At 45.2% G+C, this 57671-nt stretch carries 54 protein-coding genes, 2 tRNA genes, 5 pseudogenes, 1 riboswitch and 2 other annotated features; of the genes and pseudogenes, 7 read left to right on the top strand and 54 right to left on the bottom strand.

The window, feature by feature from the left end; all coding sequences use genetic code 11:
* The first annotated feature begins 191 nt into the window (after positions 1-191).
* Together EST42_RS11615 and EST42_RS08505 are read left to right on the top strand one after the other, a co-directional pair.
* Positions 192-407 (top strand): transposase, encoded by a 216-nt coding sequence (locus tag EST42_RS11615; protein ID WP_134645034.1) that lies wholly within the window; start codon positions 192-194, stop codon positions 405-407.
* A 633-nt stretch (positions 408-1040) separates the two neighbouring features.
* On the top strand, positions 1041-2078 hold the full coding sequence (locus tag EST42_RS08505; protein ID WP_134645033.1) for an ISL3 family transposase: 1038 nt from the start codon (positions 1041-1043) through the stop codon (positions 2076-2078).
* A 96-nt stretch (positions 2079-2174) separates the two neighbouring features.
* On the opposite strand, the gene EST42_RS08500 is transcribed toward EST42_RS08505, so the two are convergent.
* Together EST42_RS08500 and EST42_RS08495 are read right to left on the bottom strand one after the other, a co-directional pair.
* Positions 2175-3044 (bottom strand): NAD(P)-dependent oxidoreductase, encoded by an 870-nt coding sequence (locus EST42_RS08500; RefSeq protein WP_134645032.1) that lies wholly within the window; start codon positions 3042-3044, stop codon positions 2175-2177.
* A 125-nt stretch (positions 3045-3169) separates the two neighbouring features.
* Positions 3170-4663, bottom strand: a complete 1494-nt coding sequence (locus EST42_RS08495) for a helix-turn-helix domain-containing protein (RefSeq protein WP_134645031.1) — start codon at positions 4661-4663, stop codon at positions 3170-3172.
* A 188-nt stretch (positions 4664-4851) separates the two neighbouring features.
* Here EST42_RS08495 and EST42_RS08490 point away from each other — a divergent pair, with 188 nt between their 5' ends.
* Positions 4852-6471 carry an L-lactate permease gene (locus EST42_RS08490; protein ID WP_134645030.1) on the top strand — a complete coding sequence of 540 codons (1620 nt, stop codon included), beginning with the start codon at positions 4852-4854 and terminating at the stop codon, positions 6469-6471.
* 358 nt (positions 6472-6829) lie between these two features.
* On the opposite strand, the gene EST42_RS08485 is transcribed toward EST42_RS08490, so the two are convergent.
* The 30 genes and pseudogenes from EST42_RS08485 to EST42_RS08340 all read right to left on the bottom strand — a co-directional run bounded on the left by EST42_RS08485 (position 6830) and on the right by EST42_RS08340 (position 39579).
* Positions 6830-7783 carry an aldo/keto reductase gene (locus EST42_RS08485; protein ID WP_134645029.1) on the bottom strand — a complete coding sequence of 318 codons (954 nt, stop codon included), beginning with the start codon at positions 7781-7783 and terminating at the stop codon, positions 6830-6832.
* A 91-nt stretch (positions 7784-7874) separates the two neighbouring features.
* On the bottom strand, positions 7875-8234 hold the full coding sequence (locus EST42_RS08480) for a type II toxin-antitoxin system PemK/MazF family toxin (RefSeq protein ID WP_134645028.1): 360 nt from the start codon (positions 8232-8234) through the stop codon (positions 7875-7877).
* Positions 8218-8445 carry an antitoxin of toxin-antitoxin stability system gene (locus EST42_RS08475; RefSeq protein WP_134645027.1) on the bottom strand — a complete coding sequence of 76 codons (228 nt, stop codon included), beginning with the start codon at positions 8443-8445 and terminating at the stop codon, positions 8218-8220. The genes EST42_RS08480 and EST42_RS08475 overlap by 17 nt, the downstream gene beginning before the upstream one ends.
* 64 nt (positions 8446-8509) lie before the next feature.
* Positions 8510-9082: a xanthine phosphoribosyltransferase gene (locus tag EST42_RS08470; protein WP_134645026.1), complete on the bottom strand. Its 573-nt coding sequence runs from the start codon at positions 9080-9082 to the stop codon at positions 8510-8512.
* Positions 9079-10401 carry a nucleobase:cation symporter-2 family protein gene (locus EST42_RS08465; protein ID WP_134645025.1) on the bottom strand — a complete coding sequence of 441 codons (1323 nt, stop codon included), beginning with the start codon at positions 10399-10401 and terminating at the stop codon, positions 9079-9081. The genes EST42_RS08470 and EST42_RS08465 overlap by 4 nt, the downstream gene beginning before the upstream one ends.
* 107 nt (positions 10402-10508) lie before the next feature.
* Positions 10509-10607: riboswitch (purine riboswitch) on the bottom strand.
* A gap of 73 nt (positions 10608-10680) precedes the next feature.
* Positions 10681-11754, bottom strand: a complete 1074-nt coding sequence (locus tag EST42_RS08460) for an SGNH/GDSL hydrolase family protein (protein WP_167711198.1) — start codon at positions 11752-11754, stop codon at positions 10681-10683.
* A 184-nt stretch (positions 11755-11938) separates the two neighbouring features.
* Positions 11939-13279, bottom strand: coding sequence for a dihydrolipoyl dehydrogenase family protein (locus EST42_RS08455; protein ID WP_134645023.1), 1341 nt, complete (start codon positions 13277-13279; stop codon positions 11939-11941).
* Between the two features lie 64 nt (positions 13280-13343).
* Entirely contained in the window at positions 13344-13844 is a 501-nt protein-coding gene (locus EST42_RS08450) for a GAF domain-containing protein (protein ID WP_010375208.1), read from the bottom strand.
* A 100-nt stretch (positions 13845-13944) separates the two neighbouring features.
* Positions 13945-14184 (bottom strand) — a binding site (T-box leader).
* 79 nt (positions 14185-14263) lie between these two features.
* A complete protein-coding gene (locus EST42_RS08445; protein WP_134645022.1) occupies positions 14264-14602 on the bottom strand; it encodes a thioredoxin family protein in 339 nt (112 codons plus the stop codon).
* 247 nt (positions 14603-14849) lie between these two features.
* The gene (locus EST42_RS08440) at positions 14850-16106 is read right to left on the bottom strand and encodes an MFS transporter (RefSeq protein ID WP_134645021.1); all 1257 of its coding nucleotides are present in this window, start codon (positions 16104-16106) and stop codon (positions 14850-14852) included.
* Positions 16107-16121: 15 nt separating this feature from the next.
* Positions 16122-17912, bottom strand: coding sequence for an ABC transporter ATP-binding protein (locus EST42_RS08435; RefSeq protein WP_134645020.1), 1791 nt, complete (start codon positions 17910-17912; stop codon positions 16122-16124).
* Positions 17905-19662, bottom strand: a complete 1758-nt coding sequence (locus EST42_RS08430; RefSeq protein ID WP_134645019.1) for an ABC transporter ATP-binding protein — start codon at positions 19660-19662, stop codon at positions 17905-17907. Before EST42_RS08430 ends, EST42_RS08435 begins: the two co-directional genes overlap by 8 nt.
* Before the next feature lie 73 nt (positions 19663-19735).
* Complete coding sequence (locus EST42_RS08425) at positions 19736-21538, bottom strand: oligopeptide ABC transporter substrate-binding protein (RefSeq protein ID WP_134645018.1); 1803 nt, start codon at positions 21536-21538, stop codon at positions 19736-19738.
* Positions 21539-21651: 113 nt separating this feature from the next.
* Positions 21652-22431, bottom strand: a complete 780-nt coding sequence (locus EST42_RS08420) for an ABC transporter permease (protein WP_373566677.1) — start codon at positions 22429-22431, stop codon at positions 21652-21654.
* 115 nt (positions 22432-22546) lie between these two features.
* Positions 22547-23506, bottom strand: a complete 960-nt coding sequence (locus EST42_RS08415; protein ID WP_134645017.1) for an ABC transporter permease — start codon at positions 23504-23506, stop codon at positions 22547-22549.
* A gap of 1 nt (position 23507) precedes the next feature.
* The gene (locus tag EST42_RS08410; protein ID WP_134645016.1) at positions 23508-24464 is read right to left on the bottom strand and encodes an ATP-binding cassette domain-containing protein; all 957 of its coding nucleotides are present in this window, start codon (positions 24462-24464) and stop codon (positions 23508-23510) included.
* A 9-nt stretch (positions 24465-24473) separates the two neighbouring features.
* On the bottom strand, positions 24474-25472 hold the full coding sequence (locus EST42_RS08405; RefSeq protein ID WP_134645015.1) for an ABC transporter ATP-binding protein: 999 nt from the start codon (positions 25470-25472) through the stop codon (positions 24474-24476).
* A 400-nt stretch (positions 25473-25872) separates the two neighbouring features.
* Positions 25873-27378 carry a UDP-glucose--hexose-1-phosphate uridylyltransferase gene (locus tag EST42_RS08400; RefSeq protein WP_134645014.1) on the bottom strand — a complete coding sequence of 502 codons (1506 nt, stop codon included), beginning with the start codon at positions 27376-27378 and terminating at the stop codon, positions 25873-25875.
* Between the two features lie 9 nt (positions 27379-27387).
* The gene (locus tag EST42_RS08395; RefSeq protein ID WP_134645013.1) at positions 27388-28569 is read right to left on the bottom strand and encodes a galactokinase; all 1182 of its coding nucleotides are present in this window, start codon (positions 28567-28569) and stop codon (positions 27388-27390) included.
* Position 28570: 1 nt separating this feature from the next.
* Positions 28571-29977 carry a glycoside-pentoside-hexuronide (GPH):cation symporter gene (locus tag EST42_RS08390; RefSeq protein WP_134645012.1) on the bottom strand — a complete coding sequence of 469 codons (1407 nt, stop codon included), beginning with the start codon at positions 29975-29977 and terminating at the stop codon, positions 28571-28573.
* A 174-nt stretch (positions 29978-30151) separates the two neighbouring features.
* The gene (locus tag EST42_RS08385; RefSeq protein WP_134645011.1) at positions 30152-30964 is read right to left on the bottom strand and encodes an AraC family transcriptional regulator; all 813 of its coding nucleotides are present in this window, start codon (positions 30962-30964) and stop codon (positions 30152-30154) included.
* A 123-nt stretch (positions 30965-31087) separates the two neighbouring features.
* Entirely contained in the window at positions 31088-32131 is a 1044-nt protein-coding gene (locus EST42_RS08380) for a PTS sugar transporter subunit IIC (protein WP_134645010.1), read from the bottom strand.
* A gap of 5 nt (positions 32132-32136) precedes the next feature.
* Entirely contained in the window at positions 32137-33126 is a 990-nt protein-coding gene (locus EST42_RS08375; protein ID WP_134645009.1) for an NAD(P)-dependent oxidoreductase, read from the bottom strand.
* A gap of 4 nt (positions 33127-33130) precedes the next feature.
* Positions 33131-34333, bottom strand: a complete 1203-nt coding sequence (locus EST42_RS08370; protein ID WP_134645008.1) for an aminotransferase class I/II-fold pyridoxal phosphate-dependent enzyme — start codon at positions 34331-34333, stop codon at positions 33131-33133.
* Positions 34334-34788: 455 nt separating this feature from the next.
* Positions 34789-35458 (bottom strand): annotated as a pseudogene (locus tag EST42_RS08365) (PTS transporter subunit EIIC); the annotation flags it as partial.
* Positions 35445-35525 (bottom strand): annotated as a pseudogene (locus EST42_RS08360) (PTS lactose/cellobiose transporter subunit IIA); the annotation flags it as partial. The pseudogenes EST42_RS08360 and EST42_RS08365, both read right to left, overlap by 14 nt.
* A 51-nt stretch (positions 35526-35576) precedes the next feature.
* A complete protein-coding gene (locus EST42_RS08355; protein WP_134645006.1) occupies positions 35577-35897 on the bottom strand; it encodes a PTS sugar transporter subunit IIB in 321 nt (106 codons plus the stop codon).
* 278 nt (positions 35898-36175) lie between these two features.
* Positions 36176-37138 (bottom strand): ketopantoate reductase family protein, encoded by a 963-nt coding sequence (locus tag EST42_RS08350; RefSeq protein ID WP_134645005.1) that lies wholly within the window; start codon positions 37136-37138, stop codon positions 36176-36178.
* A gap of 31 nt (positions 37139-37169) precedes the next feature.
* Entirely contained in the window at positions 37170-38258 is a 1089-nt protein-coding gene (locus EST42_RS08345) for a PTS sugar transporter subunit IIC (protein ID WP_134645004.1), read from the bottom strand.
* Positions 38259-38544: 286 nt separating this feature from the next.
* On the bottom strand, positions 38545-39579 hold the full coding sequence (locus tag EST42_RS08340; RefSeq protein WP_134645003.1) for a branched-chain amino acid aminotransferase: 1035 nt from the start codon (positions 39577-39579) through the stop codon (positions 38545-38547).
* Between the two features lie 413 nt (positions 39580-39992).
* On the opposite strand from EST42_RS08340, the gene EST42_RS08335 reads away from it, so the two are divergent.
* The gene (locus tag EST42_RS08335; RefSeq protein ID WP_134645002.1) at positions 39993-40772 is read left to right on the top strand and encodes a 2-keto-4-pentenoate hydratase; all 780 of its coding nucleotides are present in this window, start codon (positions 39993-39995) and stop codon (positions 40770-40772) included.
* Between the two features lie 309 nt (positions 40773-41081).
* Here the strand turns inward: EST42_RS08335 and EST42_RS08330 are convergent, their stop codons facing one another.
* Positions 41082-41831 (bottom strand): glycosyltransferase family 2 protein, encoded by a 750-nt coding sequence (locus EST42_RS08330; protein WP_134645001.1) that lies wholly within the window; start codon positions 41829-41831, stop codon positions 41082-41084.
* Between the two features lie 141 nt (positions 41832-41972).
* The gene (locus EST42_RS08325) at positions 41973-42917 is read right to left on the bottom strand and encodes an NADP-dependent oxidoreductase (protein ID WP_134645000.1); all 945 of its coding nucleotides are present in this window, start codon (positions 42915-42917) and stop codon (positions 41973-41975) included.
* 229 nt (positions 42918-43146) lie between these two features.
* Between EST42_RS08325 and EST42_RS08320 the strand changes: the two genes are divergently transcribed.
* The gene (locus EST42_RS08320; RefSeq protein ID WP_134644999.1) at positions 43147-44340 is read left to right on the top strand and encodes a VanZ family protein; all 1194 of its coding nucleotides are present in this window, start codon (positions 43147-43149) and stop codon (positions 44338-44340) included.
* A 43-nt stretch (positions 44341-44383) separates the two neighbouring features.
* Here EST42_RS08320 and tyrS read toward each other — a convergent pair whose 3' ends face one another.
* The 13 genes and pseudogenes from tyrS to gnd all read right to left on the bottom strand — a co-directional run bounded on the left by tyrS (position 44384) and on the right by gnd (position 53486).
* Complete coding sequence (gene tyrS / locus EST42_RS08315; protein WP_134644998.1) at positions 44384-45643, bottom strand: tyrosine--tRNA ligase; 1260 nt, start codon at positions 45641-45643, stop codon at positions 44384-44386.
* A gap of 74 nt (positions 45644-45717) precedes the next feature.
* Positions 45718-45915: a binding site (T-box leader), on the bottom strand.
* 50 nt (positions 45916-45965) lie between these two features.
* Positions 45966-46871, bottom strand: a complete 906-nt coding sequence (locus EST42_RS08310; protein ID WP_134644997.1) for a sulfite exporter TauE/SafE family protein — start codon at positions 46869-46871, stop codon at positions 45966-45968.
* Positions 46872-47389: 518 nt separating this feature from the next.
* Positions 47390-48025 carry an NAD(P)-dependent oxidoreductase gene (locus EST42_RS08305; protein ID WP_134644996.1) on the bottom strand — a complete coding sequence of 212 codons (636 nt, stop codon included), beginning with the start codon at positions 48023-48025 and terminating at the stop codon, positions 47390-47392.
* A gap of 320 nt (positions 48026-48345) precedes the next feature.
* Positions 48346-48711 (bottom strand): LPXTG cell wall anchor domain-containing protein, encoded by a 366-nt coding sequence (locus EST42_RS08300; RefSeq protein ID WP_134644995.1) that lies wholly within the window; start codon positions 48709-48711, stop codon positions 48346-48348.
* A 6-nt stretch (positions 48712-48717) separates the two neighbouring features.
* Positions 48718-48984: a mucin-binding protein gene (locus EST42_RS08295; protein WP_134644994.1), complete on the bottom strand. Its 267-nt coding sequence runs from the start codon at positions 48982-48984 to the stop codon at positions 48718-48720.
* 66 nt (positions 48985-49050) lie between these two features.
* A pseudogene (locus EST42_RS11610) lies at positions 49051-49608 on the bottom strand (mucin-binding protein).
* Positions 49609-49738: 130 nt separating this feature from the next.
* Positions 49739-49975, bottom strand: a pseudogene (locus tag EST42_RS08285) (hypothetical protein); the annotation flags it as partial.
* A 24-nt stretch (positions 49976-49999) separates the two neighbouring features.
* A complete protein-coding gene (locus tag EST42_RS08280; RefSeq protein WP_134644991.1) occupies positions 50000-50275 on the bottom strand; it encodes a mucin-binding protein in 276 nt (91 codons plus the stop codon).
* A 6-nt stretch (positions 50276-50281) separates the two neighbouring features.
* On the bottom strand, positions 50282-50431 hold the full coding sequence (locus EST42_RS10610; RefSeq protein WP_167711194.1) for a hypothetical protein: 150 nt from the start codon (positions 50429-50431) through the stop codon (positions 50282-50284).
* Between the two features lie 68 nt (positions 50432-50499).
* Entirely contained in the window at positions 50500-50862 is a 363-nt protein-coding gene (locus tag EST42_RS08275; protein WP_134644990.1) for a mucin-binding protein, read from the bottom strand.
* Complete coding sequence (locus EST42_RS11605; protein WP_167711192.1) at positions 50855-50947, bottom strand: KxYKxGKxW signal peptide domain-containing protein; 93 nt, start codon at positions 50945-50947, stop codon at positions 50855-50857. The genes EST42_RS08275 and EST42_RS11605 overlap by 8 nt, the downstream gene beginning before the upstream one ends.
* 562 nt (positions 50948-51509) lie before the next feature.
* On the bottom strand, positions 51510-52217 hold the full coding sequence (locus tag EST42_RS08265; RefSeq protein WP_134644988.1) for an FGGY family carbohydrate kinase: 708 nt from the start codon (positions 52215-52217) through the stop codon (positions 51510-51512).
* Between the two features lie 360 nt (positions 52218-52577).
* Complete coding sequence (gene gnd, locus EST42_RS08260) at positions 52578-53486, bottom strand: phosphogluconate dehydrogenase (NAD(+)-dependent, decarboxylating) (protein WP_134644987.1); 909 nt, start codon at positions 53484-53486, stop codon at positions 52578-52580.
* A gap of 209 nt (positions 53487-53695) precedes the next feature.
* Here gnd and EST42_RS08255 point away from each other — a divergent pair, with 209 nt between their 5' ends.
* Positions 53696-54538: a MurR/RpiR family transcriptional regulator gene (locus tag EST42_RS08255; RefSeq protein ID WP_010375313.1), complete on the top strand. Its 843-nt coding sequence runs from the start codon at positions 53696-53698 to the stop codon at positions 54536-54538.
* 44 nt (positions 54539-54582) lie between these two features.
* Here the strand turns inward: EST42_RS08255 and EST42_RS08250 are convergent, their stop codons facing one another.
* From EST42_RS08250 to EST42_RS08240, 4 genes and pseudogenes are all read right to left on the bottom strand, one after another.
* Positions 54583-55206: a hypothetical protein gene (locus tag EST42_RS08250; RefSeq protein ID WP_245150442.1), complete on the bottom strand. Its 624-nt coding sequence runs from the start codon at positions 55204-55206 to the stop codon at positions 54583-54585.
* Between the two features lie 42 nt (positions 55207-55248).
* Positions 55249-55752, bottom strand: a pseudogene (locus tag EST42_RS08245) (aldo/keto reductase); the annotation flags it as partial.
* Positions 55753-55770: 18 nt separating this feature from the next.
* Positions 55771-55956 carry an aldo-keto reductase family protein gene (locus EST42_RS11180; RefSeq protein ID WP_245150441.1) on the bottom strand — a complete coding sequence of 62 codons (186 nt, stop codon included), beginning with the start codon at positions 55954-55956 and terminating at the stop codon, positions 55771-55773.
* 175 nt (positions 55957-56131) lie between these two features.
* Positions 56132-56383 carry a GlsB/YeaQ/YmgE family stress response membrane protein gene (locus EST42_RS08240; protein WP_134644985.1) on the bottom strand — a complete coding sequence of 84 codons (252 nt, stop codon included), beginning with the start codon at positions 56381-56383 and terminating at the stop codon, positions 56132-56134.
* A 163-nt stretch (positions 56384-56546) separates the two neighbouring features.
* Here EST42_RS08240 and EST42_RS08235 point away from each other — a divergent pair, with 163 nt between their 5' ends.
* Positions 56547-56897: an iron-sulfur cluster biosynthesis family protein gene (locus tag EST42_RS08235; RefSeq protein WP_134644984.1), complete on the top strand. Its 351-nt coding sequence runs from the start codon at positions 56547-56549 to the stop codon at positions 56895-56897.
* Between the two features lie 177 nt (positions 56898-57074).
* On the opposite strand, the gene EST42_RS08230 is transcribed toward EST42_RS08235, so the two are convergent.
* From EST42_RS08230 to EST42_RS08220, 3 genes are all read right to left on the bottom strand, one after another.
* Positions 57075-57392 carry a hypothetical protein gene (locus EST42_RS08230; protein WP_134644983.1) on the bottom strand — a complete coding sequence of 106 codons (318 nt, stop codon included), beginning with the start codon at positions 57390-57392 and terminating at the stop codon, positions 57075-57077.
* A gap of 67 nt (positions 57393-57459) precedes the next feature.
* Positions 57460-57532: transfer RNA gene (locus EST42_RS08225), tRNA-Thr, on the bottom strand.
* Between the two features lie 4 nt (positions 57533-57536).
* A tRNA-Asn gene (locus EST42_RS08220) sits at positions 57537-57609 on the bottom strand.
* Positions 57610-57671 lie beyond the last annotated feature (62 nt).

Here is a 57671-nt window from a genome sequence, read left to right as displayed (position 1 = left end):
TGATGCATGGCCGAATGAATACAACAGCAGATGAAATAGTTGAAGTACTCAACGGTAGATTAAGCAAAAACGACTGTTACCTGATCGATATTCAACTCAACCTGTATAACTCGCTAGTGCGCTCAATTTCTGAAATCGAGGCTCATATCTAAGAACAAACCAACTCCTTTGCAGAACTACGAATTTGATTGATGGCAATTCTTGGTGTATCTGATCACACAGCTGCAATTATCATGGCTGAAATCGGTACAAACGCGGTCGCATTTGAAAACGGCCAGACAATAGCTACATGGGCTAGTCTATGTCCTGGAAGCTATGAATCTGACGGAAAAAAGTGTAAAAAACAAACCGAGGCAATAAATACATCAAAGCTGCATTGGCTCAATCAGCAATGCCAGCGCGATTGAGACGAGAGTCAGACTTAGCAAACTTCTACTACCGATTAACCGGTCGAATAGGAATACCAAAAGCGGTTATCTCATTAGTCCATAAACTACTGAGAATAATATATGTGATGATTCGATACGGTGTTGAATATAACGAGTGCAACTTAAAAAGCCGACCATTCCCGTTGAAACAGCCGACCTCTTTTAAAGGCTCTAAAATATTTGGTACTGATGACCACTCACTAACGCGATTGGTTATTAGTATCTTTTTTTGATTTATTGGTGTAAAAATAAAAAAAGGACAGCCCGGTTACAACCGGTCTGCCAAAAATACCCTCGAAAGGATATTTCAACATGAATAACGATATTAGAATTTCACTCGGATTAACAGATTTAAATCTAACTTTTGATCCAAATACAGAACAACATTTCAGCGAAACGAACCACAATGGTACTGACACGGCCACTTGGAAACTTCTTCTAACGTACGCTACTACCTGTGACAAATGTGATAATCCAATGGTTAATAATGGTACCAAAACAGTCATTCATAAAGGGCCACGCAACGCCTTCAAGTTTCAAAACTTTAGAATCCGAAAGCAAAAATTTCTATGCAAGAAGTGCGGACACACGTCCATTACATAACTCAGCGACATTAAACCAAACAACCATATCATCCATAAGGTTAAACAAGTCGTAGCAATAGAGCTGAGTGAAAACGTTAGTCAAAAGCACATCGCTTTAGACAACAACGTATCAACGCAAACCGTCATGCGCACAACTGAAGGCTTATTCGTTTACAACAAAACAAATTGCCATTCCCTACCACAAAACATCGCGTTCGATGACTTCAAATCAGGCAAGTTCGCAACTAGTGGAATGAGCATGATTTTAATCGATTTAGTGAACCATTGCATTCTAGATGTCATGAAGGATCGTGGCGCTAGTCAGCTTCGAGCCTATTTCAACCAATACAGTCCAGCAGCTCGAGCTGCTGTTAAAACCATACCGGTAGACTTATTTACCCCTTACCGAGCCATGATTAAGGAACTGTTTCCAAACGCAAACATCGTGGCTGACAGATTTCACATTGTAACTCAAGCATACCATGAACTCAATAAGGTTCGAATCAGCGTTATGAAGCAATTCGGATCAGATAGCAAAGAGTATCGCCAACTAAAACGGTTCTGGAAACTACTTATGAAGCACGGAACCGCACTCGATTACACGACCCGAAAAAGTCGAGTCAATTTTAAGCATGCCCATTTAACTGATAAAGAAGTTATCGACCGCCTACTGGCGCTCTCTGATGAACTGCGTGACGCATACGCTTTCTATCAAGGGATTCTTTACGCCGTTGAAACCCGTGATGAAGCTAAATTCAAGTCTGTTCTATACCCTACAAAAAACGATGCCCAACACCGCTCATTGCCAAAGGCAATGAAGAAGGCTCGTCGCACTAGCCGTAAACACTTCGACAAAATAATAAACAGTTTTATCTACGGATTCTCAAATGGACCAATCGCAGGTTCAAACAATAAAATTAAAGCCATTAAGCGCACGGCATACGGGTCCCGTAGTTTCAAAAACTTCCGTCTACGTATTCTCATCTCATGCAAGAATAGTTTTTACTCAATGAACTACAAGCAAAAGTCAGCTGATCTCAACAATGTGAAAAAATCAGCTGCCTAAGCAAGGTTCAAAATATTAAATTTGACCGGTCATCAGTACTATTTGACTTTGAACCAAAAGTGCAAAACCTGTCTAATTTCACTCAAATTTAGGACATTACGAAAATTGCGCCCACAACTTAACTAGCGCTTGCGTCCCTTCATTCCCTAGTCCCTTTTGCTCAGCAAGCTTGGTATAGAGGGCTTCCGCTAGATCTGTCACTGGCAAAGATAGATTCATCTTAGCTGCTTCATCCAAAGCAATGCGCAAATCCTTTAACAAGTGCTTCGCGTAAAAACCAGGCTCAAAATCGCCTGCCAAAACGCGAGGACCATAGTTATCCAATGACCAGTTTTGGGCGCCACCGGCTGACAAAGTCGCCATTACCTTAGCCACATCTAGGTCAGCCGCCTTCGCATAAACCATCATTTCTGACATACCCAACATTGTCGCTGCAATCATAATCTGATTAGCCATCTTAGTGTGTTGACCGCGACCAGCCACACCAAATCGGTTAGCGGCCTTTGAAATCACATCAAAGATTGGTTGCAACCTGTCGTACGTTGCTTCATCACCACCAGCCATGATGGTCAACGTCCCATTCTTAGCACCAACATCACCACCAGAAACTGGTGCATCAAGTACCTTAACATCATACTTCTCACCATCAATTGCCAATTGTTCAGCTAAGGTTGGCGTTGATGTCGTCATATCAACAAAAATTTGACCGGCGTGTGAGCCAGCAAACAGCCCATTATCACCATAATATTGTTCTTCAACATCCTTGGGATAACCAACCATCGTAATCACTAAGTCTGCCACTTCAGCGATTTCCTTTGGTGAGTCTGCCCAAGTTGCACCATTATCCAAGACTGATTGGGCATGTGCTTTCGTGCGATTGAAAACAACCACTTCATAATTTGCTTGTAATAGGTTATTAATGATACCACGCCCCATGACACCAGTACCGATGAATCCAATCTTCATGTTCATTCACCTCGTTATTTTCAGTAACTTAATTGTACACCCACCATCTTTCCATACACGAAAAACTCGCTTTTCTGACCAAATAAAAAGCGAAACTAACACGATGTTGTGTTGTTTCGCTACTATTATTTATATTTATTATTATCTCGCCAAGTATTGAACTTCTTCATCTTAACGCGATTAATTTCTTGTAGGAGTTCCGTCATTTGCCCCGGGGTACCAATCCCCCGCCAAATGAGCGCCGTATGGGGTTCATCCTTAGGTTGCGGAGCGTCCGTTACCAAAATATCCGTATATTCTGATAGAACATGGTTAATCTGAATTTTATATCCTGGCAAACCATTCAGTGACATCGCCATCACTTCTTCGATACCGTGATGACCACCAAAGTCAATCGTAATATTCACTGCTGGAATTGCCCGATAAAAATTAGGATTCCCCATCACCGTCGCAATCAAATCTGGCAACATAAAGTTATCCAAGTCACGCGCCGGTACTCCCGTAAATTCACTAAAGTGTCGCATGACATCCTTAGAGAACTCATAAGCCAACGGGTATTCTGGTGCGATTTCAGCAACATTCGTCATGTACTCATAATCTTCTTCACCCACATAAGGGAAGACAAAGAACCGTAAAATTTCAGGTTCGAGCACGCGCGTGACGGCCCGAATATCAACTTGGTCAGCTCGGATCATGAAGAGACCGTAATAACTTTCTTTCAACGCCTGTTCAAAATGATGCCAATACTGAATAACTGAATCCGTCACATCGGTCATCATTTGTTTCGGCTGGAAAAGTCCCAACGTGTGCATGGTTAGAATGATAAAGCGTGCCTCACTAGCAGCCGTTCCAACCGGTAAGTCAGGCGTATCACTCATTCGTTCCATCAGTAAATGGATGAGGCGTCGGCTACGATCAGACAACTCAGCGGTCGGCTTCAAAAAGCGATTCGTAAAACCTGTCGAAACGAAGTGACGTTGTCTAAAACGTGACCACCAAATCGCATACAGATGGCGCAGACCCACCAATTGTGTTTCACGCAATGTACCATACTCAGGCACGATAATTTCATTCACCACTTTGCGTGCTTGTTCCTGCACATCAAGCGGAAACGGTGAATCGCGCCGACCATTGTAAGAAGTTAACATCTCGAACTTGAATAATCGAATGTGTTCTTCATTTCCGACTAATTTGTAATCTCGTGAAATTCGGATTCCTTCGCGTGCCAAATCTTCAGCAACTTGCGCACGTTCCTTGTACATCTTGGGGACCGACACATCGACGTCAAAGGCAAATTCTTCCCACGACGTCACTTGTTCATGAAATAATTCGTGCACCATTCGGCCACGAATCGATGTCATAAGGTAGTGTAGTCCTAACGATTCCCAATCTAATACCGTTGCCGGCACACTAAAACGAACATCTGATCCACCTTCAATCAAAATACCGTCCGTCGTACCTGTAATTACCTCCATATCAATCGCTAATTGTTGCGTTGTTGATAACACAATATAGCGTGACATATCCAGGTCTTTCATTACCTGGAGTACCGGGGCTTCCCCACGTGTTCGCATATATCGAAATAACTTTAATTTATTCCGATCCTGCTTATCATGCATCCATTTCATCTCTCACACCATCATCTAACCTGATACTACCACTTATACAACACATTATCACGAAATCAACCGATATGTCTTATCTAAAACTCATGTAACGAATAAAAAATATAAAAAACCTCTATTTGTGAAGTTCTTCATGTAGACTACAAGAGACATCTATTTCAATTGCGAACTTTGGGGGTTCTATGCTATTTATTGCACTTCTGGCAGTTATTCTGCCACTCATTCTGTTGGATATGTTCAACATGCCGGCACTGAAAGGGATGGCCATCAGCGCGCTAGTCGTCACTTTAGCCGGCTGGTTCATCTGGCAAATGCCAAACAACGTGATATTTGCCTCTATCCTACAAGGTATTCACAAAACATTTCCAATTCTTTGGATTTTATTTGGGGCCTTGATGATGCTACACGTTTTACGCCATACTGGCGCTATCACACGGATTAACGCGGGGTTTGAGTCATTAACCGCTGATATGCGAATTTTAGCAGTCTTAATTGCCTATTTATTCGGTGGTTTAATTGAAGGTGTATCTGGGTTTGGAACGCCCGCAATGGTCACGGCACCCTTGCTAATCGCTTTAGGGTTCACACCGCTTGCGGGCGTTACCTTAGCCTTAGTCGCTGATTCAACATCGGCTGCATACGGCGCAGTTGGGACGCCACTAACCGTTGGGTTGAGTAACGTTGCCCCAGCAAACATTGCTGACTTCAGGAACAATATTGCCGGTGCGATGACCACTATCGATTTGTTTGGTGGGACGTTCATGCCTTTAATGTTGGTGATGCTACTCGTCACGTTCTTCAATCAGGGCAAAAAGTCGATCAAATCGTGGCTAGAAATTACGCCCTGGGCATTATTGATTGGGGTGGTTTATAACGTTTTCGCCTGGCTTTACGCCCACACAATTGGTTATGAGTTCGTGTCAATTCTCACGCCATTAACTGTTTTGATCATTGCCGTATTAACACTTAAGTATCGCATCTTGTTACCAACAACGGTCTTCACCAATCCTTGGAAGGGTGCGAATTTTACCGGCGACGGCGTGCAAAATGATGAAGAAACGATGCAACACGCCTCAAGTCACATGTCGTTGCTGACAGCTTGGTCACCTTACTTGATTGTGGTTGTCCTACTCTTACTATCACGTACCATTGGTTGGCTAAAGGCTTTTATGACCAACGCCATCGATTTTGGGTGGGTTAATATCCTAGGCATTAAAGGGGTTAGTTCCGACTGGCCGGTGCTTTACTCGCCTGGGTTCATTTTGACATTAGCTGCGGCTATCGCCCTCTTGGTGCAAGCTCGGACGTTGAAGCCTTTTGCGCCAGCGGCCAAGTCAGTGCTAGCTTCAATGGTCGGTACTGGTATGACGTTGATGGTGACCTTGATCATGGTGCAAGTATTCTCAAATTCCGGCACCAACGGCATGAACTTACCGTCGATGCCAAACTATATCGCCAAGACCGTATCACAACATATGGCTGGTGTTTGGGTATTCGTGGCACCCTTCTTGGGTGAGCTCGGCGCCTTCATCACAGGAAGTACAACCATTTCAACCTTGACTTTCTCACCAATTCAAGCCGATGTCGCCGCCAATGCACATCTCGCCAAGCCGATTATTTTAGCCTTGCAAGTCATTGGTGCTGCAGCCGGGAATATGATTTGTGTACATAACATTGTTGCAGCCAGTGCCGTGGTCGGCCTGGCTGGCCAAGAAGGTGCAATCTTACGTAAAACTGCTATTCCAGCCCTGGTTTACGGTCTACTCGTCGGGATTGCCGGCGCCATTATGTTAATGTTCTAACAACAAAATCACCGCGTGATGCGGTGATTTTTTAATTTATAATCTGCTATTGGCAATACTCTGAGGATCCCAAATAACAGAGAATCTCTCGGTAGCTGCAACAAGTTCGGCTGGTATCCGGAGCGTTCAAAAATCGGCAACATGCCGCATAGCCGGCGCTATTCAGCAAATTTCACACAGCACTTGAGGATTTAGGGGGAATTACTTGCCCCGCTGAATGGCGTCCGCGCCATTCGGTTGCCGATTTTTGAGCAAAAGCGCAGGATGCCAGCCGAACCTATTGCTCGTGCGCTAGCACGACACATAAACGCAAATGAGCGTCACCGCAAAAGCAGTCACGCTCATTTTTTAACGCTGTTTATGGCAAATCATTGCCGGCTGCAAAGTAGATGTCGTACCATTCTTGGTTCGTCAACGTTACCTTGTCGCCGTCCATCATTTCATCCAAACGGTCCACATTCATTGAACCTAAAACAACTTGCATCTTAGCTGGGTGGTGCAAAATGAAAGCCACGGCAATCGTGTTCTTTGTTACACCATACTTACCAGCCAATTCTTGCAACTTTTGGTTCAAGACCGGGAACTTATCATTGTCGATAAATGGTCCTTCAAAGAAACCATACTGGAATGGTGACCATGCTTGAATCGTCATGTTCTTCAAACGTGAGTAGGCCAAAATGCCACCGTCGTGATCAAATGAACGCTCATCTGACATGTTCACATGCAATTCTGAGTCAACCATACCCGTGTGCATAATCCCGAATTGCAATTGGTTCGCAACCAACTTTTGGTTCAAAGAAGCTTGCACCAATTCGACTTGCCATGGGTTCATGTTTGACGTTCCGAAGTGCTTAACCTTACCAGCAGCTTGCAACTCATCAAAAGCTGCCGCAACTTGTTCAGGATCCATCAACGTGTCTGGCCGGTGCAACAAGAAGACATCCAAGTAGTCCGTTTGTAGACGCTTCAACTCTTCATCAACAGCTGAAATCAAGTGTGACTTTGAAAAGTCGTAACGAGGACCCCTCCAACCATCACCAGAGATTTGACCATCTTCCAAGATGATACCACCCTTTGATTGCAAGATGATGTCTTCACGTGCAATACCGGCGTCCTTCAAAGCTTGACCAAGGACAACTGAACTTTGGCCAGCTGCATAAATGTCAGCCGTATCAAAGAAGTTCACGCCCTTTTCCATTGCCTTTTCAACCAAAGCTTGCGCTTCACCTGCAGACTTGTCCGCGATACGCATTACACCAAGGGCTACGTCAGGAACCATAAGTCCCGAACCACCCAAATTAATTTGTGCCATGTTTTCACCTCCATAGTATAGTTTCAGTCTACTCTTATTTATCTTAAAACACTATGAACAACCAATGAAATTTATTATTCAAATATTGCCACTAATAGATATTCAACAACTGTTGATGCGTCTTCATGACCATTGCAAATGCGCTGTCATCAAGAATACCACCTGCGTATTCGACGTTACGAGAAACAACACTAAATGTATGAAATTGTAGCGGATTAACATATCCGTCAATACCAAAATTCGTTATCACAGGTACGAACATTTCCTTCAAACGATTATTTATCCCATGCGTTACCGGTGAGACAGCAACCAATCCCGTCATTCGAGTGTACCCCGAAGCACTTAGTACAACAGCCGGATGACGTCCACGTAACTCATTACCTTTTGACGGCTGAAAATCAATCCATACCAAATCTTGTTGTTCTGGAACATACTCAATGTTCTTCGTCACCTAACTCGACCTCCAACATGATATCTTCAATCGATCCTTCGTGTGCTGCAACATACTTTTCATCTAAAAAAGGATTGCTGGTTCTAGGTGTATACACAATCGCACCATTACGGCCATAAAACACATCGAATTCTGTATCTTTCGGCGTAATATCACTTGGTACAGTTAAGACGTTTGACGTACCAACTTTTCGTAATTTCACAGTACTCATCACGACAACCACCTTTCTTCTTTATATATATAGCATATATATAGCAGAAAAAAATAGCAACAATTTAGTCCGCAAAGACTACCTGACCATTTTCAAAGGCTGCGATGCGGGCCAAGGATTCAACGCGCACACCTTGTTCATCTAGTAGCGCGCGACCCTTTTGGAAAGTCTTTTCGATAACAATACCGGCCCCAACTACTGTGGCACCTGCGTCAGAAGCAATTTGGAGCATCCCCGCCACCGCCTGTCCATTCGCCAAGAAGTCATCAATCAACAACAATCGCTCGCCCGGTTGGATAAAATGCTTATCAACCAAAATATGATTCGTCTCTTGTTTTGTAAATGAGTAGACATCGGCTACGTAGTGGTCACCTGAAAGCGTCAACGACTGCTTCTTACGGGCAAACACCATTGGCACATTTAAGGCCAATGCTGCAAAAACAGCCGGCGCAATGCCAGATGATTCAACTGTCAGCACTTTATCGATTTTTTCTGTTGCAAATAACCGAGCAAATTCATTTCCCATAGCTTGCATAAGCGCTGGATCCACTTGATGATTTAAAAAATTATCAACTTTCAACACTTCAGCCCCCAATACGCGACCGTCTGTTTGAATACGTTCTTCTAATAACTTCATGATGCTGTGACTTCCCCTTTTTCACGACCTGGTAAAACAATATTTAAGAACACTGCCAACACGGATGTGACAACAACGGCGTTCTCAATCACTAAACGAATTAATTCTGGTAATTGTTGGAAAATTTGTGGATACACGGTGACACCAATTCCGAACCCAATTGAAATGGCTGCAATCATTAAATTGCGTTCCTTACCAAAATCAACTGTGCGCAAAATGGTCGTTCCCTGGACGCCAATCGTACCAAACAAGACAATCATGGCCCCACCCAACACAGATGTTGGAATAATCGTCGCCAGTGCACCAAACTTTGGTAACAAACCAATTAAAATCAAAATAACCGCGGCGTAGTAAATGGGTTGTTTCGTCTTAACGCCTGACAAGCGCACCACACCAACATTTTGTGAAAACGTTGAATATGGAAAGGTGTTAAACAAACCAGATAGCACCACGGCTAACCCTTCAGCGCGATATCCCTTTGCCATGTCTTGATCTGTCAGCTTGCGTCTCGTTAAATCAGCTAACGCGAAGTACACCCCGGTTGACTCAATCATTGAGGTCAACGCAATGATAATCATCGTAACAATCGCTGAAGAATTGAACGTTGGCACACCCAAGAAAAAGGGCATTGGTAAATGGAACCACGACGCTGCCGCAACAGGTGCTAGCGAGACTTTACCCAAAGTTGCGGCAAAACCGGTTCCCAGCACAATCCCCAATAGAATTGAAATGGCCTTGGTAAAGCCTTTTGCTAACAAACTAACGAGGACAATAATTGCAATCGTAAACGTACCAATTGCTAGGTTTGCTGGACTACCGAATGATTTGGCGGCGACATCCCCGCCACCTAAATTTTGAATACCAACTGGAATCAACGCAAACCCAATCACCGTAATCAAAGATCCCGTAACAACTGGCGGAAAAAATTCCCGTAATCGCGCAAACAAGCCCGCAATCAAAAATACAAAGACCCCCGCTGAAATGGTCGCACCATACATCGCACCGATACCAAACGTGCCACCTATATTAATCAAAGGAGACACCGACTGAATTGCCGAACCCAACACAACCGGCATTGCGATACCAGTGAGGCGTGTACTCTTTAGCTGTAGCAATGTGCCAATTCCTGTCATAAAGATATCCGCCGAAATTAAGTACGCCATTTGCTGTGGTGTAAAATGCAGTGCTGCCCCAATTAACAACGGCACTAGAATACCACCAGAATACATAGCCAGCACGTGTTGCAGGCCCAGCACTAATGCTTGTAGTTTATTAGTCTTCACGACCGGTTCGGCTTTAACACCTGCGACAGCTTCCATAATAAATAACCCCTCCATGTGTGTCGCAACCACTATCCCCAACAGGTTATCTAACGAAAAAACACCCACTCTCACGCTTAAAAAGCATGCAGAATGGGTGCACGAATATCGTTTAAAACACTATCAGTAGTCTGTCTCTCGGGAAACAGGTAGGAACTCGCTAGCCATTCTCCAGCAATTATACCGATAGTGATTACGTCATATTTAATTGTTACTTACTATAGCAAACTTGCTGAAAAATGCAAACATTATTTTTAATCAAATAGAAATTGTTCGACATTACTTAATTGGCAACCCATCTGTGGCCGCTTGGCGCACACCATTTTTATAGGTATACACCTTATAATTAACTGTCTTTTCCCCGGTATATAGTCGTCCGTCTTTAATCCAACGCCAGCCAACTTTGCGCCCTGCCTCGTCCTTCACCATGACATAAGCATCCTTAACAAGGCCGCGTGAAGCAAAGGTATCCGTCAATTGGTTTGACCCGTTACTGGTTGTTGATATCGCATATACTTTGTGATTAATTAGAATATTCCCTTGCGCAGGCGCACCATTTTTAGCTAAATAATATGTTTTGCCGTCCCGCTTTAACCACCGACTTTTTAACGCAACGCCATCGTCAAAATAGCGATAGCCCTCGACCGTTGTTTGCAATCCGTTGGCCAACTTATCAGCGATATAATAGCGCTTGTCCCGCCAGCCAGTATATGTTTTAGCCGTGTAACCATCCCCTGCAATTTGTTTGGCAACAGCCTCACCAATTTTATAATACGCGGCCTGAGTTGGATGCGTCGTATGATCGCCCAGCTCTTTATGGTAGTTAAAATTATTAACCACCCGGGCATCAATCGGCTTGACCCCTAACTGTTGATACGCCAACAACAACGCTTGTTTCTCTTGCAAATAACTATAGCCACCGAGGCGAATCGTATTGAGCGTATCCCCGTCTTCCCATGTCCCTTGTGGCATCAACGCATAAAACTTTGTCTGTGGCGCTAAAGCCTTTAATTGGCGCACGTTATGCTGTAACGTCCTAATTACAACCGGTAATGCATTATCACTGTGCAAATAATCGTTGATACCTAACCCTATCAACACAAGATTGGCTGTTTTAAACGTCTTGTCCTTGCTAATTAGTTGCGTTGTTGCTGAAAAATCACGTTGGTACGTCGAATGTCCTGAAATCATCGCACCTGAAACCGAATATTCATTGTGCGCCGTCACATGTAACTTATCCGCTGCTACCAACGGATACGGCGCCGTTACAATTTTATGGCCATCCCAACCAACCGCAGTGGAATCACCAATCGACCATAATGTATCTGCTGATGCTATAATCGGTACAGACATTATTCCCACCAGACTCACCAACAGACAAAGCATCCCTTTTCTCATTAATCTGAACCCCATCCGTTATCCTGTTACTTACAGATTATCATGATTAATCTATTTTTGTTCTCTAAATTTGTCACATATTCGAAACAAAAAAGAGACTGGGACAGCATTCACTGTCTCAGCCTCAAAAAAGTAAGTTTTAGAAGAAGTATTCTAAGTCTGACGCCGGCGTTGGGTAGGCATACAAACGATCACGAATCGCTTGGTACCCGTCCTTGTTGTTAATCGCTTCAGTGAAGTAATTAATCAACTCATCGGCATGCGCACTCAAAACTGTAGCACCAACCAACTTCTTATTTGCGTCCAAGACAACCTTAGCTCGGGCAGCTGGCTCACCTGTTCTGTAATACGTAAACCAGTTGGTCATATCGATATCACGAACTGAATAGCCATCCGCCTCAGCGTATTGCGTTGGTACGCCAACAGCCGCCAACTTAGGCGTCCCGTATACAACAACTGGTACAGCCGGATACATAATTGGCTCATCATGGCCCAAAATCACCGAAGCTGCGTAACGTGCTTCGTAGTAACCCACCGTTGTAATCCGTGGTCGGCTTGTGTTGGCAACGTCACCCGCCGCGTAAATGTGTGGGTTTGACGTCCGCAAGAAATCGTCCACGTTAATCCCATGAATATCATCTTCAACCCCAGCATTTTCCAAGGCCAACGTGTCATTGTTACCCACGCGACCTACTGCGCGCAAAACCAATTTTGTTGGCAACGTACTACCAAAACTCAATGTGGCGTTCAGCCCGTCATCAGTCTTTGCAACTTCCGTCACTTCTGTGTTGAAGTACACCCGAATGCCACGATCATCTAACTGATCAAGCAACGTATCAACGAAAGCTTCATCGAAACCAGTCAATAACTCACTACCACGCACAACCAAGTGCACTTGTGCCCCAGCAGCAGCCGCAATTGACGCAAATTCAACCGCAATATAACCACCACCGATAATGACAACGTCTTCTGGCATTGCAGGCAAACTCAAGAACGTCTCTGAATCAATCGTTAGCTCAGCGCCAGGAATATCCAATTCAGCTGGACGTTGCCCAACCGTCAAAATCCAGTCGGTTGCTTGTACTTCAGTGTCTTCATCACCATGCACAACGACTGTATCTGAATTGATGAAGTGGGCTGCCCCATAAACGTGCGCAATCCCATTTGCATCCAATGCATGCACTGTCTTTTCAGGAATTGCTTCCGTAAAGCGCATCTTACGGCCCATCAACGATTCCCAGTTAATCGCCACTTGACCATCGACACCGTCACCGCTCAGAAACTCAACGTGTTCTTTCGCCTCAACCCCCGCCAAAAGGATTTTCTTAGGGTCACATCCATAGTTTGGGCAAGTGCCACCCCAGAGGTACTTTTCAATCAAGACAACTGTCTTACCAGCGGCAACAATATCTTCCGCGGCAGCAAGTCCTGCTGGTCCAGCACCAATGATGGCAACGTCATAATGCAATGTTTCAGCCATTTCTATCTCCTACGTTTTTTAATTTTGCAGTTCTATCATACCAGTCTTGTCTAGCAAGTTTGGCTTAGATGTATTGCAACAAAATCTTAGTAAAGTGCTCGATTTCAGCTTGTTCCTTAATGCCAAAACGGTTAAAGGCCGTTGAGTCGATATCCAAGACACCCAAACGCTTACCTGAAGCTGTCGTCAATGGCACAACAATTTCAGCATTTGAAGCAGGATCGCAAGCGATGTGACCGTCAAAGACGTGCACATCGGCTACGCGAATCGTTTCTTGCTTGCTAAACGCATCACCAACCACACCTGAACCAGGCTTAATGCGCACAACCGCAGCCTTTCCAACGAAAGGTCCCAAGATTAATTCATCAATCTTCTCATCGTACAAGTAAAAACCGGCCCAGTTAACTTGCTTCAAGTTTTCTTGTAAAATAGCCGCCGCATTCGCCAAGTTGGCCAATGGGAACTTTTCCGATTCTTCACCCTTAATCCACTCAATCAACAATTGTGAAATCAAAGGTGTCTTTACCAAGGTATCTGCTTCTGCACGTGTAATCTCAATAGCCATAATATATATCCTCACTTTAATCAAATAATCTATCTTCTTAACAACCCATAAATGCGCGGATAAAAAGAAAAAGTCGTCCCTAGCCAGACTAAAACGTTTGACTAGGGACGACTTCATCGTGTTACCACCCTAATTTATGTATTTGTCACCAAATACACCTCTACAGTTCGCCGCACTCAAGCGGATAAACCAGGGAAGATAACGGTTCCAGCCGTGGCAACAGCTTGCACCATCACCATTTCTCCGAGCTCATCTTCATGTCTTGAACAGAACGGCTTCTCATCAACCAACCGCTTTCTGAATCAGTTCGTAACACTACTCTTCTCATCAACGAATTTATGTCTTAACTTGATGAACTGTATACTACACGCCCAAAATTAGAATGTCAACACTTATATGAGAAAACCTTCATCTAATTTTTAAGCAATATTTTTAGTTACCCACGCCAAAACGTCATTTGGATTCAACCGCTCACCGTTACCAATGTGCGCTACTTGTTCGCCACCTTCAAACAAGACAAAGGCCGGAATCCCCATTAAGCCTTGTTCTTGGGCAATTGCCAAATTGGCATCACGATCAGCATCGAACCAGCTAGCCCCCACATTTTCAACGGCTTCTTTAATATCTTTGACAAATGGCTTAATTGCCTTACAATCACCACACCAATCGGCTTGTAAGAACATCACTTGCTTGCCTGGCTGGGCAAGCAAATCCTTAATTTCATCATCAGTGTGATCTACTGGCTTATAAAATTCCATATTATTGCTCCCTTAAAACACTTTCCCTCTCCCTAACACCCTATCGTTTTATCATGCACTCGTCAACAGCAACAGACGAAAAAAGCGCCTGGAAACGGGAAGGTCAAGGCGCTTTTTACTAACCGCGGTTTTCACGCCATTAGCAGAGGCTAGTCAAACCTCTTCAAGGCTGATAATACACCGTAAAAATAACCCGGTCAACAGTTTTATTAGTGTTAAATTAAGATTATTAGAAAAATAAGAGTTGTTAATTAATCCTTGCTGTTCGTTGCATCATCTTAAAGGAATAGCCAATCAGAATAATCCCCAGACCCACAACACCGTACCATGCCATTGTAGTTGAGAAGATATTCGCAATTCCTAAGAAAGCCACTTGACCCAATGGCACACCAATCATTTCAAACGTCCCCAACAATCCAGCAACGGTTGTTAAGTATTCTTCCGGTACAATACGTGTGACCAGGGCGCCATACTTGGGATTCAATTTGCCCATTGCGAAACCAAGCAGAAAATTAATCACAATTAATAGACCGAACCGGGGTAGGAACAATACCGCTAGTGCATTAATCACCATCATCATTAATACCACGTTCACCAAACTGGGTAATTTGATTTTATGCAAATAGCCATTAAACAAGGACGATCCAGCAACGATACCGACACCTATGCCAGCATCGAGCAGCGCTAATGTTGTCCCGTAACCACCGTGCCACATCTGTTTATTGGCCAGTACCGACAGTTGTAGTAACCCTTGCGCGGCATTTCCCAATAAATTAACCAGGCCCGCCATACTAATGATGTAAATCATCATCGCATCTTGCTTCACCACCGCAAAGCCAGCTACCATCATCGCACGCATGTGTGTATCGGCCGGTTTAACGAGATTGGAAAACTGTCGGTCTGTGACCAATAATTGCCGGCGCCCAATAAAAAGATTCATCCATGACAATAGAAAGAAGCCACCGTTCAATAACGCAAAAATGGTGAAATTATGATGCACAAGCGCCAGCAAACTAACCCCAATCACGCCACCGACCAGCGCCAGTGTATTGTTAATCGCCATCATATACCCGTTCGCTGCTTCCAAGTGTTCATCCACCACAAGATGCTTGATTAACGGCTGCAAAACCAACCCGGCCACGTTACTAATCACATCATTCAACACCAAAAACGGCAAAATGATTAACAGTGGCAACCAACCTGGCGTAGTTGTAGCAAAGACTACCGCAATAACCATATAGCATGCGATTTCAATGAGACGGGTGGTTAAAATCCACTGAATACGTTTTGCCACCCGACCAGCAACTGCTCCAAAGAAAAATTGCAACATACTAGGCAATGCCAGCACCACACTAATGACCGAAACCGCTAATTTAGCATGCGGTAATTCCGCCGCATATACCAAAAACGCATAGTTGAACAAGGTTGCACCGAACGCTTGAAATGCTCGGCTAACCGCAATCGTGCGAAACTGTTGATTCTTTAAAAATAATGCTTGAAACATAACGCCTACCCCTTATTAATCCGACGCCGCACCCATCTGCATACGATACAAATCAGCATAACGACCATGCTGGGCCAGTAAACTTTCATGCGACCCGCGTTCGACAATTCCCCCCTGATCAAGCACCAAAATTAAATCAGCATCTTTGATAGTTGATAGTCGGTGGGCAATTGCAATCGTCGTCCGTGCTTGCCGCATCTTCGCCAAGGATTGTTGAATAATCGTCTCGGTTTCGGTATCCATGTTAGCCGTTGCTTCATCGAGCACCAAGATTTTGGGATCTCGCACAATTGTTCGTGCAAATGACAGCAGCTGCCGTTGACCAGTTGAAAATGCGGCTCCCCGTTCAACAACTGGTTCATGGTAGCCCTGCGGTAAACGCTGAATAAACTCATCAGCATGCACAAATTGTGCAGCCGCCTCGATTTGGTCATCTGTAATTTGCGAATTATACAACCTAATGTTAAAGGCGATGTCACCATAAAATAGAAACGGCTCTTGCAAAACTAAGCCAACTTGGTGTCTGAAATCAGTCATATCCAATTGCCGAATACTTTGATCATCAATCAAAATATCACCTGATTGAAATTCATAGAAACGCATCATGGCATTAATCGTTGAGGATTTACCAGAACCTGTGTGGCCAACCAATGCCACTGTTTGCCCAGGTTCAGCCACAAAACTAATATGCTTTAAGACATCATGCTCACCATCATACGAAAAACTGACATCCCGAAACTCAATTTTTCCTGCCGTAATACGTCCGTTCGCCGGTGCTTGCTGCGTTGGTTCCAACGTATCGTCAGCTAGAACCGACAACACGCGACTACCTGCAACCACCCCATCTTGAAATGATGATAACGAATCCATTGCCGAGTCAATTGGGTTATAAAACGCCGCCACATATGACAAAAACGCATACACCGTACCAGCCGCAACGGTCGCTGACTGACTCGTCCAACTAAACGTCAGTATCACTGCAATAATGGCACCACCATACAATAAATCCACCATCGGCGACAGCAATAATGAATTTGTTTTCACCATCCGCACACGGGCCTGGTAATAGGCATTATTTGTCTGCGCAAACTCACTCGCTAACCGACTTTCTTGGCGGAATTGCTGAATCACTGACATCCCCGTAATTGCTTCCGCCAATTGGGCGTTCAATTGCGACAGCTTTTCCCGCATATGCCGATACACTTTAGTTGCCACGACTTGGTACAACCAAATACTACCAAGCAACAACGGCACGAATAACAGCGTTACTAGCATCACTCGAACATCAGTCAACCACATTGCGATGAACGCGGACACAATCGCAAACACCCCCGTCGTTAACGTCAAAAAAAGCTGCCAAAAGTTTGTAAATGAACTGGTGTCATTCGTTACCCGCGACACTAATGATCCCGCTGGCGTCTGATCAAAGTAGCGCATCCCCAACGTATGTAGTTTTCGATACAGCTTCATCCGCACATCTTCCACCATAAATTCAGCAGCCGACATAAACCAATAATCACTGCAGAATTGTGCCACCGCTTTAACCAAGGTGATTGCAAAATACAATAATGCGAAAACAATTAGTACCCGCCACGTAGGTGACATGTGATGCAGATGCTGGTTCATGAATGTCTGCAGCAAGCGTGGTAGTAGCACATTCACAACTGAAATGGCAGCGGCCAGTATCAAAGCACCGTAAAAATATTTGGCATACGGTTTCATAAAACGAAATAGTGTCCGAACCGTTTGAAATTGTGTCGTCGCGGTCATCTTACCAGACCACGCGGACGTATTCTGTTTAGCCATGGCTTATCACCTCCTGATCAAGCTTTTCCGATAACTGTTGTGCCGCAAACATCCGAGCATACCAACCATCTTGCTGGATTAAGTCGCTATGTGTGCCGCGTGCTTCCACCCGACCATGTTCAAATACCAACGTTTCAGCCGCCTGAACGACTGCACTCAGCCGGTGCGTGGCGATAATCGTCGTCTTGCCTCGGCGTTGATTATGGAGCATCGTTAAAATTTGTTGCTCCGTTTTCGCATCAACTGCTGATAACGCATCATCCAAAATCAAAATATCCGGGTTGATAATCAACGCTCGGGCAATCGCTAGCCGTTGGCGCTGACCACCCGACAATGAAATTCCTTGTTCGCCGACTTGTGTATCATAACCGTCTGGCAAATTCATAATGTCATCATGCAAGGCCGCCCAGCGAGCAGCTTCTTGCACTCGCTCCAATGAAATATTTGGATCTGCAAACCGGATATTTTCTAACACTGAGGTTGAAAACAAAAAATTATCTTGTGGCACATAACCAATCGCTGGTAGATAGGTATCTTTGTCATATTCCCGAATATCAATTTGATTGATTTTGATGTTACCGACATACTGATCAAACTCACGTAGCAACAACTGAATCAACGTACTTTTTCCTGAGCCAACTGGACCGACAAGTCCCAAAGTATTCCCAGCCTGAACAGTCGCGTGCACATTCTGCAATGCCGCTTCAGTGGCATCTGGGTATTGAAACGTCGTTAGATCAATCTGTAAGTCACCGCGTGGCACTTGCTTTAGCCCTTTTTTATCCAGTGTTGCTGGCTGTTCAGCCAATAACGTCGTAATCCGTTCGTAGGCTGCATTACCGCGTTGCAAGTTATTAAAGAAAAAGCCCAACCCTAAAAAGGGCCAAACTAGCGCCGACAAATAGGTGACAAAAGTAATCAAACTACCAATTGACAGCGCCCCAGTCTGCACAAGGTATCCACCATAAATGATTGTCCCAACAAACGAAATGCCCGTTAAAATCGTAATGGCGGGATTAAACAAGGAATCTAACCGTTCGGCATGGCGGGTCGCCCGAATTGAATCTTTAATTTTTGTTTGAAAGTCGGCAGTATCTTCAGCAGCTTCACCAACAGTCTTTAATACTTTAATGCCCATCAACGACTCTTGCGTCTTATTATTCAACTGCGAAAACATATCCTGCACTGCTGAAAAGGCGGCAGAGATCGAGCCCCCCAATAGTTGCGCCACCAACGTAATCCCAAGCAGTGGCACCACTGCCATAATGGTCAGGAGTGGATTCACCACCACCGCCATCGCGGCAACGACTGATACACCGGTAATCAACGCATCGAATAATTGCAGCACCCCATTGCCGGCAACACGTTGCAGTTGATTGATATCATTGGTTGCGTGGGCCAATAGGTCCCCCGTTCGGTGCTTCTGAAAGAAGGGCTTATCCATTTCCAAATAGTGGTTCAATAAACGCAACCGCATCAAGCGCTCCAAGCGAGCCGAGGTCCCCCAAATAAAATACGACCACCCAAATCGTAAGAGATATTGACCAACTGTCGCAATCGCAATCCAGACGATAATTGGTCCGAGCGTAGTACCAGTTAGCGCCCGCTCACTGATCAAATTTGCGAAGCGACCAATCATAATCGGCAGAATTAAACCAAGCATCGCCACGCCCAATAGTGCTAGAATGCCGAGTAAATACGAACGCCATTCCAGGCGAATAAACCATTTCAAACGAAAGAATAATCTCATCGTCCCCTCCTACTATTTTTCTGAAGAAAAAGGCTCATGACGCAGACCGTCACGAGCCTTTTCATATTTCTAATTACTTGGTTGCCAAGTCATTTGAGGTCACACCAATCTTCTCCCAAAGATCGTATGCATCATTTGCCTTCGTCCAACCAACCACACGATCATTAACTGGTGTGTAATCGATAGCAAACTTTTGTGGCACTACATATGCTTGATCATTCATGTACTCTTGATACTTCTTGAAGGCTTCCTTACGGTATGACGTCTTCAAAGCTGATTGAGAGTCAATGTCATTCAACAACTTCGTCAACTCAGGTGACGTCGCGTGACCCAAGTTGTAAGGAGCGGCCTTTGAGAACAAATCCATTTGTGAAGGTTCTGATGACAAGCCCCAAGCCGCATCCGTGATATCCCACTTTTGACTCGTACCGTCTTGGATAATCTTGCTCCAGCTGTTAAAGTCGGTCAAACGACCACCGTAAAGGCTGACCTTAACCCCAACCTTCTTCCATTGTTGGATGTTGTTTTGTGAAACCGCTTCTGATGTTGGTGCACCTGAACGAGCCATGTAGACCAAATCAAGCTCCTTGCCATCCTTCTCACGGTAACCCGTCTTCTTGTTCAGCTTCCAACCAGCTTCGTCCAACAAAGCGTTGGCCTTCTTCTGGTTCAATGGGAAGCCCTTCGCATCTTTGTCTTGCACAGATGAGAAGACTGGCGGAATTAATGACGTTGCCCGTGTTCCAAGCCCATTTGAATACTTATCAATAACTTGTTGCGTATTCAAGGCATATCCCAGTGCTTGACGGACACGCTTGTCTTGCAAAGGTGTATCACGGTCTTGCACGTTTTCACTCTTATCGGCATCATAGTGTCCCAAGTTGAAGACTTCCATTGAGACGTACAATTGGTTTTGCCCCGTCATCTTATAGCCAGAGGCCTTCTTAATTTGTGGGTACAATGACGCAATATTCTCAATTGACAAGTCGTACTTGTGTGCATTGAAGGCTGCCGCAATCTTAGTTGGTGAAACCACCTGTTCAGTAATTGAATTCAACTTAGGCTTTTCACCATAGTAGTACTTGTTCGGCGTCAACCTAATTGACTCACCTGGCACCACCTTTGCAACTTGATATGGACCCCAAACCAGTGGCTTCGTTGTATTAGCTTCCGATGATGCCAATTTCTTAGGTGCGATATCCTTAATCTGGTGATATGGCGTAACCGTCTCAAGATAGTAGCCATTTCCTGAATATGGCATTCCTGGCTTCATCGCCTTGAAGTGAACCACTACCTTCTTGCCGTCTTCACCATCCGGATAGGTAATACCTGAAATCGTCTTAGTCTTACCATCGTGGAAATCCGACAAACCTTCGATATTAGCCAATGACTCTGTCCAACGATCTGAACCATACGCCTTGTTTGCCAACACTTCATAAGTGAACTCATAGTCCTTGGCTGTCACTGGCTTACCATCTGACCAGGTCAACTTCTTATTCAGCGTAATAGTGGCCGTCTTAGCGTCATCGTCAAACTTAACCGTAGCAGCACCCTTATCATTAATCTTAAATTGCTTATCAGTTGCGAAAATTCCTGATGATCCTTGACCTGTCGGATTGAACATTTCAGTCGTCAACGCATCATCTGACAATGGCGACAAATACGATCCTTGGAACGGTGTATCTGACACGACCGCAATCTTCAAATCGCCACCCTTGATAGCCTTACCTGGATTGTTATACGCAACCGGCAACTTACCCACTTTGTCATGATTCACAGCTTGTTTATCATTCCCGTGACCGAACGCGAAGAACGCTGCAACCGCCGCTAACACCACAACGACTAGTCCGAGCAACCATTTAACTGCCTTACTCATACGAACACCCCCATATATTCCCTTATATTTCGTTGACATTGACTTTACTAGCGATTTTTTTAATTGTCAACACATTTTTCTAATTAAATTCTAATTTAGATGCTGTTAGTCGTTTATCCTAGTGATTGACGTTGATCAGCCACTCGTCGTAGCGCTTGCCCGATCATCATAATCAACACGGTATACAGCAAAATCACCACTGCCGCAGGAATCCAAACCCATGGCTTCCCCGTCATCGTTTCTGGGTCAGTTGCATAGTTAATCAGCGTTCCCAGTGATGGCGTGTTCGCTGGCAGACCGAAGCCCAAGAATGACAAACTCGTCTCGAGACCGATATTGCCGGCAAACATCAACGTGGCTTCAACGATAATCAATGATGATAAGTTCGGAAAAATCTCGCGGAAAATAATCTTCAAATTAGACGTTCCTGACGTCTTAGAAGCGCGGACATAATCCCGGTTTACCTCAACTAACGTTCGCGCACGAATCAAACGCACTGTATTAAACCACCCCAGCAACGTCATAATGATAATCAATGACCACATGTTGTAATGCGGAATAACCGTTACCAGCACGATAATAATCATCATCACTGGCAAAATTGTCATAAAGTCGATAAATCGCATGAACACAAGATCAAACACGCCACCAAAATAACCCGTGACTAAGCCACCAATCGTACCGAGTGCCAGAATAAGCACCGTTACGAAAAACGCAATCGTCAAAGAATTACGCGCGGCGACCACCAACAATGAAAAGATATCTTTACCACCATTATCGGTACCGAAGATGTGCCCGTCTGTCATTGGCGGTAGGTATTGATTCATAATATTGACGTCCGTGTAAGCCGTTTTAGGGACAAACAACGCCCCCACAAAAATAGCCACTGTCATTAATAATAATAGAATTATGGCAAACTGAGCCACTTGATCTTGTTGAAATTCGCGTCGCAAGGCATTCCGTAACGTCGGCGCTGTTTTCTTTGCTTGTTCCATTTGTTGCGCCTCCTTAAGAAATTCGAATTCGCGGATCGACTGCGCTCATGATAATATCTGAGAACAATCCACCCAACACAGCTAAGACACCGTTGAATAGCACCAGCGTTGTGACCACTGGGTAATCACGCGTCAAAACTGATTGCACAAACAATGACCCAATTCCAGGGAATGAGAAAATCGTTTCCGCAATAATCATGCCCCCGAAAATCCCCGTAATGGCATACCCCATCGTTGAAGCAATCGGCAAGAAGGCGTTACGCAATACGTGCCGTGAGAAAATTCGATTCTCAGGCACTCCTTTTGCCCGGGCTAACTTCACATAGTCCTGCTTGGACTCATCCAAAATACCGGAACGCAAGTACGAAAAGGTACTGGTTGTTGAAATCAGTGCCACAATCAAGGCCGGTAGAATCATGTGGTACAGGCGACTACCCAAGACCGGGAAGAAGCCATTAGCGTCAGCTGACACTGTTCCCGATGTTGGGAACCAGCCGAGCGTGTATCCAAAAATAAAAATACCAAATAAATAAAATAGGTAAGCTGGCAATGAATAAATCAATGAGTTGTAGACCACCAAAGCATGATCCGTTCGTGAATTTTCACGACGAGCCGCTACTAGTGCCATCGTAATCGCCGTTACATAGGTACCGATTAAGGCCAGTAGTGACAGCCAAACCGTATTCCACAAACGGGCACCAATCACACGAGCAACTGGTTGCTTCAACTGGAAAGAATCACCGAAATTACCGTGCACCGCGTTACCAATCCAACGGGCATACTGCACCGTCCACGGATCATCCAAACCAGCAGCCTTACGTAATGCCGCGATTTGGGCTGGGTCAGTGTTCGGCCCGAATTTTCCCGAGAATGGATCACCAGGCATTAACTTAGCCAAGAAAAAGACCAAAACAGACACAATAAACAATTGCGGAATCATAATCAGCAATCGACGCAAAATCGTTTTCCACATATTAGAACCCCTCTCCTTCTAGCATTGATTCAGGCAGTGCCACTTGGTGGGTGTCACTAACCGCGACTAACGGAAAAGCCCGACCATCGACATCATAATATGCTGATTTTTGATCCTGAAATTCTTGTTCAATAGCCTTACGGTGGGCACGATTCTTCGCCCGGTTCGACACATCAATTTCTGGAATTGCTGCTAACAAACGCTTGGTATACAAGTGTTGGGCATGGTTAAAAATATCGTCACGTGAGCCAATTTCAACTAACCGGCCGGCGTGCATAATAGCCAAATTTTCCGTCATGTGGCGCACAACACCCAAATCGTGCGAAATGAACAGAAAGGCAATGCCGTAGTCTTTTTGAATGCGTTTCATGTAATTCAACACTTGCGCTTGCACTGACAAATCCAATGCTGAAACTGGCTCATCCGCCACAATCAACTTGGGTTTTGTAGCCACCGCGCGCGCAATCCCAATACGTTGGCGTTGTCCGCCTGAAAACTGAAACGGAAATTGGTACATCGTTTCAGCCGGCAGTCCAACAATATCAAGCAAATGCCGCACTTCTTGGGCTAGCCCATCTTCTTTTAACCCTGAAAAATTACGCAGTGGTTCCGCAATAATATCAAACACGGTCTTACGTGGATTCAATGACGACATGGAATCCTGGAAAATCATTTGCACGTCCTTATTGTAATTAACATGGGCGCGATTCTTGGCGTCTGTCATATCAACGCCCTGAAAATAAATATGCCCTGACGTAATCGGCTCCAATCCCACAATGGCCTTTCCGATTGTTGACTTACCGGATCCTGATTCCCCAATTAACCCATACGTTTTACCAGCTTCAATTGAGAAACTTACCCCGTCTGCCGCGTAAACATAATCAGTCACCCGATTGAAAAACCCACTTCGGATCGGATAGTGTACTTTAACGTTTTCTACTCTTAATAACTCGCTCATTATCTAACCTCAATCCTCGTCAGCAAACTTAAATACCTGCCATGCATTACCACGTACCCAGTGACCTGGTGTAATCTTGGCCAATTTTGGATCTTGTTCTTGGCGCACCTCTTCTGGCAGCCATGGAATCCGATCCAAAAACATATCACGGTGGTGGTCAATGTGCGTCAAACCAGGTACAGTCCCTTGAATGACGTAAAGTTCATCCGATTCATTATCCAAACTTGGATTTGACCGTAGCAGTGAACGCGTGTAAGGGTGCTTCGGATTGGCGAAGAGTTCCCCGACCTCAGCTTCTTCCACAATTTGGCCGGCGTACATTACCGCCACGCGGTCAGCCACTTCAGCCACCACACTCAAATCGTGCGTAATGAGGATAATACCGGCGCCATTTTCAGTCTGAATATCCTGAAGTAGATCCAAAATTTGTGCTTGAATCGTAGCATCCAATGCGGTAGTTGGTTCATCCGCAATGATTAACTTAGGCTTATTCGCAATTGCCAACGCAATCACCACACGTTGTCGCATCCCCCCAGATAACTGATGCGGAAACTCATTTGCCACGCGTTCTGGGAAAGGAATCCCAACTTGATTGAGCAATTCAATCACACGGTCATTGTATTGCGACTCTTGATAAACATCGTGGACCGCCAACGCTTCTTTGATTTGGTCACCAATTTTCGTCAACGGATTCAACGCTGCTAGCGGGTCCTGAAAAATCATCCCGATTTCAGCACCGCGCACTTGTGTCCACTCAGCCGGTGCTAAATTCAGTACATCTCGATGATTAACTAAAATCTGACCGGTTACCTGGGTCAGTGTTAAATCATGTAGCCCAATAATTGATGTGGCAAAGGTTGACTTCCCGGAACCCGATTCCCCCACCAAAGCCACAACCTCATTTGGCCGTACCGACAAACTAACGTCTTCGATTGCTTGGACATATTGGCCGTGAATTTTAAAACTGACACTGACATTTTTTGCAACTAATAGTTCCGCGTCGCTCATATTTTGCCACCCCTACTTTTTATAAAATGATTTGTTTTATAATATGCCGATATTATGAGTTTTTCAATAGTTTGTTTTAATCTAATTTTAATTTATAAGAAAAATAATCGGATTTAAGCCTTGAAATCCGACTTTAAGGCGCATTTTTCGGGTTCATACGCAAAAGAGAGTGAGACGAAAGGCGCTTTGGACCCGATGGTAACGCTGTTTGACCCGCTTTTGCCTTAGAGCGTAGCGTATAGGTATGAGTGGGTCAAACAACGTTATATTAAGGGGTCAGCCTTTCGGACCACGTTTAAAAGCCGCCAATCCTCCGATTTTGAATCGGGGGATTGGCGGCTTTTGAGGCTGAGACAGAGACTTCTGGCTCAGCCTCTTCGTGCAATATCTTAAATTATCATCACTGCTTACCGGCAGCCGTTAAGTGCGCAATGAAACGCATCAGTCCTTCACGGCCAGCCGTATCGTATTTATACACGCCTGCATCAGCGAGTACTCGAATAAAGACGTCGGCCACAGCTTGGCGCATGACTGTCATCACATTATCACGCGTAATCGTTGCGGTCTCACGCAAGGTAGCTGCCCAGGCGCGGTGACTCGATGCAACTGCACTTAACGGTTGATCGCCCACCAAGTAGTTAGCGATATCCTGAAGTTCTGTCTGTAACCGCGCAGGTAAAATCGCCAGCCCCATCACTTCAATCAAGCCAATATTCTCTTGCTTAATGTGTTGTACATCTGGATGTGGGTGAAAAATACCATCCGGGTACATGGCTGAAGTGCCGTTGTCTCGTAATACCAAGTACATTTCAAATTGGTCGCCGACTTGCCGTGCAATCGGGGTAATCGTATGTTGTGCCTCACCCGTCGGACCGGTTGCGCGAATATCTAACCGGTCATCTGAATACGTTGCCCAGACTTGTCGAACAAATTCACTAGCCGTCACAATATCAGCCGTTGTTTTAGCTGTAATGCGAATGGTTGTCATTGGCCACTTGAGGATTTCAGCATGCACTGCCGGAAAGGCAGGTAATGTCACTTCACGTTCAACTGGTGCCTTCATCAAAGGTAAGATGTGCCGGCCGCCCTGAAAATGTTCTTGTGATAAAATCGAGCCGCCCACGATTGGTAAATCGGCATTTGAACCAACAAAATACATCGGATAACGTGCCACCAACGTCAATAAATCAGCAAACGTTTGCCGGTTGATTTTCATCTCTTCACGCGCAAAATCGACAAAAATCGCATGCTCTTTAAAATACGCATAAGGCGAATAATGCCACCCCCAAGTTTGCCCGTTCACTGTTTCACGAATAAACCGGTGGGTGCTGCGCGGGGCCTGTTTAATCGAACCAGCAAATCCTTCGTTTGTATAATCCAAAGCGGTGGGTGGATACTCACTTTTAGGCACCGATGCAGCTGCTTTGATTTGAGCCGTCGTCTTTTCTGGCTTAGATAAATTGATTGTAATTTCCAACTCACCGAAATCTGTCATCGCTGTATAAGCAATATTACGTTGGATATCAGCAACTTTCACATTTTCCACAACCCGACTTAGGTCATAATAATAGGCCACCGCGGTTGCTGGACTTTGCGCATACTTCGCCATGAACGTTTGTTGTAATTGATCGGGTGTCGGCGTCACAATGTTAAGCAATCGTGCGCGATTAATCTCCGCCTGCCAGCGGTCGGTAACCGGCTGAGGTATCAAGGCTAAAATATCCGTTGCCAAGTCACTTAATAACCGATCGGTATTTCCCACAAGCCCAGTGGTCACCCCATTTGCCTGAATTTCAGCTAACACTAAATTAGTGCGATACACCGTTTCCAAATCTGAATATGCACCTAATTTAACACCCCAAGCGATAAAATCCAGCACTAACTGGGTATCATGTGCATCTAACATCTTTATCTCCTACGCAATTTCGTGTGTACCCGCGACAATTTCAGCGACAAAAAAGGCGGGTTGATAACCAATTTCAGCAGTATAAACATCCCCAACCACCGTGGTAACTGTTGGTACTTGGTCTTTTTCAACTAACGCAATGGCGGAACCACCAAAACCAGCCCCTGTCATCCGTGCGCCCAAAACACCCGGCTGACGTAAGGCCGTCTCGACCAATGTATCAAGCTCAATACCACTCACTTCAAAGTCATCACGCAAAGATGCATGTGATGCCGTCAGCAATTCACCAAACTGAACCAAATCATGTGCTTGTAGGGCTGCTTTTGCTGCAATCGTTCGTTGGTTCTCAGACACCGCATGGCGGGCGCGCTTCATGACCAGAGCATGGTCTTTTTCAAAATCAGCAGCCGCTGCTTCAAATTGCGGTACCGTTAAATCACCCAACGTTTCAACATCAACGTTTTCTTGCAACAACGCGAGAGCTTCTTCAGATTCTGCCCGACGCTCATTGTACTTAGAATCTGTCAATTCGCGCTTTTTGTTCGTGGTCATAACTAGCAATCGATAATCACCAAATTCGGCTGGCACCATCTCATACGCCATGGTGTTGGTGTCTAAGAACATCCCTTGTTCGTCTTCCCCAAAAGCCACCGCAAATTGGTCCATGATACCCGTTTTGAGACCTAGATAATCATTTTCGACAGCTTGGCCTAATTTAACAATCGTCAACTTATCAAGCTGGTAACCCATCATATCCTGGAACATGTTCAGTAACAAAATCTCCAAAGAAGCGGACGATGAAAGGCCTGAAGCCGTGGGCATATCGCCAACAATGGCCAAATCAAACCCTTTTGTCACTGGGTAACCAGCTTCAGCCATCACCGTCATGACACCACGGAGATACTTAATCCAGGTATCGTAGGGGCGCAACGCCAAATCCGTCACCGTAATCGTTTGAATCCCCGCTTCAGGGTAGTTTGCCGAATACGTCCGAATTTCATTATCATCACGTGGGGCAATTGCCCCGTATGTCCCAACGCTAATAGCAGCCGGGAAAACGTGGCCCCCGTTAAAATCTGTATACTCACCAATCAAGTTAACCCGACCTGGTGAAAAATAAAGCTTGGCTGGATCATAGCCAAACCGCTTGTTAAATGATTGTGCTAATTCTTCTTGTAATTCATATGCCATTTTACTTCTCCTGCAATCGCTCTTCTAATTCTGCCACAATTTCAGCGTGACGTGTTTCAGTCAATGTCACCTTACGCCAGTAAATTAGGACTGAAATAACAATCAAAATCATTGGCCCATAGAACATAAATACCTTAAACATTTGTAACCCTTGCGCGGTAATATCGCTTGGCTTAGCGCTACCCGTCATCCCAGCAACCACAGCCGCAAACCCAACGACACCATTAGCAAAGGCGCCTGCTAACTTATCTAGCAATGGCCGAATCGCCAAGGTCACTGATTCATGACGTGTCCCCAACTTCCATTGGCCATATTCCACTGAATCCGTAATCGTCATCAGCACAACCAAGAACATGATTGGATATGGCATAAAGAACATCGTCACTGCCGTCAAAACAACTGGTAGGTTGTTACCGGCAAACATAAACAAGACATAACCCGCTAGCATGACCACGGCACCACTGAAGAAAATCGTCCGGCGGGCCCAAAACTTTGTCAACGTTGGGAAAATTGCGACGGCAATCATCCCTTCAATGGCGGTGAAAATACCAACCAGGTAGAACTTACTATCAGCACCCATGACATACTTAAAGTAGTACAACAACAGTGAGTTTGTCACGACATAAGCCAACGCAAACATGATGTATGAAATGGCTTGCCACATCAATTGATCATTCTTACCAACGACCTTAAAGACCTCCAACAGACCAACTTTTTCAGTGTTTTGGCGGACGATATTATCCTCTTCTTTCGTACCTGCAGCCGTCAACAACGCCCCCAGATAAGCAATCACACCAATGACAACCGCAAACCAGAACCAACCGGTCCGAGTTTCAGTGTGCGCGCCTGTAAATGTGATTGAGAAAAACATGACCAATGGTACAACGACAATTTGGACACCTTGTTGCCCTAATGTTGAACCAAATCGCGCCACCGTACCAAACTTTTCACGCGTGCTGCTATCAAGTGATAACGCTGGTAGCATTGACCAGAACGCAATATCCTTAAACGAATAAAACGCATCCAATGTCACAAATACAATACCAAACAAAACCAAGTAAACCATTGGATGAGCGGTTGCTAGACCGCCAAAATTCGTAAAAATAACAACCAACAATACTGAACTAATTAGCCCGGCAACAACTAGCCATGGCTTAAATTTTCCCCAACGGGTCCGCGTATTATCAACGATACCGCCAATGATTGGATCGAAAATAATTTCAACTAAACGAATTACCACAATCATCGTTGTGACCCAACCAATCATTTGATTATTAAATGCCTTGTCCGGCGTATCAAACAATTGTCCTGTCACGAAAATCATAAAATAAGTACTTAATGTCGCGTAGAAGGCATCATGTCCAAACGCCCCTGCCGCATACGACAGATACTGCTTCACCTTATGCATGTTAAATTATCCCCCAATAATTTGGTTTCATTATTACCCTACCAATTAATAATAAAGCGCTTTCATTTTGAAAAAAAGGACATATAACACCAAAAAATATAACTTATTGAAACAATGTGATGAGCAGCACAAAAAGAGATTGGGCCATAAACTGCTGTCCCAACCTCAATCAGGTTACGTTTGCCAATGGCGATAATTCAATGGACTAACGCCCGTTTGCTTTTTAAAAACTTTACCAAAATAGGCAGAGTCTGCATAACCACTTTGTTCAGCCACGACATTAATTTTTAAATATTTTTGTGATACCAGCAGTTTCTTAGCATGGCTGATTCTAATTTGCGTCAGATATTCACTCGGCGTCTGCTGCACCAACCGATTGAACACCCGATTAAGATACTGCGTAGACACTGACAACATTACCGCTAGTTGGCTAATTGAAATATCCTCTGCTAGGTGATCCTGCATATACGTAATCGCCGGTCCGACATATTGTTGAAAATCAGGTTGGTGTTGATCAATCGCTTTTTTCTGATGGCGAGTCAGGCACAGTAACAGCTGATAGGCAGCCGCTGAGATTGCTAAATCATCCGCTGTCTCATGACCTAACCGCGTCAATAACGTCTCATGTAGCCGTTCATACACTGGTGCATCACGTGCCTCAATCAGAACAAACTCCGAATTCACCATTTGCTTTTGTAAATCATCAACTAATGATCCTTGAAAGGTTGCAAAACGAACGTGCCACGGTTCATTGCCAATCGGCTCATACCGGTGTGGCACGCCGGGTGCAATTAAAATGCCCATGCCAGGCGCTAACTCATAGCGTTTATCACGTACCCAAAACGCCCCTGTACCAGTTTGTGACTGCAACCAATGAAAGTGCGGAAAACCCTGATAGCGAATAATAACCCCTTGTTGCCATTCCGCCCCCACGTGTTCCACCATGACTGGCAAACTTAAATCTGCCACATTAAAAAATGTCCGCAATTGTTTCGCCCCCTCGACTATTAGATTGCCCTTTGAGTATATGTCAGGAATGCAGTTAGCACAACGGCAATTCTGCCCTAAACATTAAAAAACAGCCACCAACGCAACTGCTTTTGAAACTCCCTAAATATCCGGCAACGCTAATTCTTCACCTTGAATCAGTGGCACTTTTTTCATAAATACTAGTTTCATTAAGATGCCCAATAGTAAGGGCACCACAATAAACGCCAGTATTACCCGAATACCTAATAAGTCGCCCTGCGACTCATTCAGTGCGGTCAAGGGACCAATAAAGCCGGACAATCCAAAACCGGCGGAAAATGCCGTGCCCGACATTCTTAGCAAACTTGCCACGCCACCACTCACACCAGCAGCTAGTAATACCGGCATGAATAATTTAGGATGCGATAACATGTTGGCCATCTGAATTTTAGGTGACCCCATAAAGTGGGCAATGATTGCTCCGACTGAATTTACCTCAGCTCCCATCACAGCCAGCGTAATCGCTGCGGCCACAATCCCTGCATTCGCAGCGCCTGATCCAACGCCGGACAATCCAATCGCCGTGGCAATGCCAACTGATGAGAGTGGTGACACAATTAGAAAGGCGAAAAGCATCCCCAACAAGACGCCCATCAATAACGGAGATACCCGTGTTGCTTGGGCGACGACTTGACCCACTGCACCTTGCACCGCCACCATGATTGGCAATGTCAGTAGACCAATCCCACCACTGATAAGCAGTACAACCAATGGTTCAAAGACCATCCGTAATTGACCCAGTAATCGACTACTCAAGTGGGCCACATAACTGGCAATCAAGGTCGTTAACATGATATTCAAAATCACCCCAGTACCGGCAATCATGTAAGCATCATCCTTAACGATCACAACGCCCGATGCGACGAAGGTTGCCAACGCCATTGACGCTGTTTCCAAATTAGAAAGGCGCAACATATTGCCCACAACAAATGCGGCAATCAATGGCAACGTACTTTGCGCCAATGCGACCATCACTTCAACTTGCCCAACCGGCCCCGTTTGCGGTAGCGTTTTAAGCAATTGGCTAATCAACGCGGCCGGAATTAACGCGGCAACGACCGCAAATGAGTTACCGTTCAAAACGGCCATGATGGTTGGTTTTAATGCTAGTTGTGGTTTTTCCATTATGCTCACCTCTCAATTTCATGTGGTGATGTCTCACCGTTCAAGATTAATTGCACATCATCCAAGGCAATATCAACCATATTTTGCACCGCAATATTCGTAAAGAAGGCGATATGCGGTGTCAAAATAACATTCGACATGGCGTGTAACTTTTCGATATTTGGCTGACTCTTCAAACCCTCTTCCTGGTGATCGACATTAAAGATGGTTGCTTCACCTGACACGGTGTCCAACGCTACTCCGGCCAATTCACCGGTCTCCAGGGCTGTAATTAGTGCGGCCGTGTCAATCACCGGTCCGCGACTAGCGTTGACCAAGCCCGCGGTTGATTGCATCAGAGCAAATTCGGCAGCACCAATTAGTCCAACTGACGTCTCATTTAAATCAACGTGTAGACTGACCACATCTGCCCGCTGTAACAAATCCGCTTTGGTTGTGTACGTCATAATACCTGCCAAATCATCACGCGGATTAACGTCATAACCAAGGATCGTTGCCCCCAACGCGGCCAATAACTTAGCCAAGGCACCACCGATCCGGCCAACGCCAATAATACCAATGGTTGCAGAATGAATTTCTTTGGCCTGCAAACCGTCCCATCGATAATCGTTATTTGCCACCCGTCGATCCACTTCATAAGACTTACGTAGCAGTCGTAAGATTTGCATCAGGGCATGTTCGGCGACGCTTCTTGGGGAATAGGCTGGGACATTTGTCACACGCAAACCATGTTCATGGGCGAGTGGCACGTTAATCACATCATAGCCAGCTGTTCGTGTTGAAATTTGTTTCAAACCAGCTTCAGCCAATTGCGTGTAAATTTGATCAGCTAGCCGATTGCGTTGTTGCATAATCACCCCATCAACCGCTGCTAATTGGTCAAGGCTAACTTCTAATGGTTCTGCCGATGTCACAATTTCAACCCCAGTCCGGGCCGTGTAGGCTGCAATCGCTGCTTCTTCATCATCTCGAACACTTGTCATCAAAATTTTCATGGTTTTATTCTCCTACGACCATTGCTGTTTGCATGTATGTCTTAATTCGTTGCATCGCTTCCGTCAAGGTTGCCAAACTCGTTGCGTAACTAAGACGTAAGTAACCGGCACCACCTTGACCAAACGCACTACCTGGAATAACAGCCACATGGGCATTTTCAGCAAGTGCCAGAGCAAATGCACGATCATCTTGGTTATGCGTAGCCGGAATTTTAGCGAAAACGTAGAAGGCACCACCTGGTGTTTCAACTTCAAAGCCAGCTGCCCGCATCTGTTCCACCACGAAATTGCGCCGTGCAGCGTATTGTACCTTCATTGCTAAGGTTGCTTCACGTCCTGCTTTGGTTCCTAACGCCACGGTTGCAGCAGCCATCGCCGGATTTGATGGTGACGTCACCACTAATTGGTGGGTCATCCCCACCGTGCGCATCAATCCTGCCGGTCCGGCTATAAACCCGATGCGGTAGCCCGTCATGGCATGTGACTTAGATACGCCATTTAGCAACAATGTCTGCCCCGGCAAGTATGTAGCGATTGATACATGGATAGTTTCGTAAACTAATTCCGAATAGATTTCATCAGCAATCACGATGATTTCCGTCTCAGCCAGGACAGCTGCTAACGCCTGCAATTGTGTGGCTGAATAAGTCACCCCCGCTGGATTAGAAGGGTAATTCAAGACAATTGCCTTGATGGTGTCACCGTGTTCCGCAATCGCCGCTCGTAATTGCACCGGCGTCAACACAAATCCCGTTGCGCTGGTATCCAAGTACACTGGTTCACCGCCATTCATGAGCGTAATAGCATCGTAGAGCGGGAAGGTTGGTGTTGGAATGAGGATTTTGTCGCCTGGATTCAAGACAGCCGTTAACGTTGCATAGGTTGCCTCAGTCGCACCAATTGTAATTACTACTTCCGTATCTGCATCGTATGTTAACCCATAGCGGTCAGCCAAGAAATCGGTGGCAGCCTCCCTTAACGCCACCGATCCATTGCCTGGCGCGTAGTGGGAATCATTGGCAGTGATGCTATCAATGGCTGCAGTTTTTGCGACTTCAGGTACATCGAAATCGGGTTCACCGAGCGTTAACTTAATCATGTCTGGCATCGCCGAAACTTTCATATCAAACACCCGAATTTCGTTGGGCTGGATTTTCGCTAAATCTTGGTTCAATCGTTGGCTGAGTGACTCTTTCATCATGGGCATAATCATTTCTCCTTTAGACAATAAAAAACCGGACGTTTCCTTAATGGAAAACATCCGGTTACCTGGTAAACACGTATTCGCAAAAAATCGCGAGCGTTTTATTTGGTTTCTCGGATGTTTAATCACTATCCGAAAAGCCATGCAAAAATGCTTTTAGCTCAATTCGGATAGTTGCCGAAAGAACCAAAAGTAATAGACGTTTGTAGTTGTGATTGTTAGCGTCATCATCATTTTTGCTCTCCTTGATTTCTTGATGGTTTTAATTCTAATCTTTTTCTAATTATTGTCAACAGTTTATCATAATAAAAGACGATCTACCCTAGAGGATAGACCGTCACTTCTAATAGAGCGCACCTAATCGGTTACACGGAGATGTAACCGAACACGCTAATATTTTGGATTGTCATGTTATCTGCATCCCCCCTTCAGGGAATTCGTTGACTCACTAACAATTTTTAGGCATTTTCAGCTGCCTCTACTTCCTGCTCTTGCGCCAACAACCCCTTATCGTACTTACGAGCGAATGGATAATACATAAAGGCTGTCATCACAAGCATAATCGCTTGCCACAATGCGCCTTGCCAACCGCCTACAATCAAACCTGATACAATAGCCGGTGTCGTCCATGGCACGTACATGCCATTAAACGGTGGAATAATTCCCAACGCGATAATAGCATAAGTCGCAAATCCTGAAATTAGTGGAGTCAAAATGAATGGAATAGCCAATAGTGGGTTCAAAACCAATGGCAAGCCAAACAAGATTGGTTCATTGATGTTGAATAACGCTGGGACAATTTTCACCTTTCCAAGCGTCTTCATTTGCACAGACTTAGCACGAACTAGCATAAAGATAACCAATCCAATAGTCATACCTGACCCAGTCACCATAATGAATTGATCCATAAAAGCTTGCGTTACAACGTGCGCCCCGTTATCCAATGTCAACTTACCAGCCTTATGCAAAGCCAAGTTATCAGCGTTGTTTGCCAATAACAATGGCGTCATGACACCACTCACGATTGTGGCACCGTGGACACCGAATAACCACAAGAACACTGGCAGGAAGGCGACAACGACAACACCCAACGGGTCCATCAGTTGCGTGTTGCAATGGTTTGGAAAGCCTGCCCCTTGGCATTACCTCCGTGCATAATCAATCCCATTACAACCGCCATACGTTCGTCGTCCATTACGTCGTCCCCCGAATATTAACTCATGACTAAATCGCTGCTTGTAACTCTTCAAGAGATAAGTGCTTCCGCCGTCTTCAATACGTTGTCGCCCTTCATCATGCCATAGTCCATCATGTTAATAACGTCCAATGGTACACCAGCGGCATCCATCTTGGCTTGGATTTCCTCCTTCATGTAACTCACTTGAGGGCCAAGCAATACAACATCTGGCTTATTGCTGCTTGCCAACTTCTCATCAACATCTGACGTTGATGTTGCAAAGATTTCATAATCCTTGCCAGCAGTCTTAGCGGTATCTTGCATCTTCTTAACCAACATTGACGTTGACATACCTGCTGTACAAGCCAACATAATCGTCTTCTTTGCCATGATTATTTCCCCCAATACCAAATACTAAATAATATATTTTTAATAGACTATTAATTTACCTTTCATCAATGTATGCATTTACTGCAAGCACTCACTTTGTATTATGCAAGCGTTTTCATAAAATTTATTTTATTAAATTCATACCTTTGACACTTTCTCGTATATGAGAAACGTTCTCGCAAGCAATGTTACGCAAAGGTTCGTACCTTTCGAATGACATTTAAAAGGACACAAAACCACTGCTTCAAATTCAGTGGTTTTGTGTCCTTATTTAATCATTACTCCGTATGAAATTGCCGCATACTTTCAGCCAAATGAACCAGATTCGTTACCAACTCTTGATTTTTAGCCACTAAGCCATGTTTTCGGGCTAATCGCGCAATCCAGCCATTAATATAATCCACCTCCGTGTCGCGTCCCTTCGTGAAATCTTGCGACATCGATGGATAGTGCAACGGATTAGCAACCGTTGAAACATATTCAACCTGCGACAACATTTCTTCGCGGCTCTCCAATAGTTGGTAACCAGCGGATTCGGCTGCGTCATAAGCCTCATCGATTAATGGTTTGGCCACGCCATCTAAGAATCCTTCGTACGCCATCAGCTCGCCCATGCGTGCATTGAACATAGTAGCAATTGAATTTTCAACTGAATTAAAAAATACCTTAGTCAGTAATGTACCCATAAAATTATTCGACTTTGTTGGATTTAAATGGGCCGCCCCAAAGTCAGCCAGTACCGCATCTAAGACATCCGAGTCTTGCTCAGTTAAGTTAGCATAATTCGAAGTACCGGCGCCCTCTGCACCCATAAAGTCAACATCCCCAAAGTCATTCAAAATCGTTGCAATCATAGCCGTCCCACCGATAATGTGGTCATCAGAAAAATATTGTTGCAAAACTTCAATATGGCCCATGCCATTCATCGCGCCAAGAGCTGTTTGGTGCGGCTTGAACTTATCCGCCAAACGCGCTGTCGCATCTGGTAACTGCATTTGCTTCAGGAAGAAAATCCAAACATCCGGATCGCCAGTATATTCTTCCGGACTATAGACGTTGACCGGAATCAAATGGCGATTTTCATGATCGCGACTCTTCCAAACTTGATTGCCTTGTGCACGAATAACATTTAGACTCGCCTGCGTAGGCTCCACAAAGTCAACTGGCACACCAGCGTTTTCTTGAAGTAAAATGCCGTAACGCAATCCCATTGCACCAGCTCCAACAACTGCATATTTCATAGTCATATCCTACTTTCTAAACCCAAAACACTTATAATTCTTGTAAACGCAAATCGTATTGACGTGTCTGGCCAACAGTCTTAAGAAAACGGTAGTATCCCCAAGAAAGCGCAGCCGGCAAAACGACGCCAAATAGTAACAAGACCCCTAAAGCATCTAAATTGTGTGCCATCAACCACAACGGTGCAATCAAACTATTCAAGCCCAACCCAGCAATTGCAAACGGCACCTTAAAGTCGAGACCAACTACCGCTACTGCCGCCATTACCATAGCAATCACTGCTGGTCCAACCGCCAAAACTGGGCGCTTCAAGATATTGGCAAATTGTACCTTTGGCGTCACCACTGTCTGCGCAATATTTGCACCGATGTTATTTTGATTAAATGACATGGCCGTAAAGGCAACAAAGCCAACGGTTGTCCCGATCAGCGCCGCCCCAGCTGACATTGGATCAAGTTGCACTGCGATTGCTAAGGCGGCCGATGAGGCTGGCGTCATCAAGAATAAGAACCATGCAACTGAGACGACCATCGCACCTAAGACTGGATTAACTTGCATCGTCGCTGCCAAATGTTCGCTAACCCAGTTCAAAGCTGGCGTTGTAACAGACGCTAAACCCAGGCCAACCACCGAACCCGCAAAACTAACTGCTAGCGGTACCAAAACCATATCCAACGGCGTCTTCCCAGTTAACCACTTGCCCAACAAAGCTGCAAACAAGCCAGCCAAAACGGCCGAAACAGGTTGACCTGCCGTCATAACGGGTGCGCCGACTAATTGTGGGGCGACCCAACCAGTTGCTGTCGTTGTGTGTGCCAAGGATGACGACGTAAAGTAGATACTGTTCGCCCCAACCGTTGATGCAATCATTGTGGCACCCGTTACCAATGTGGTTGTTTCCAACATTGAAGCAATCGCCATGCCTAAGGCTGGAGCCAACAAACGCTGGGCTAATAATCCCACCTCCGTCAGCGCTTGCCAATGTAGCGACGTCCCCAACGTATTAAGTAATAATCCCATTCCTAACACTGCCAAAATGGTATTAGAAATACCTTGCGATACGAGATATACGTACTCTTTCACCGTCTTTTTTTCAGTCTGTCCCATACTACTTGTCATAAATCTACACTCCTTTTTCTCCAATAACCGACAAAAAAGCCGCTAGTTAGTTTGTCTAACTAGCGGCTTGGTTAATAACCATTCACTGATGCACTAGTCGGCCCGATCATGTGGCCGACACAAAATGCACGACCATTTAGCTAATAATGATAATAATGTCGCGTGCAATAATGTTTGTGTTGTTCATCATAGAATATGTCATTATTTAGTCCTCATTTTATTTGATGTTCCTTATTATGCGCCATTAAATTTGAAAGTAAACATTTGTTTCTAATCTTTTTTTAATTTATTCAAGTGGTACGTCGACGGCCCAATCGGCAGGCCCCGATTCAGTTCCAAATTGAATCCCCACTAGTCGGTTATAAAGGGCTTGCGTCTTGGGACCAACCTCAGTTTCTGAATAGAACACATGCTTATCCCCATTGTGCGTAATCGACCCTACCGGTGAAATAACAGCGGCTGTCCCCATCGCACCCGCCTCTTCAAACTGATCAAGGTCATAAATACTAATGGTCGTTTCTTCCGGTTGCAAGCCCGCTTCTGCAGCCAACGCTAATAGTGAATACTTTGTGATTGACGGTAAAATTGAAGGTGACTTAGGCGTTAAGAAACGACCATCCCTTGTAATACCAAAGAAATTGGCAGATCCCAGTTCCTCGATATTTTCGTGCAGGCGCGGATCCAAATAAACCACGTCTGAATAGCCGGCTACATGTGCCTGCTCACCTGGTAACATCGAGGCAGCATAGTTACCACCTACCTTCGCTTGACCCGTGCCACCGTGTGCGGCACGATCATATTCACTTGTCACATAAGCAGTTGGCGTTAGACCGCCCTTGTAATAGGCACCAACCGGTGTCACGTAAATGTTAAAAATATATTCATCGGCCGGGTGAACGCCCACAACGGGGCCAGAACCAATCAGCAACGGCCGAATATATAGGGTTGCCCCAGAACCATATGGTGGCACAAACTCTTGATTAGCTGCGACAACCTGCTTCACCGCTTCAACAAATAAGTCAGTCGGATAGGCCGGCATTCGCAATCGATCTGCTGAGCGGGCCATTCGGGCAGCATTTTGATCAGGTCGAAATAAATTAACGCCACCATCTGGACGACGATAGGCTTTCAGTCCTTCGAAAACTTGTTGACCATAATGCAATGCGGCGGCGGCTTCACTCAAGTGAAAATCACTGTCAGTTGTTAATTCACCTGGCTCCCAAGCCCCATTACGATAAACTGCCCGAAAGCGATAAGGTAAATCATGATATTCAAAACCAAGATTTTGCCACTCCAAATCCGACACCTGTGTTTTTCCCATAACTATTTTCCTCACGTTCTTTTGTTGTGTGCCACAATTATGAGATTATTATGAGACTTCTGTCAACCACCAATTTTATTGAAATCGACATTAGTCACATTGCCTACATATAGCGGGCTTAAAAATACCCGTTTAAATTAAATTAACGTGAGAAATAGCATTGACAAATAAGTTTTCACGCGGATAATAAAAGCCATTACATGAATTGGAGCTAGTTATGATGATGACAAACATGCAACACACCGCAAACTTAATTATTCGCGACATTATTAGCATTATTATTATTCGCTAATAAGGCCGTCCTTTTTTGTCGGCCGTCATATCGGTCGACCGGTGCACATATTCTGTCATATCATGACTGCCGGTTGGATTTATCCAGCCGGCTTTTTATTTTAGAAAAGAGGATTTAACTGATGACCCAGACATCTAACGATTTACAAGCCGCTTTACAAGTTGCTTATACCGCCAAAAAACTCGTCCCTACTGAATGGGAAAGCAGCGTTGCTTGTGAAAATGACAGCTATGACGTGCAACGTCACACGTTAGCAAATTTAGGACTAGCAACATCTGGCTATAAAGTGTCCTTAACTAGTCCAGAAACACAAGCCATGTTTGGTGCAACCGCACCGCTCTATGGTCGGACGTTACAACGGACTACCTACCAAGCGCCACTCACGCTATCATTGACTGATTTCAACGAACCTTTGATCGAAGTTGAATTACTGTTTACCGCTTTAACGGATCTCGACCCATCACTGACCGATCGTGAATTGCTGGATGCCGTTACCGTGGCGGGAGCCGCTGAATTGCCCGACGCCCGCTTTAGTAATTGGTTCCCAAAGCTGAGTCACTACCTAGTCGTGGCCGATAATGCGGTCAGCGGTGCTGTGGTTCATGGGGCTGCCACACCTGGCACTGATTTTACCGTCGCTGAACTAGCTGACGTGAACACGGAATTGCGTGCTGACAATGTCGTCGAGCGTACTGGAAACAGTAGCGCTGTACTTGGTAACCCACTCAACGCATTACGCTGGTTAGTCAACAAGTTGGCGACAACTGGCAATGGCGTAAAAGCTGGTGAAGTCGCGTCATCTGGTACCTTCTTTACACCACCTTTTTTACATGCCAGCACCTACGCTGTGACGTTTAACCATCCACTAATTGCTGATTTAACGTTTACAGTAACGGAATAATTTAAAACATGTACCTTGTGTTACCAACATAATCAGTCCATACTGTCCTTAATAAATGACTTTGAAGGGATTTTGTTATGGGAAAAATATTATTAGGCATAGGATTATTATCATTGATAATCAGTCCTATTATCATGTTGTCTACCCGTCTTAGGCCTCAGCAACCAGCGCAAGTTTCACAAGCAAAACTACAGTATGAAGAATTTTGGGAAAGTAAACATGAGCTTTAAAAAGGCTGTTCAGTGAAAATACTGAACAGCCTTTTGTGTTTAGTTTAGTTTCGTTCGTCGCCACGCCACTTCCTCATCACTAAATTATGTTATCCCCGATACGGGCAATTTGTTGATCAATTTCACGTTCGCGCTCACGTAAAGCATGTGAGGCTGTGTGAATAATACTCGTTGACCGTGATACCTTGTTGTACAATACATCCGATGTAAAGATTGAATACTCTGATATCGCATTTGATGCGACCAATTGGGCAATCCACAAGTGATCTTCGGCTAACTCTAAGGATTCATCAAAACGGACACGACTATTCAATAGGTTTGCTGAGCGATATGCCTTGTTCCAGACCATTCCTGAAATGACATGGCCACGGTGCGTAACCCCTTCGAACATTGCCGCCCGATCAACGCGGCGGAACCTAACTTCGTTTGCCTTCTTAGGTACACCGCTTGCACCCCAGCTAAATCCAACACTTGCGATATCAACGTCAGGATTCTCTTCAAGTCCCTTCACGAGCGTTTCCACAAATGATGGTGCTAATTGATCATCCCCATCCACGAAGATAAAGTACTTACCGCGAATTTCTTTGAGGGCGCGGTTACGCATCGCCGCCACTCCACGTCGCTTGTTATTCTTAATCAAACGCATCCGATCATCACGGGCTACCCAGTGATTAATTTCCGTCAATGTATCATCCGTTGACGCATCATCTAAAATGACAATATCCATATTCCGATACGTTTGCTTATTAACTGTTTTTAGACTGTGGCCAATATAGCCCTCTAGGTTATGACTCAAAACGGCAACCGTTACAAGTGGTTCTTGTGTCATGTTCTTATCCTTCTTCTGCTTTCTTAATTACAGGCAGCATCCCTGTCCCACTTTCCGACACTACTATATACTAAAATCCGCATGACCGGTAGGAAAAGGTCATGCGGATTTTTAATTTGTCGATTAGTTTTAATCAGTCAATTAGAACGTCAAAACAACCTTACCGCGAACGGCTTGTGCTTCAACAATCTTGTGACCTTCCATCAAGTTTTCCAAGTTAAATGGCTTCACTTCAGCAACAGCAACCTTGTAGTCACCATTTCCCAAGTGTTCCATCAATTGCGTCAAAACTTCAGTCGTTGATTGCATCACGTAGTAGTCACCCTTGATGTTCTTGGCATCGCGAGCAGCCTTAACGTCATCGCCCATGGGAACAGTAGATACGATACGTCCACCATCCTTCAAAACTTGCATTGAACCCAAAGCGTTGTTACCACCAATGATTTCAACAACGGTATCAACTGATGACTCTGGAATAACGTCAGTAAACTTTTGCGTCGTGAAGTCGATTGCCACGATATCTTCGTTCAACCCGTGTAGGTAATCAATATCAGCTGGCAATGAAGTCGTGTAAATCTTTGATGCGCCACGGTACAAAGCAGTTTGCAAAGCAGCGTAACCAACGGCACCAGCACCACCGTGAATCAAGATTGACTCACCTTCTTGCAAGTTCAAAGCGTCAACAACGGCTTGGTAACCAGTTTGGCCACCCAGAGCCAATGCAGCAGCATCTTCGAATGAAACAGAATCTGGCAAGTGACCTGCAGTGCCAGCGTCAACAACAGCGTACTCTGCGTAACCGTGCTCGTGAGGAACTGCCACAACACGCTCACCAACCTTGAACTCAGTTACATCAGCCGCAACCGCTTCAACAACACCGGCAATCGTTGAACCACCAATCATGTTTTCCTTGGCTGGTACACCAAAGGCACCGGCACGGAACTTCACGTCGTATGGATCCATTGCGATAGCAGCTTGCTTAATCAAGATGCTACCCTTCGTCAAAACTGGCTTTTCCATTTCTGCTTCGTGGAATACGTCAACGTCACCAAATTCATCAAATACAACAGCCTTCATCGTAGCCATGAGTATTATTCCTTCTTTCGTTTCAAAAATACTATTTCTCTTAATTGATGACCTCAATTCTACACTTACTAAAAGTAAATGCAACAAAAAAAGCCAAGATTGTGAAAAATAATTTGCGACAATGTCCACAACGGGCGCCTTTGCTTATTTTTTAATAAGTGAAGTTTAAGTGAATTTGCTGTTACAACCCTGTATAATTCATTATGACAGAAAAACGGAGGTAAGTCTCGTGAGCGGATTTGGCGTTCCTATTATCGCCGCTATCATTGCATTTCCTATTATTTTGATAGCGTTATTCATTCCATTTTTATTCCTACAGTATCGTCGTTATGGCGCCGTGACCTTTTGGCACACGGTAATGACGTTTAGTTTCGTTTTTTATTTCACGACAGCATTTTTCTTGGTTATTTTGCCGTTACCAACGGAAGCAACCCTCGAACACTTGCAAGCAATCGGCGCGCCAACGCGTAATTTAGATCCCTTGCAAGTGGTTCGGACCTTCTTCCAAGACAATCCCTACTTCCACGGCGGTGGGTTGAAAGCCGGTCTATTGGATCCATCCTTTACGCAAGCGGCCTTTAACGTCTTACTAACCGTGCCATTTGGCATGTACTTGCACTTCTATTTCAAGCGTGGTTTCTTCACCACCTTAATTTTTACATTCATGCTGACGCTCTTTTATGAAACAACCCAATACACCGGTTTGTACCATATCTACTGGCGTCCGTACCGCTTGTTCGACGTTGATGATTTGATTTTGAACACCACTGGTGGCCTGATTGGCTGGATTTTCGCGCCATTACTCGGTATCCTATTGCCATCCCGTGATCGAATGGATGAGCGGGCTCGCAGTCTTGGCCACCGTGTGACATTAGTGCGTCGCTTACTATCGTTTGGTTTGGACTTCGTTATTGCAACAGCCATTAGTTTCATTTTAACGCAAATTTTGCCCAATGAAACGAGCGCTGACATCTTGTCTTATATCGTTGTCTGGGGTGTTGTGCCTCTTTTGCTCGGCGCAACCTTGGGACAAATGGTCGTACGTATTCGTTACGATGTCGCCAAGTCACAACGTTGGCGTATCATTGTTCGTAATGCTTTAATGGTTGGATCTACCATTTACTTTTTCCCATTCTGGCTCCAATTGATTGGCTCAACCGGGACTGTTTCAGCTGAAACTTTGAACCGTACCTATACGTTCATCTTACTGTTCGCGGCCCCAGCAGCGATTTTAGTCATTGATTGGCTGATTGAAATTTTCCGCCCACAGCATAAGTTGTTGTACGAGAAAATTAGTGGCGCCGGTTCAGAAGCCATTGTTAAAACAACAACAATGGCCGACGCACCAATTCTAAAAGAACAAACCACACCACAGCCTGAAGTTGACCAACAGCCTACTTCACGTAGCGAGCGTCATCACTAACGAAAAATGCCTGACGGAGATTTCCTCCATCAGGCATTTTTTATTAACGTACAACCGCTACGGCCCACTTCTTCTTACCGCGCTTCACGATGACATATTGTCCATCGTACTTTGCAGTTGGGTTAATGACGGCTTCTTCATCAGTGATTTGTTCGCCATTGATGCGGATTGCACCGTCTTTAACTGACTTACGCGCAGCTGTCTTTGACTTTTCCAGTCCGGCTGCCACAACTAAGTCCAACAAACCGATTTCAGCATTGTCAATTTCAAACGTTGGGACATTACCAGCCAAAATGGCCACTTCTTCAGTCGTCAATTCGGCGACGTCGGCGTTACCAAACAACACCTTCGTCATCATTTCAGCCGTCTTAACAGCCTCAGCACCGTGCACGAATGTCGTCACTTCTTGTGCCAAGCGCCGTTGTGCATTACGCGTAGCTGCATTTTCTTGCAAGTCGGCTACCAAAGCGTCGATTTCATCTTGTGACAAGAACGTAAAGTACTTCAACATCTTCTCAACGTCAGAATCAGCCGTGTTCAACCAGAATTGGTAGAACTCAAATGGCGTCGTCTTCTCCGGATCAAGCCAAACGGCACCACCTTCAGTCTTACCAAACTTTGTACCGTCAGCCTTCAACAGCAAAGGTACTGTCAAACCAAAGGCTGGTGCTTCACCGCCTTCAAGCTTGTGGATCAAATCGATACCACCCGTGATGTTCCCCCATTGATCTGAACCACCAACTTGCAAACGTACATTTTCGCGCTTCCACAACTCATGGAAGTCAATTGATTGCAAGATTTGGTACGTAAATTCCGTAAATGAAATGCCGGCTTCCAAACGAGACGCAACGACATCCTTAGCCAACATGGTGTTGATTGAGAACAACTTACCGTACTCACGCAACATGTCGAGCAATGACAACTTACCCAACCAATCAAAGTTGTTCACAATTGTGAAACCATCTTCACCGAACAGCTTTACCATCTGGGCGCGAATTTTCTCAACGTTAGCAGCCACATCCTCTTGTGACAACAACTTACGCTCTGACTTCTTACCTGATGGGTCACCGATTGAACCAGTGGCACCACCCACAACGATCACTGGCTTTTGACCAGCCAATTGGAATCGCTTCAAAATCATAAATGGAATCAAGTGCCCGATGTGCATTGAATCTCCAGTTGGGTCGATTCCCACGTACACACCGATTTGTTCCTTGGTCATTTGCTCACGTAGACCATCTTCATCGGTTGTTTGATTGATGGCACCACGCCATGCTAGTTCTTGCAAAATATCTTCTGCCATAGCTACTCTCCTCTAAAAAATGATGACATTCTTTTTGGTTGGGGTAATAAAAAGCACCCCAACCAGTTAATACTGATTAGGGCGCTGTTAAACGCGGTACCACCTAAATTGCCACGATATTTCGTGACCACTCATCTTCCCAGTAACGTCAGGGTGACGTACATGATGTTTGCGCGAGTGTAATTCAGGTTTTGGACTTGGCTAGCTCACACCGTCCGCTAGCTCTCTGAATGTCCACCAAAATCCCTACTAGATTCGCTCATGTAATAAATCTATTATAGCACGCACCTTTTCCGATAAACAGATACTAATAATATAGTTGTCAGTTATCGCGATTAATAATATCTGCTGGCTCTGGTTGACGTGAATCACGGAATAGATTAAATGCCGTGTACAACGCTAGTGCGACGATAAAGTAGCTCAAAATAGCGATATTAATGTTAGTCACTAACTTTGCGGCTATGACGACACCGATAACACCCCCAATTGCCATACCGGTGAAACCACGCCACTCAACGCGGCCAGTCTTCACAAAACCAATCGCTGACGTCATCATAATCATAGCGGCATCCATCATCATCACTGGAAAGGCAATCAACGGATTAACACCGACTAGTGAGAAGAAAATCAACTCTGGTGTGTAATTTCCCAAGCCGATGGTCATCAACACCCCCAGCGTAAAGTTGACCACCAAACCCAAGACAAGTAGCCAACCATGCAACCCGTGGCTCGTCATTGATTCAGCAGGGCCTGGATTCGTCAGCAACTTAATGAACATTGTAGTGGCCGCTAGCGTTAGGGCAATGGATAACCCACGTTGCATCTTTCGCACTGGCCAATTGGCCGTGATACGCGTACCAGATGCCGCCCCAGCCACCGCCGCCAACGTCATTGGAATCAAAGTTGATACTTCAATTTTAACGGATGTAAGGAAGAACAATGCTTCCACAAATACTGGGATTGCATGACCAGCATTCATTGTACCCGGCAACTTACGATCATCATCCAGCCACTTAAAGCCTTTGAAGAACGCGGTCGTCGTTGCGAATGAACCGATACCGATCGTATCACCGAAATCTGTAATAAACCCAATGATGAATCCCGGGACAAACTTTTGGAGTAGGTTTACTTTGTTGCGACGCATTGTGGTGATGTACAGAATTGCCATCCCAATTAATGCAATGATTAATAGTACCTGTAAGGCGCGTAATACCAAATGTTCTGTCATAAAAAAACTCCTAAAATTTGTTTGTCCGAAAACTAAGTTTACCAAAAATTAGTGGTTTAGGCACGGTTTTTGACTAGTAAGGCTCACGGGTCGCCGCGTTGCGACGAAGTATGGCGGGTGGGGTGCGACTTGTGAGTTCACCCCACCCACCATACTAGCAACCAAGATAATCTCTATTTGTTTGGTAATCAGTGATGGGATTGTCATTATGTATGCCCGCAAGGCTTCGACACTCGCAACTATCAAATCACATCTCTTCTGCTGTAACAGGTTCGGCTGGTATCCGGAGCGTTCAAAAATCGGCAACGTACCGCATAGCCGGCGCTATTCAGGAAAGCCCTCACCGACCCCGAGGCTTTATGGGAAATTACTTGCCCCGCTGAATGGCGTCCGCGCCATTCGTTTGCCGATGTTTTGAACAAAGACGCAGAATACCATCCGAACCTGTTACTCGCGCGATAGCACGACACACTAAAAAACCATCAAGGTCACTATTAGACTTGATGGTTTTGGTTTAATTACACATCTGAAACCGTGAAGCGTTCACGGATGTGTTGGGGTGTTTCAATTTCATCTAGCACGCCAACCGCCATGTTACCGGCCGTGACATGTGACTTGCCATCTGCTGACAATAGCAAATCGTTCAATGCAATGCGGTGCTCGCTGGATGGTCCTGGCGTGAAGTTTTGTTGTGGTGATACACCAGTCCAGTTCACATCTGGCGTCGCACGCAAAATGTCTAATTCCAAGACACCATAACGTGGCTCATCAATCCAAGCTTCGTTACCTGGTAGCTCGACCAAGAAATCAAAAAGGCGTGTGCCATTGGCTTGAATTAACGAAGCCGCCCCCAATAAGAAAATAACACGCGTTTCTGATTGGCGGAATTCATGAATCAAATGCGTTACCACATCCAAATTCAAATATGCCTCCTTGTGGTTGGCAAATGCATTAACCACAACATCAAACTGTTCTAACGTCGCACGCTTCAAATCGAAGATATCTGATACCAACAGCGTTGCCCCGGCGCCAAGTTCGGCATGTGCCTTTTCGACATTCCGGACAATAGCCGTCACTTCATGACCACGTGTTGTTGCTTCTTCAAATATTGCGCGTCCTGCCATACCAGTTGCGCCAATCACTGCAATCTTCATTACGTTATCTCCCAAATCATTTTAATACGTCTATTGTATCAAATAATTTCACTTACTTTTCATGAACAACCTAGCGAACTTGGTTTTTCAAGACCTTCACCCCAGTTTTGGGCCTTTTTACTGCTTGTTTGTTCATTCTGAATGAAAGCTGAACGTGCCGCCCAGAACACACCAAACAACATCAATCAGTAACAGCATAAATAGTGCAGCGAGTCGATTGACCCACGTGTCACGGGACTTTTCTTTACTTCCATCTTACCAGGTCTGCAAACAGAAAGGAGGTCGGAAACTCTAGGTTTCTAGCCCCCAGTACCATTAATTTACAAAACCTTTTTCAAAACCACACCAGCTGTCGCCAACAAGCTTAGCAAACCAGCAATCGTTAGCCAGTATTCTTGCTCAAAACCAGTTTCTGGCAACGCTGCTGCTGAAACCAAATTGGTTTCGCTAGTTACCAATGAGCGCTTCGCTGCCATAATCACTGACGTTGCTGGTGCGACAGCTTGCTTAGTATTTACCTTCGTAACTGGCCGTACTACTGACTTAGCTGGCACATGCTTCACAACTGGTTGCTGCTTAACCGGACGTTTTGGCTGCCCAGCCGTAACCGGGATTAGTTGATAGACCACCGACACAGCAGGCAAATCACTGGGTATAGCCACCGCCATCGTTGCGATTTCAGTCATTGATGTCTAATAGCCCGCCACTACCGGCGTTGCTTCAGCTAGCAATTCACTTGGCAACCAGGTAATAACCTGCGTTACCAAATCTTCATCCCCAGTCAAGACTGTTGCTTGCACAGTATCTGGTACGAGCTGGTGGCCATGCAGGTCAACATAATGAATTGGTCGCCGCACCGTCGTTGTCATGAGACGGTGGTCATGATCAAAATGCACCACAATCGTTTGATCAGTCGTTGTATCGTAGTCAAAATCGATACCGCCAATTTCATTAATCACATGATAGTGCGGTACGCCAACCAGCTTTGCTGTGGTATGACTACCACCCAGGCCCGTGATTGTTGGTCACGTTTGTACAACCCGCCCATCCTGGTCATCATCCACGTACACCACGTGGGCCTGTTGTTGCTGTGGTGTGTAGTGCACCGTCACATCTTGAACGTCCGTTGGTGACGTGATGGTCACCGGTGCTACCTGGCGTTGATCGGCGGTAAAACCTGTCATTGTTGGTGTATCAACTGCGCCTACTGTCACCGGTTGCGCTGGGGTCGTGACCCGTGTAAAAGTAACCTCACCCTTTTTGGCATCGACTGTCGCACCCGTTGTTTGGTACGTTGCCTAAGCTGTTGGTTGACCTGTTACCGCATCAACAACAATCGTCTTTGTTACAACTGCTGACTGAACCACATCAGCCAATGCCGTTGGTGCATTAACGTAGTGCACCGTGTTCGTCACCTTGTGCTGTGTGACTTGCAAAGCTGAACCATGCGCTAAGGTCACTACTACATCAGCCACACCAGTCGCACCAAAGGCAACCTGACTAGCAAAGCATCCGGTGCGACATAGCCCGCCTTGATATACTTCGCTACCACATCCGGCAAACTCGTCAACGTATAGTTGCATCCGTCACCCCTGACACCGGATAACTAGTTAACGTTTCACCCGTTACCGCATCACGCACAATCACGTGCGTCGTTTGAACATCAGGCTCACCCGTCACGTTAGTTTGACCGGCTTGATGTTGCGACGTTAACTAGCCATTAACCGTTGATTTTGTCATCGTATAGCCTGGTTTAGCTGGCACATTCACTGTTTTAAACGTCACCGTCCCATCAGTCGCAATCGTTGCATCACCCGTGATGACATAGGTTGGCGCTTGATCCGTCAATACCACTTTCGTGACCGCATCGACAATGACAGTCTTCGTCGCGGTCGCTGTTTGTGTTGCGACAACCACTGGCTGTCCATTTGGTGCGGTCACCGCATTAACCGTATAGTGAACCGGATAACTGCTTTACTGGGTCGTTGTGTCATGATCCAAGCGCACCATTACCTGTTGTGGTGTTGCATCATCTGTATCATATGTTGCTGGCCAGTCACCCGCATCGACAACTACGTAACCGGCCGCCTTAAAATTAGCCAATGTCTTATCAGCTATTGCCGTATCAATTGTTGCATCACTGCGCCCATTAATCGTGACTGTTGCAACCGTCTTGTCACCATTAACGTCAACATAGTGCACAATCACTGTTTGCATATTAGACGTGTACACCACCGTATTGTTTGCCACAGGTTGTTACACCGTTACTTGCTGGTGCACACTCTGCTGACTAGCTGTATATCCTGCCACTGCTGGTGAATCACTCTGTGCGAACGTGATAGCGCCGGTTGTTTCGTCAATCGTGACTGGCGCATCAACCGGTACCGTATATGTTGACGCCACCACCTGGTTTGTCACCAAGTCTCAGGTATCCGTCCGGGTTACCATCACGCGCTGCATCGTCGTTGGTAACGTTACCCCTTGATAATTAATCGTGTTTGTCTATCAATTGTCGTCGTTGCCAGCTTCGTCGCATGGCGCAATGTCACTTGGAACGTTCGCTGATCATCTGTGGCCGGTGTAAATAGCGTCCCCGCCACTAGTTCCTGATCGGAAACAACTTCATAACCCTTCTTAACGTACGCCTGTAATGACTGCTGAACAGTTGTAAAGTCAACCGCGTCATTATCGTTAATAGCCGTTTTAGTCCAAACTACATAACGACCATTTGCATCCGCATCTGTCACTGTATCAATCGTTTGTATCGCAGTTGGCTGCGCGGCAAACACTGCATCAACATCCTTACTAAACCTGCTAATAAATTGTGGATTAACCACCCCCTACCGTCAGGGCTGTCATTCCAGCGACAACCCAAAATTTACCGCTTTTATACATCTTCTTTCTAAATTTTGTCTCACTCATGTCATAAATCCTATTAAGTATTTTCTCAATCCATCTTGTGTGTTTCATATTTGAAGTACTACATTCACTTACCTTGAGTTTGTCAGTTTATTATGAGAAAATTCTGTCTAAAAACTTGATTAATGTATTAATTTTGTATATTTTGAAACACCTCAACACGGGAATTGGAAGAGTTTTCATACAAAACAAATCACACTTTTAACAATATATATTAGAAATATGTTAATTATAAATGATATATGTCGAAAAATGCGGACAAAAAAGAGACCTCTCTCACTAAATGAGTGCAGGTCTCCCTTTGTGTCGAAACAGCCCACCACGACCGTTTCGACGTCTTCACCGTATCATGTTAACAGGCACCACCCCGTTAACAATCCCCATACTTCAAGGTGTCCAAGCCTCGAAGCGCTTTTCCTCCGATTCCACGCGGGTCCTTCACCTCCCACGTGAAACCGTCACCGGACAGCAGGGCATCGCACCCTCCGCTAAGCGGCAGCCCTAGGCTCATCACTTCCCTGGCTAACTGCATCCCCGGTAACACACTTATTATAGCATAATGCGATTAACGGCGGTAAAAGGTGGTTGCATCAGTCAAACCAGTTTGCGCAGCCATCGCTGCCAATAATGGCGTTGCAATCGTATCAACGGTCGTCAACGTTGGCAATTGCCCAGCTACTAAACCGGTCACAGCTAACGCTTGGATATCCCAATCTTGATGTGCTGCGTTGTAGAAACCAGTCCGCGCAGCATGCGCCTCATCGACTTCATTCAAACCAAACAAGCGGTTCACGATAAACTCCTGGACCCCCATATAATGGGCAGCGTCTGCATAAGCCTCCTGATCTTCATTCTTCAACCACAACGTCAACGCAAGAGGCTCAGTCGGTGTCATAGGCAATCCGGTTTTACGTTGTAATTGGCCACCGATGCCGTTAATCATCAACGCATCGACATACTTAGCAGCTCGGTTATCACCACCTGAAATCACTTCAGTTAACGCATTGAAATCTTCGTCCAATGCAATCCAACCGTTAGCAACGCCTGAAATAAAGTGAACTTCAGTCAAAATATCTGCATCGCCAGGTAGGCCATTGTTAATCGTCGTTAACGTGGCGATTAAGGTCGTCACAATGTTATCTGGTAAGACCGGATCCGATGGAAATTCAACCCCCGCGTAGGCGTGGCGCGTTGTTGTTTGATTGTCATTTTCATCCGTTAAAACCGCCACGATATTTGCAGCCGCCAAATCAAGTGTCAAAGTATATTTCATGGTATCTCAATCCTCAAAGTTAATACGTCTATTATACCCTACTCAATAAAAAACACCCGACAGAAATCTGTCGAGTGTATCTCTCACAATCTCGCCATCCATCGAAATGGATGGCCTCAATACTCAAGAATCTCACAACTTAAGCATTGGAAACACAGAGTTATTCGTGAAACGAATGAACTACGTTTCCTGCCATGGGTGCCCCCCAATGGCAAGTACGCAGCGCCAAAGGTCGATAGGGCAACCAACAGCGAGTTCCTTAGTCACTCCGTGTGTTTTAGATCTCATATTTCGTGGATCTTCTACATCGTAACTTTAGTAAACTTAACGTCGCACATCACACGACTGTTTTGACTAAAATTACTTAGCAGCGTCCATAGCGTGTCCACCGAAGCCGTTACGCAAAGCTGAAACAACCTTACCAGTAAACGTGTCTTCTTGTAGTGAACGGTAACGCATCATCAATGACAATGCGATAACTGGTGCTGGAACTTCCAAGTCCAATGACTCTTCGATCGTCCACTTACCTTCACCAGATGAGTGCATACGACCTGAGATGGCATCCAACTTAGGATCCTTAGCAAATTGCTCTTCGGCCAATTCCATCAACCATGAACGAACAACTGAACCATGGTTCCACAACTTAGCAACTGCTTCGTAGTCGTAGTCGTATTGTGATGCTTCCAAAACTTCGAAACCTTCGGCGATGGCTTGCATCATACCGTATTCGATTCCGTTGTGAACCATCTTCAAGTAGTGACCTGAACCCAAACGACCAGTGTATAGGTAACCGTCTTCCAAGGCGATTGACTTGAACAAAGGCTCGATTGTCTTCCAAGCTTCAGCGTCGTCTCCACCGATCATGAAGTTTCCCCCGTTACGTGCACCAGACATTCCGCCTGAAGTACCAGCGTCGAAGAACTTGATACCAGCAGCAGTCGTGCGCTTGTTTTGCTCCAAGTTATCCTTGTAGTTTGAGTTACCACCATCGATGATGATGTCGCCTTCAACCATCTTCTCGATCAACGTGTCGATAGTTGAGTTCGTTGGAGCACCGGCTGGAACCATTACCCAAACAACCTTTGGTGATGGCACTTGTGCCAACATGTCGTCCAAGTCTGATGCTGCAGACACCTTATCTGAGTAATCAGCTGCTTCCTTAACGAAGTCTGCGTTCAAGTCGAATGCAACAACTTCGTGACCGTTATCAACGGCGTTCTTTACCAAGTTCAAACCCATCTTACCAAGGCCGATCATAGCGAACTTCATTTGAGTTACCTCTTTTTTCTTGTGCTTGTTTTTTCTACAGTCATTATTATAATGCAAAAGTTTTTCACTTTGCAACCCTTTTTGTTGTAAAATGTTTTCATAGGGTTTTTAGTCAGAAATATTAGAACGCACTAAAAACTATTAAACGATGGAAAAGTATACCTATAACAAGGTAAATACATGATTAATATATTTAAAAGGGAAATAAAATGGCGCAATCCGGCTTTACACGCATTCGTTCAATGCGTGAACAACTTTCTGGTTCCGACGAAAAAGTCGCAACTTTTATCTTAGCAAACCCAGAAGAAATTCGTTCTTTAACTATTCAGGGCCTGGCAAATGCAGTCGGTCTCTCAACGGCAACCATTTCTCGATTTGTAAAACGAGTCGGCTTTAGCTCATTCCGTGAATTTTCACTAAGCTTAGCTGTTGTGACCCAATCAGATGATACTTTCTTTGGTGAAATCGATGAAGAAGATGATACTAGTGAAATCGTCAAGAAGGTCTTCAGTGGCGCAACCAACGCCCTCGAATCAACGGTCAACATGATTAAAACAGCCGACTGGACAACTGCAACTAAGTGGTTAGTTGAAGCCCGCCGGGTCGGCCTATTTGGTATTGGGGGGTCATCTATTGTGGCATTGAATGGGTACCACAAGTTGCTCCGTACCCCATTAGACGTTGAACAGCACCCTGACTACGACGTGCAGCTCATGCAAGCCGTCCGTATGCGCACGACTGACGTAGCCATCGTGGTTTCTCACTCAGGGCGCAATCACGATACGTTAACCATTGCGCGTCAACTGCACACCAATGGCGTTAAAATTATTGCCATCACCGCCTATCCGCAATCAGAACTGGCAAAGCTGGCTGATTTGGTACTGGCAAGTGCTGCAGAAGAAGTTAACATTCGAAGCGAATCAATGTCCTCATTGATCGCCCAAATCACCATCATGGATAGTCTCTTCACCCTAGTTGGTGTCCAACTTGGCGACAAAACGCAACAAGTGGTTGATCACATGCGTACGGCCATTGAAGGTACCCGCGAGTAATTAAAAATCCCGTTTGAACCAAATGATTCAAACGGGATTTTTGATTACTTTAATTGATCAGCGGTTAAATCAGTCAGTGTCTGTAACCACGCCACTGTGCCTTCATCGGCATCTGTCGGCATAACGAATGGCGCCGTCGAATAAACCGTTGCAACATTTTGCCAATTAATTTGGTCATCCGTCAACAATGATTGTTGTAAATCAGCCACCTGTTGTTCAGTAACCGCAGCTAATCGGTCCGGCATTGTCGCAAACATTGTTAAGAACCAATTTAAGGCCAATTGTTGCGCCACCAACTCAGTAATTGTTTCAGCTTCAGCTGTTACCAACCGACGTGTCGCCAATAGCATTGCTGGTACTTCTTTTTGCAAAAACTTTTGGAACCGGCGCCATTCGCTATTCACCAAGGCGTAGAATTGCCAGGGTACTTGCGTGGCAATCTGGCCCAATGTTTGTTGCGTAATGGTTGTCAACGCCCAAGTTTGCGCCGTAGCATTATCTAACCACGCCATCAAAAAGCGTTGCATCGTCTCCTTGGTAACCGAGGCGAGTCGCGCTTTCTGCGTTAAATGGTAGCGTACAACCAAGAACTCTTTAATCTGTTCAGGTTGAATCGCCTGGCTCTCGGCCAACTTCGTACGTTGTTTAAATTGCCGTAATTGCTTCACTGAGCTAACACTCGCGAAACTCCCTTGTTTTACCATTGTTTATTACCACAAATCTTCCGTATAGTTTTGATCTTGTGCACCCATGATACGCTCACCACGTTGTAAGGCATCAATGCGGGCCGGATTACCCGACTTTGGAATGACCGCCACGTCATGTTGGATATGCCAACGTAGAATAACTTGTGCGACGCTCACACCATATCGCGTAGCAATGCCCTGCAACGTTTCATCCTGTAACACAGCACCGCGGCCCAATGGACTCCAGGATTGGTGTTGAATGCCAAGTTCCGTTAAGTAATTATGTAATACATGTTGATTGAAGTATGGGTGCGCCTCAAAATTTGAGACACCAATGACCCGAACATGCCCTTCTTTGTACAGGTGCTTTAATGCACGCCACGTTTCAAGAAAAGGGTCGAATTTTGGCCAGTAGACCAGGTACAAGTCTAGATAATCTGTTTGTAGCGCTGCCGTTGTTCGCTTATAGGCTTGGAGGGTATTTTCATACTCCTGCTCCAGCTGTGCAACCTTACTCGTTAAGAAGTAATTTGACCGCTCAAGTCCCTAGTTTACTAGGTAATCCCCAAGCTCATCTTGGTTGCCATACATCGCCGCTGTGTCAAACATTCGATAACCCGTTTCTGTTGCCGCCGCCATTACTTCGTTATAAGTTAGTGCGGCATTGGCCGCATCTATGCCAAATTCAACCATCGGAATTTTAACGCCATTATTCAAAGTCGTAAATCCCATCGTATTCTCCCCTTAATCGCCATGAATTATACTTACATTTTAGCATTTAATCATGACGTTTTTGCGAAGAACCACAATTCCAGACAACTAATCGTAGAGCCCCTGTATCTGAATGTCAACACCAATAAAAAGCGTCCCACTCATTACAGTGGAACGCTCAATAAACATGTACTTATTAGTCATTACCCATCTTAGTCAACAACCAAGATACCACTAAGACAACAACGATTGCACCAATAATTGATGGGAACAATGCCATACCGGCCAGTGAAGGTCCCCATGATCCAAGTACCATCTCACCCAGCCAAGAACCAATCAAACCAGCAACAATATTTGCTATCCAACCCATTGATGTGCCTCGGCTAGTAATCGCCCCGGCAATCGCACCAATCACTGCACCAATAATTAAAGTCCAAATTAAATGCATCTTTATATCCTCCTGTTTTGTTGTGCTCATAACTATATCTATACTTTACCAGTATCCTTGATATTGGACAAACGAAACGCTTTTTTAACGTAAAAATTTTGGGCCTGTTGTTTCATCTACGATATACTATGGTACAATGGAGGCTATACAGGAGGTAGTGATTATGTTTTTAACAATTTCCGATGCTGCAAAAGCAAAGCTGACGCAACGTCTGACACCTCAGACCAAAATTGTTTTGGATTTCGATGATGGCGTCGGCCCATTTTCAGACGCAGGAATGTGTACTTTGGATGTGGCCTTTAACATCATCCTTTGCGAAAGCGATCAACTTACTGACGAGTTTGATAAAACAATTGATAGTACGCTTGGCCCTGTTTACATTAAAGGTTACACAGCATCTCAAATGGATTCAGATATGACGTTGTCAGTTGATAAGTACCTACGTTACAGTCTATCAGGTCCTTCAGGCACACTCGATTCAAATGTTGGCCTGCGTGACCTACAAACAGTTTAATCTCAACTATAAAAGCCCAGTCAGACAGCTATCTGAACTGGGTTTTTGCGTTTTTTATTACAGCAGCTATTGGTCTAAGACCCCTGGCTTTAGCCAGGCATAAAGACCAAGAACGCACCTGATAAGGGCGACTTGGTCACGTCAGATGTCTAAAACCTCCGACATTCCCAGTCTGATTTATCGTTGTGCTAATGCACGTTCTAATTCTTTAATGCGGCTAATTAAGGCAACTTGAATAATTTGGGCATCTTCATCAGTAGGCGCACTAGCTTGTGGTTGAGGGAGAGGGATTTGTGCATCACCTAATCGGCCCTTTAGTTGCTGATTTTCAAGTGCCAAGCGATCCAATTCCGCTGCCATCTCTTGTAGTGCGCCTTGCAAGTCACCTACTTGTGCTTCATATATTTCTGCACCTGTCCGCCACTTATCGACTTCCGTTTCTGCAGACGCCAATGCTTCTGTTAATTCTTGAATCTTCATTGCTGCTTCGTCCATGTCACCCGCCCCTTTTTTCATCATAACAAAAGAGGTCATCCTTTAATAGGATGACCTCTTTACACTATGCCGACTGGGGGATTCGAACCCTCGACCTACGGTTTACGATACCGTTGCTCTACCAACTGAGCTAAGTCGGCATAACTCCGAATGTCGGGCTCGAACCGACGACAACACGATTAACAGTCGTGTGCTCTACCAACTGAGCTAATTCGGAATAATATGCATCGCGACGTCCTATCCTCGCAGGAAGCGATCCTCCAACTACTTTCGGCGCTA

Origin of the sequence: Weissella cibaria, from assembly GCF_004521965.1 — a bacterium.
In the GTDB taxonomy this organism is placed as follows: Bacteria; Bacillota; Bacilli; order Lactobacillales; family Lactobacillaceae; genus Weissella; species Weissella cibaria_A.
Note: the sequence above shows the minus strand (reverse complement) of the source record. Positions and strands in the feature narration are given on the sequence as shown.

Bases quoted from the DNA above. Each gene is read 5' to 3' on its own strand.
- EST42_RS11615 (WP_134645034.1), top strand. From the start codon at position 192: ATGGCAATTCTTGGTGTATCTGATCACACAGCTGCAATTATCATGGCT.
- EST42_RS08500 (WP_134645032.1), bottom strand. From the start codon at position 3,044: ATGAAGATTGGATTCATCGGTACTGGTGTCATGGGGCGTGGTATCATT.
- EST42_RS08495 (WP_134645031.1), bottom strand. From the start codon at position 4,663: ATGCATGATAAGCAGGATCGGAATAAATTAAAGTTATTTCGATATATG.
- EST42_RS08490 (WP_134645030.1), top strand. From the start codon at position 4,852: ATGCTATTTATTGCACTTCTGGCAGTTATTCTGCCACTCATTCTGTTG.
- EST42_RS08485 (WP_134645029.1), bottom strand. From the start codon at position 7,783: ATGGCACAAATTAATTTGGGTGGTTCGGGACTTATGGTTCCTGACGTA.
- EST42_RS08475 (WP_134645027.1), bottom strand. From the start codon at position 8,445: ATGAGTACTGTGAAATTACGAAAAGTTGGTACGTCAAACGTCTTAACT.
- EST42_RS08470 (WP_134645026.1), bottom strand. From the start codon at position 9,082: ATGAAGTTATTAGAAGAACGTATTCAAACAGACGGTCGCGTATTGGGG.
- EST42_RS08465 (WP_134645025.1), bottom strand. From the start codon at position 10,401: ATGGAAGCTGTCGCAGGTGTTAAAGCCGAACCGGTCGTGAAGACTAAT.
- EST42_RS08460 (WP_167711198.1), bottom strand. From the start codon at position 11,754: ATGTCTGTACCGATTATAGCATCAGCAGATACATTATGGTCGATTGGT.
- EST42_RS08455 (WP_134645023.1), bottom strand. From the start codon at position 13,279: ATGGCTGAAACATTGCATTATGACGTTGCCATCATTGGTGCTGGACCA.
- EST42_RS08450 (WP_010375208.1), bottom strand. From the start codon at position 13,844: ATGGCTATTGAGATTACACGTGCAGAAGCAGATACCTTGGTAAAGACA.
- EST42_RS08445 (WP_134645022.1), bottom strand. From the start codon at position 14,602: ATGGAATTTTATAAGCCAGTAGATCACACTGATGATGAAATTAAGGAT.
- EST42_RS08440 (WP_134645021.1), bottom strand. From the start codon at position 16,106: ATGTTTCAAGCATTATTTTTAAAGAATCAACAGTTTCGCACGATTGCG.
- EST42_RS08435 (WP_134645020.1), bottom strand. From the start codon at position 17,912: ATGGCTAAACAGAATACGTCCGCGTGGTCTGGTAAGATGACCGCGACG.
- EST42_RS08430 (WP_134645019.1), bottom strand. From the start codon at position 19,662: ATGAGATTATTCTTTCGTTTGAAATGGTTTATTCGCCTGGAATGGCGT.
- EST42_RS08425 (WP_134645018.1), bottom strand. From the start codon at position 21,538: ATGAGTAAGGCAGTTAAATGGTTGCTCGGACTAGTCGTTGTGGTGTTA.
- EST42_RS08420 (WP_373566677.1), bottom strand. From the start codon at position 22,431: ATGACAGTGGCTATTTTTGTGGGGGCGTTGTTTGTCCCTAAAACGGCT.
- EST42_RS08415 (WP_134645017.1), bottom strand. From the start codon at position 23,506: ATGTGGAAAACGATTTTGCGTCGATTGCTGATTATGATTCCGCAATTG.
- EST42_RS08410 (WP_134645016.1), bottom strand. From the start codon at position 24,464: ATGAGCGAGTTATTAAGAGTAGAAAACGTTAAAGTACACTATCCGATC.
- EST42_RS08405 (WP_134645015.1), bottom strand. From the start codon at position 25,472: ATGAGCGACGCGGAACTATTAGTTGCAAAAAATGTCAGTGTCAGTTTT.
- EST42_RS08400 (WP_134645014.1), bottom strand. From the start codon at position 27,378: ATGTTAGATGCACATGATACCCAGTTAGTGCTGGATTTTATCGCTTGG.
- EST42_RS08395 (WP_134645013.1), bottom strand. From the start codon at position 28,569: ATGGCATATGAATTACAAGAAGAATTAGCACAATCATTTAACAAGCGG.
- EST42_RS08390 (WP_134645012.1), bottom strand. From the start codon at position 29,977: ATGCATAAGGTGAAGCAGTATCTGTCGTATGCGGCAGGGGCGTTTGGA.
- EST42_RS08380 (WP_134645010.1), bottom strand. From the start codon at position 32,131: ATGGAAAAACCACAACTAGCATTAAAACCAACCATCATGGCCGTTTTG.
- EST42_RS08375 (WP_134645009.1), bottom strand. From the start codon at position 33,126: ATGAAAATTTTGATGACAAGTGTTCGAGATGATGAAGAAGCAGCGATT.
- EST42_RS08370 (WP_134645008.1), bottom strand. From the start codon at position 34,333: ATGCCCATGATGAAAGAGTCACTCAGCCAACGATTGAACCAAGATTTA.
- EST42_RS08355 (WP_134645006.1), bottom strand. From the start codon at position 35,897: ATGGCAAAGAAGACGATTATGTTGGCTTGTACAGCAGGTATGTCAACG.
- EST42_RS08350 (WP_134645005.1), bottom strand. From the start codon at position 37,138: ATGAAATATGCAGTTGTTGGAGCTGGTGCAATGGGATTGCGTTACGGC.
- EST42_RS08345 (WP_134645004.1), bottom strand. From the start codon at position 38,258: ATGACAAGTAGTATGGGACAGACTGAAAAAAAGACGGTGAAAGAGTAC.
- EST42_RS08340 (WP_134645003.1), bottom strand. From the start codon at position 39,579: ATGGGAAAAACACAGGTGTCGGATTTGGAGTGGCAAAATCTTGGTTTT.
- EST42_RS08335 (WP_134645002.1), top strand. From the start codon at position 39,993: ATGACCCAGACATCTAACGATTTACAAGCCGCTTTACAAGTTGCTTAT.
- EST42_RS08330 (WP_134645001.1), bottom strand. From the start codon at position 41,831: ATGACACAAGAACCACTTGTAACGGTTGCCGTTTTGAGTCATAACCTA.
- EST42_RS08325 (WP_134645000.1), bottom strand. From the start codon at position 42,917: ATGGCTACGATGAAGGCTGTTGTATTTGATGAATTTGGTGACGTTGAC.
- tyrS (WP_134644998.1), bottom strand. From the start codon at position 45,643: ATGGCAGAAGATATTTTGCAAGAACTAGCATGGCGTGGTGCCATCAAT.
- EST42_RS08310 (WP_134644997.1), bottom strand. From the start codon at position 46,871: ATGACAGAACATTTGGTATTACGCGCCTTACAGGTACTATTAATCATT.
- EST42_RS08305 (WP_134644996.1), bottom strand. From the start codon at position 48,025: ATGAAGATTGCAGTGATTGGCGCAACTGGTATGGCAGGACGCGCAATA.
- EST42_RS08300 (WP_134644995.1), bottom strand. From the start codon at position 48,711: ATGACTGAAATCGCAACGATGGCGGTGGCTATACCCAGTGATTTGCCT.
- EST42_RS11605 (WP_167711192.1), bottom strand. From the start codon at position 50,947: ATGAGTGAGACAAAATTTAGAAAGAAGATGTATAAAAGCGGTAAATTT.
- EST42_RS08265 (WP_134644988.1), bottom strand. From the start codon at position 52,217: ATGAAATATACTTTGACACTTGATTTGGCGGCTGCAAATATCGTGGCG.
- gnd (WP_134644987.1), bottom strand. From the start codon at position 53,486: ATGAAGTTCGCTATGATCGGCCTTGGTAAGATGGGTTTGAACTTGGTA.
- EST42_RS08255 (WP_010375313.1), top strand. From the start codon at position 53,696: ATGGCGCAATCCGGCTTTACACGCATTCGTTCAATGCGTGAACAACTT.
- EST42_RS11180 (WP_245150441.1), bottom strand. From the start codon at position 55,956: ATGGGATTTACGACTTTGAATAATGGCGTTAAAATTCCGATGGTTGAA.
- EST42_RS08240 (WP_134644985.1), bottom strand. From the start codon at position 56,383: ATGCATTTAATTTGGACTTTAATTATTGGTGCAGTGATTGGTGCGATT.
- EST42_RS08235 (WP_134644984.1), top strand. From the start codon at position 56,547: ATGTTTTTAACAATTTCCGATGCTGCAAAAGCAAAGCTGACGCAACGT.
- EST42_RS08230 (WP_134644983.1), bottom strand. From the start codon at position 57,392: ATGGACGAAGCAGCAATGAAGATTCAAGAATTAACAGAAGCATTGGCG.